We start from the raw sequence: 41,633 nt of genomic DNA on the forward strand, positions 1-41,633 counted from the left end.
AGGTTATATCACTATTAAAGGGAAATCTTCTGACAACGGGCTAAGCAGATTTGAGTGGGAAAAAGAGATTTCATTGAATGATGCAAATGAACTTATCAAATTATGTCCAGGAGGAGTTATTGATAAGATTCGATATAAGGTTAAAAGTGGTGACCATATATTCGAAATAGATGAGTTTTTTGGTGATAATATAGGTCTTGTGGTTGCTGAAGTTGAACTAAGGTCAATAAGCGATGTCGTTATAATGCCCCATTTCATCGGAAAAGAGGTTACGGGAGATATAAGGTATTATAATTCAAATCTTCTGAATAACCCATATATAAGTTGGTCTAAATAATTATTAGTAGATTTGTTCAAACTGAAGAGGGGCATAAACTAATAGTCTATGGGGTAAAAACTGTTATTTATTAGTTATTACTCCTTTTTGTATCTATAATAGAATCATAATTTCATTCAATCTGCATACATTTGTTACATGCAAAATCGCAATGAATTAAAACATTACTAAACTAACTTAATTAAACTCTATTATGAAAACTGAGAATTTCTCCGAGCACCTTGTAAGCCTGCAACCAGAACTACTCTGTTTTGCACTTAAGTTGACTGCCGATAAAAATGATGCGAAAGACCTGTTACAGGCAACATCATTAAAAGCTTTGGATAATGAGTCTAGATTCACCAATGATTACAATTTCAAAGGTTGGGTTTACACCATAATGCGTAATTTATTTATTAATAATTATAGAAAGGTTATAAAGGAGCAAACCTTTTTAGATAAATCAGATGATACTAAATTTCAAATTACTAATACAAAATATTCTGATGATCTTTCTGAATCCTCTTATGATATTAAAGAGATGTACAGGGTAATAAACACTTTCCCAAAAGAAACTAGAGTACCTTTTTCAATGTATGTTTCAGGATTTAAGTATCGTGAGATTGCAGATAAACTAAATCTTCCAATTGGAACGGTTAAAAGTAGAATTTTTGTTACAAGGCAAAAACTCCAAGAACTTCTAAAGGACTATAAATAAGATTCTTTATTATAGTTGTATATATGACCTTACTAATATGATGGCGCCTTCAGTTCTGAGAGAATTGTAGGCGCATTTATTTCTCCTTGACATGAACTAGGGGGCGTAATATATAATATCCAGCTATTGCAGCAGCAAGAACTCCTATTATATTTGAAATAAAATCTGTCCACTCTCCACTTCTGTTTGAGGTTAGGTTTGATTGCATAATCTCTATGCTACCACTCATTAATATGGGTGCAATTATAGCTCCTATGATTATATGCTTCCATATTATTTCTTCATGTATTCTAAGATGCTCATACCACAAGACAAGACTTAAGCCTCCATACATGAGAAAATGCACGATTTTATCGATGTTTGTAACCTCACTAAGCTCTGTCTGTGGAGGTGTAAAGAAAGAGAGGTAACAAATAATAACGATGATAATGATTGCTAATGGATATTTTTTAAAATAATATATCATACCTTAAATTAATTATTATTCGATGTAAAAATAGCTTAAAATTATTATTTTTACAGAATAATTGAGGTTAAATGGAACAAAATGTTATTTTTTAAGTATGCAAGATACAAGAGTAGGATTTGGTAGTAAAATTGGTGGTATATTAGCAGCAGCCGGATCAGCAGTTGGTCTGGGAAATATATGGAGATTCCCATATGAGACAGGAAATCATGGAGGGGCAGCCTTTATTTTAGTTTACTTAGGATGTGTTCTTTTTCTAGGCCTTCCTATTATGGTGGCTGAGTTCTCTATTGGAAGAAGCTCTAAGGCAAGTACAGGTAAGTCTTTTTCTGTATTGGCACCAGGCACACAGTGGAAATGGGTTGGCTACTTAGGTGTTCTAACAGGTTTCTTAATTTTGGGATACTACTCTGTGGTAGCTGGATGGACACTTGAATATATTCTTGAAGCTGGCATTAATGGTTTCGCCAATAATAGACCTGAAGATTTCGTGGTCTCATTCCAATCATTCTCTCAAAATCCATGGAAACCTTTGTTTTGGCTTATAGTGTTCTTACTGATGACTCACTATATTATTGTTAAAGGTGTAAAGAATGGAATTGAAAAGTCATCAAAGATAATGATGCCACTTTTATTTATTATTGTAATTGTTCTGGCTATATGTTCGATAACTTTGCCTAATTCCCAGAAAGGGTTGGAATTCCTTTTCAACCCAGACTTCAGCAAGTTGAATAGTAGCGTTTTTCTTAGTGCACTAGGACAAGCATTCTTCTCATTAAGTTTAGGAATGGGATGTCTTTCAACTTATGCTTCCTATTTTGGGAAAGATGCTAAACTAGGTAATACGGCTGTCAGCGTTGCCACTATTGATACATTAGTAGCTATTCTTGGAGGTGTAATTATATTCCCCGCTGCTTTCTCTGTTGGTATTCAGCCTGATGCTGGGCCATCGTTAATCTTTATAACCTTGCCAAACGTGTTCCAACAAGCTTTTTCTGGTATTCCAATATTAGCATATATCTTCTCGGTATCATTCTATGTACTTTTAGCCTTAGCTGCGTTGACATCTACTATTTCAATGCATGAGGTATCTACTGCATTCCTTAATGAGAAATATGGGATGTCTAGAGGAAGGGCTGCCAAGATCGTTACTGCAGGATGCATCGTAATAGGGGTTATATCATCTCTCTCACTAGGAGTTATGCAGGATTACACTCTGTTTGGTAAAGGAATTTTTGATGCCCTAGACTTTGTTACTGCTAAGATTATGTTACCATTAGGAGGAATGCTTATATCTATATTTGTAGGATGGTATCTTGATAAATCTAGAGTAAAGAATGAATTTACAAACTATGGGAAGATGAAGTTAGGGCTATTCAATGTTTATATTTTCATCCTTAAATATGTTTCGCCTTTGGCAATATCGGCTATCTTCATTAAGGAGTTAAATTTGATTTAATTATGGGGTAAACAATTTTTTCTATTTTTCAAAGAGGGAGAGAAGAGTATTAATACTTTTCTTTCTAATTGCAATAGTATCTGTAGGTGTCTCACTCCTTTTTTCAAAAGAAAAGAGTTATGAGAAGGAAGAGCTTAGTGCTAAAAAAATTGAAGAGATTGATAGCTTTATCAAAAGCCTTAAAGAGAAGAGGTATAAGGATAGCTTGAGGAGGTTTAGTAAGTATAGATACAATAATGAAGAGATCATTTTGGATTACTTTGATCCAAATTTAGCAGATTCTCTCTCATTAAGAAGGGTCGGCATACCTAGATATGTGGTCTCAAATATATTAAAATACCGCAAGGCTGGTGGTAAGTTCAGAGATGTATCTTCTTTTTCAAAAATATATGGACTTACCCTCGCTCTATTTGAAAAGCTAAAGCCATATATTACCATTTCATCGGAATTTTTGGCTAAAAGAGATACTTTTAAGCACAAAGGTATTGATTCAATAAAGATATATAAGTTTCAAGAGGTTACGCAGGTTGACCTAAACTCAGCCGATACAACAATCCTTAAAAAAATCCCTGGAATTGGAAGTGGGCTAGCAAAAATGATTATTGCTTACCGTACACGACTTGGTGGCTATTATTCTGTTGAACAGCTCGATGAAATCGGATATATTGATAATAAACTACATGAATGGTTTGTTGTTAAAAACCCTATTGAAGAGAAGGATAAAATCAAAGTGAATAGCTTTAGTCTTGACCGCTTGAGAAATCATCCATATATGAACTTTTATAAAGCCAAAGTAATTATTGAATATAGGCGTAAGAGAGGTAAAATAAAAAATCTTTCTCAGTTATCCTTTTTTGAAGAGTTCACTGAGAAAGATCTAAATAGGTTAGTATATTATCTTTCTTTTGATTAGTATTTATATCCTGCAGCTTTTGCAATTCTTTCTGGTATTTCGGTGTTATCCATTCTGCCTTGGAACTTCTCTGCTCCAGCACCTATAGCAAATACAGGAACATATCCCGCAGAGTGCCCACCGCTGGTCCATCCTACTAACGCAATGTGGTTAAGTATCTTCATTGCCTCATTTGCTAGAGGCTCATCTTGCTGGTATTCACTTTTCTCCAAATTAACATTTTCCTGGTTGTTGAATGTCTTATCGTAAACATCCATCAAACGTTTCTCTTCTTTATCGTTGAGTTTTATACTGTCCCAGAAGCCGAAGTTTTCTTCCAGACCCTTTTTCACAACATCCCAAGGTACTTTGTTGTTATACTTTTTTCTCAACTCATTGAGTTTTGATGTGAATCCATTAACGCTTACCTTTTGAGAGGATAATGCTTTAAGGTTAAGCGCATATTGACCATTGCCTAAAGCAAAACCTCCTGTTTCATGATCTGCTGTAACCACAATTAGTGTCTCATTTTGATGTTTCTTGTAAAAATCGTAAGCTATCTTTATAGCATTATCCATATCCATGATTTCGTTAACCACCGTTGCAGCATCATTACTATGGCAAGCCCAGTCAATTTTACCACCTTCAACCATAAGGAAGAAACCATTCTTGCTTTTTGAGTATAGGAAGTCTACTGCTGCAGTTGTAATTTCTTGAAGGCTCAAATTTCCAGGTTTTCTGTCTATAGCATAAGGGATGGAACTGTTATCTTTAGCACTATCTGGCTGAAAAAGTATCATTTTCGAAGATTTACCAACATTCTTCTTAAATTCATCATATCCACGTACAAGGTTATATCCTGCCTTCTTGGTTAATGTATATAGGTCAGTGTACTTCTTATCTTTCATCTTAGAATTATAGGGGTCAAGAAAATCGGATCCAGCATAGAAGTCGAATCCAGTATTAATAAGATCCAATCCCATATTGTAATAACTACTTCTTGAACCTTGGTGGCCATAGAAGGCCGCTGGAGTAGCATGATCTACGCTAACACTTGTTGCTATTCCAACACTCTTACCTCTGTTTTTTGCTAAAACTGCGATGCTGTTTACAGGAGAAGTCTGGTCTTTTTTTACACCTATTGCTCCATTCTTAGTCTTATTTCCAGTGGCCAGTGCTGTACCTGCAGCAGCAGAATCTGTTACTCCATTAGTTGCAGAGAAAGTTGTAGCTGTTGTACAATATGGAAACTGAGTGAATAGTAAAGGTGTTATCCCTATCTCACCTTTTAACTCTGAGTTGTACATTTCTGTACATAAAACCTGATTTACTCCCATTCCATCGCCAATAAAGTAGAAAACATACTTAGCTTGCTGTGCGATGGCTATGTTGATAAATAGAAAAACGAAAGTAAATAAACATGATAATTTCTTCATACCTTAATTTTTTAACTGAATGAACTATTGCAAATATATACTATTTTTTTGCTAATGATTATTATATGTATACCAATAATCAATAAGTATATATGAGAAGATTGGCTATCTATCAATTTTTTGATTTATGTCAAAACAGTGGTGGAAATAGTGTTGTAATTTTGCACCAATGATAAAAATAAAATCAAAACTATATTCTTTTATAAGGATACAGGACTCCGAAGCTAAGTCAAAATTGATGGCGCTAGTTATTCCTATATTTATTGAAACTCTTCTTATTATGATGTTGGGTGCTGTAGATACTATTATGCTTAGCCGCTTTTCGGATGATAGTGTTGCTGCTGTTGGAGTGGTAAACCAACTAATAATGTTCACTTTCCTAATATTTGAAGTAATTAATATTGGAACTTCTGTTCTTTGTTCTCAATACATTGGTGCGGGACAGAGGGATAAGGTTGTTCAAGTCGTAGGAGTCTCACTTATTGTTAATATTATTTTTGGTATTTCAATAAGTGCATTGTTATACTTTGGTTCATCTCCTATATTGCAGATTATGGGCCTTAAGGATAATCTTCTTACTCTAGGGGTTGGATATATGAAGATTGTTGGTGCTTTTGCCTTTTTTCAAGCAGTTTCGCTGACTATTTCTGCTTCACTGAAGAGTGCAAATAAGGCAATTTATCCTATGATTGTTACTGTAATAGTAAATATACTCAATATTATAGGCAACTATACCTTGATTTTCGGAAAATTCGGCGTGCCTGCTATGGGTGTTGAAGGTGCTGCTATTTCAACTGCTTTTGCTAGAGGAGTAGCTATGGTAATACTGTTTATTATCTTACTAAAGAAATATATACCAAGTTTTCCTAAAGAGTACTTCACTCCATTCCCTTTTTCACAACTTAAGAATTTGCTTAAAGTTGGAATACCATCAGCTGGTGAAAATATGTCATATAGCCTATCTCAAGTGGTGTTAACCTTCTTCATAGCTATTATAGGTACACACGCTCTTGCAACAAGAACTTACGTAGTCAATATTGTGATGTTTGTCTACCTTTTTGCGGTAGCTATGGCGCAAGGTGGAGCAATATGCATAGGACATTTTGTCGGCATGAAGAAAAATAAGGCTGCTTTCGTCTTAGGGAAATATGTTATGAGAGTTTCAATCATAGTCTCTTTGGTGTTGTCTATGATATGGGCAATTGCTGGTAATACAATATTCTCATGGCTGACAGATAATAGAGATGTCATAGTAATGGGAACTTATATTCTTTTTATAGAAGTATTTCTAGAAATTGGTCGTGCCATAAACATATATGCAACGAATGCATTGAGAGCAGCTGGAGATGTTTTCTATCCGTTTTATGTAGGATTGGTCGTGCAATGGAGTGTAGCGGTGGGGATAGGTTATCTGCTTGGCATCTATTTCGGACTTGGGCTTATAGGTATGTGGTGTGCTTTTGCTATTGATGAGAATATTCGAGGAGTCATTTTCGTAAAAAGATGGAACAGTTTTAAATGGGCTAAAAAAAGCTTTGTGCGTTGAACTTAATTCAACGTTTTGATAGTATGTTATTAAAAAAAGAATTAATTTTGTGCCTGATAATTATCTTTAATAACATTATGGAGCTCAATTTACTCACGGCAATATCACCTATTGATGGTAGATACTGGGGAAAAGCTAATGCTTTATCCAACTATTTTTCTGAATATGCACTTATTAGATACAGAGTGCAGGTAGAGATAGAATACTTTATTACATTATGCGAGTTACCTCTACCTCAACTGAATGATTTTGACCATTCTCATTTTGATTCACTTAGGGATATATATAAGAACTTCTCTGAGAAAGATGCAAATAGAATTAAAGAGATTGAGGGTGTGACTAATCACGATGTTAAGGCTGTTGAGTATTTTATAAAAGAGCAATTTGACAAACTCGGTAATTTAGAGCAATATAAAGAGTTTATCCATTTCGGCTTAACTTCTCAAGATATCAACAATACATCTATTCCTCTCTCAATTAAAGAGGCTCTTAATGATGTATATTATCCACAGATAGAAGAACTTATATCTCAGCTGAATACATTTGCTGAAGAATGGGCTGAGATTCCTATGTTGGCAAAGACACATGGTCAGCCAGCTTCTCCTACAAGATTGGGTAAAGAGATAATGGTATTTGTATATAGATTGAGACGCCAGGTTGAGCTCTTGAAAACACTACCTCTTACAGCTAAGTTCGGTGGTGCAACAGGTAACTATAACGCTCATAATGTTGCTTATCCATCATTCGATTGGAAGAAATTTGGCAACAAGTTTGTAAGTGAGAAATTAGGCTTGGAGCGTGAAGAGTATACTACTCAGATTTCAAATTATGATAATCTTGGAGCCATATTTGATACAATGACTCGCATCAACACTATTATGATTGATATGAATCGTGACTTCTGGCAATATATCTCAATGGAATATTTCAAACAGAAGATCAAAGCAGGCGAAGTTGGTTCAAGTGCAATGCCTCATAAAGTCAATCCTATAGATTTTGAAAATGCAGAAGGTAATTTAGGAGTAGCTAGTGCACTTCTTCAGCATTTGTCAATAAAGTTGCCTATATCAAGACTGCAACGTGATTTGACCGACTCTACAGTATTACGTAATGTTGGAGTCCCTTTTGCTCATATAATCATTGCTATTCAGAGTTCCTTAAAAGGACTTAGAAAAGTTATACTTAATGAGGCAGCTATATATAATGATTTGGATAACTGCTGGAGTGTTGTTGCTGAGGCTATTCAGACAATATTGAGAAGAGAGGGATATCCTCATCCATACGAAGCTTTGAAAGCTTTGACAAGAACAAATCAGAAGATGACAGAGGAATCAATAAGAGAGTTTATTGAAACATTGAATGTTAGTGAAGAGATAAAGAAAGAACTAAGAAATATCACTCCTCACAACTATACAGGTATTTAATTTGTTATAAAAAAGATAGGAAATAAAGCCCGAGAGGGCGACATTAATAATTTTAATATTAGTATCATGAGTACAGAAAACGAAAACAAACCTGAAGGAACAACAGGTAATGATGAAAGACAGAATGTAAGCCGTGAAGGTGGTTATAGATCTTATAACAGATATAATAGTGATTCTAGTCAGCGTTCATATCGCCCTCGTACTAACAGTTACAACCGTGATGGTGGTGACAGGCAGTACAGACCATCTTATAATAATCGTTATAACAGCTACGGGAATAATGGCGATCGTCCACAACGTCCTCGTTTCAATAATAACAATGAAGAAAATAACGGAGAACAAAGAAGCTACCGCCCTCGTACAAACAACTACAATAGGGAGGATGGCGAACAGCGTTCATATCGCCCACGTACAAATAACTACAGCCGTGAAGGAGGCGATAGACCATACAATGGCGGAGAAAGGCCATATAATAATGGTGAAAGATCGTACAATAGTGGTGAAAGACCATACAATGGTGGTGAAAGGCCATACAATAGTCGACCTTCTTACCACCGTTACGACAATAATTCAGACCGTCCACAGCGCCCACGCAGCTACGGTCAGAATAACAGATATGATAATGGAGGTGGAATAGACCGTCCACAAAGACCTCGTTTTACTCCTGGAGGTTATCAGAATAACTCAGGAAGAGGTCGCTCATACTCTACTGGATACAATCCTAATGCTAAATATAGCATGAAGAAACAGATAGAGTATAAAGATATCCTTACTGATCCAAATGAACCTATCAGATTGAATAAGTTCCTTGCTAATGCAGGAATATGTTCTCGTAGAGAGGCTGATGAATATATTACAGCAGGTGTTGTCTCTGTAAATGGTGAAGTAGTATCAGAATTGGGAACAAAGATTAAGCGTACTGACGAAGTTAAGTTCCATGATGAATCTGTAAAGATTGAGAAGAAGGTATATGTTCTTCTAAACAAACCAAAGGATTGTGTGACAACATCAGATGATCCTCAGGAGAGAAAGACTGTAATGGATTATGTAAAAGACGCTTGCAACGAGAGAATATATCCTGTAGGTCGTCTTGACAGAAATACAACAGGCGTTCTTCTTCTTACAAATGATGGAGACCTTGCTTCTAAACTTACTCATCCTAAGTTTATGAAGAAAAAGATTTATCATGTATATTGTGATAAGAATGTATCAAAAGCTGACCTTGATCAGATTCTTGAGGGTATCACTCTCGAAGATGGTGAGATACACGCAGATGAGATAAATTATGCTTCGGATACTGATAAGTCTCAGATAGGTATCGAAATCCATTCTGGGAAAAACAGAATAGTACGTCGTATCTTTGAATCTTTAGGCTATAAGGTTATTAAACTTGACAGAGTTTATTTTGCAGGTTTGACAAAGAAAGGGCTTAGAAGAGGAGATTGGAGATACCTTACTGAACAAGAGGTGAACGTACTTCGTATGGGGTCATTCGAATAATAAACTTAAACTATAAGGGGCAGATTTATATCTTGCCCCGGTTACATTAATATAAAAAGACAAAACGATGGAAAAAATTAGTAGGACAAGAATAATTGACATGCTGAAACGTCGTGATTTTGGCATTTCTGTCAATGTAAAAGGGTGGGTTCGTACCAGACGCGGCAGTAAACAAGTTAGTTTTATTGCTCTTAATGATGGTTCTACAATAAATAATATTCAGATTGTTGTCGACTTGGGCAACTTTGATGAAGAACTTCTTAAGTTAATAACTACTGGCGCTTGCTTGAGTATTAATGGTACATTGGCTGAATCTATAGGTTCCGGTCAGGCAGCAGAGATACATGCAACAGAGATTGAGATTCTTGGTGCTTGTGATAATACATATCCTTTGCAGAAAAAGGGTCATACAATGGAGTTCCTTCGTGAGATAGCTCATTTGCGTCCTCGTACAAATACATTTGGAGCTGTATTCCGTATCCGCCATAACATGGCTATCGCTATACATAAATATTTCCATGATCATGGTTTCTATTATTTCCATACACCTATTATCACAGCATCCGACTGTGAAGGTGCTGGTCAGATGTTCCAGGTCACTACAAAGAATCTTTACGATCTTACTAAGGATGAGAACGGCTCAATAATTTACGATGATGATTTCTTCGGAAAGCAGGCAAGCCTTACCGTGTCTGGACAGCTTGAAGGTGAGTTAGCTGCTACAGCATTAGGAGCTATATATACTTTTGGACCTACATTCCGTGCTGAAAACTCAAATACTCCACGTCACTTAGCAGAGTTCTGGATGATTGAACCTGAAGTTGCATTCAATGATATCATCGATAATATGGACCTAGCTGAGGACTTCATCAAGTATTGTGTTAAGTGGGCTTTAGATAACTGTGCTGATGATGTGAAATTCTTGAACGATATGTTTGATAAGGGACTTATCGAGCGACTCCAGAGTGTGTTAGACGAGGATTTTGTCCGTCTCCCATATACTGAAGGAATAAAGATTCTTGAAGAGGCAGTAGCTAACGGACGTAAATTCGAGTTCCCTGTATATTGGGGAGTTGACTTGGCTTCTGAACATGAGAGATTCCTTGTAGAAGAGCATTTTAAACGTCCTGTTATACTTACTGACTATCCAAAAGAGATTAAGGCGTTCTATATGAAACAGAATGAAGATGGAAAGACTGTTCGTGCAATGGATGTTCTATTCCCAAAGATTGGAGAGATTATCGGAGGTTCTGAAAGAGAATCTGATTATAACAAGCTTGTAAGTCGAGTAGAAGAACTTAATATACCTATGAAGGATATGTGGTGGTATCTTGACACTCGTAAGTATGGAACATGTCCTCATTCAGGATTTGGTCTCGGTTTCGAGAGATTACTTCTGTTTGTTACCGGTATGAGTAACATACGTGACGTTATTCCTTTCCCACGTACACCAAAGAATGCAGAATTCTAATCTTACAATTATATATTATAATAGCCGCCTTCAAAGGGTGGCTATTTTTTATCTCATATAAAAATGCACAAAACTGAGAAAAATGTGTTATATCTTACGAAATTTTATTACTCAAAATGATGCTGATTGAAAATAATATATAACTTTGTGCCTTTAAGAAATAAATTAGGTCAAATAAATCCATGCCAACGCTTTACATAATAGCAGGATGTAATGGAGCTGGAAAAACAACAGCTTCTTATACTGTTTTACCTGAAATTTTGGACTGCAAGGAGTTTGTCAATGCCGACGAGATTGCAAAAGGACTATCCCCTTTTAACCCTTCCAGCGTTGCTATAGAGGCAGGTAGACTTATGTTGAGAAGAATTTCGGAACTAATGAACCTTGGTGTTACATTTTCTGTAGAAACGACTCTATCTACCCGTTCGTATATAAACCTTATTAAACAAGCACAGGCTTTCAATTATACAGTAAGCCTTATATATTTTTGGTTAAATACTCCTGAGCTTGCTATTGAAAGAGTTAAACAAAGAGTTGCTAATGGTGGTCATGATGTGCCATCTCCTATAATACGTCGTAGATACTATTCAGGCTTATCCAACTTCTTCAACATATATATGTCATGTGTTGACTATTGGATGCTGGCAGATAATAGTATAACACCAAGAGTTATTGTAGCTGATGCTTTCAAGAAAGGTGATCATCCACATATATACACTCCGGTACTTTATAATTTAATTAAAAGTTATGTCAACTGAGGAAGAGTATAAAGAATTAAGTGCAAAATTGCGTTATGGATTAGAGTTGGCTGAGCAGCGCCTTATAGAGGATACAGCTAAACGTGAGGGAACATTATGTTATGGCTGTGCCGATGGCAAAGTTATTCGTGTCTCTGCATCCGAGTTACTAAAGCTTCGTGAAAACATCAGCCGCGAGTCTGAAAATGCCGAAGCAGATTATTACAGTGTACTTAGTAATTGGTAATGAGATAATAATTCTGCGCTATTGATTGTACTGTGGTTTTATCTTAAATCAGGCTATTCGACTAAAAATCAGCTAAAATTTCATTAATTTGTTTGACTTTTATTGGAAAAGCAGTACCTTTGCAATCCGATTATTATAAAAAGTTTATAAAGATTTAATTCTTAGCGTATTAGACTCCTTTGTCCGGGGATGATTAGTTACGCTGAGATAAATTGTTTTTTAGTAGTTAACATTTAAAAAAAATTAAGAGTGGATACTTTAAGTTACAAGACCATTTCTGCAAACAAAGAAACAGCAACTAAAGAATGGGTTGTTGTTGATGCTACCGATCAGGTCGTTGGCCGTATCGGTTCCAAAGTTGCGAAACTGTTGAGAGGTAAGTACAAACCAAACTTTACCCCTCATGCTGACTGCGGTGATAATGTAATTATCATTAATGCAGACAAAGTGAAATTTACAGGAAATAAGTGGAATGACAAGGTTTATCTTAGCTATACAGGTTATCCTGGTGGCCAGAGAGAAATCACTCCTGCACAATTGATGGCTAAACCTAATGGTGAAGAAAGGCTATTAAAGAGAGTAGTAAAGGGTATGCTCCCTAAGAATCGTCTAGGAGCTAAATTGTTGAGTAATCTTTATGTTTATGCCGGTTCAGAGCACAAGCATGAGGCTCAATCACCTAAAACAATTGATATTAATTTACTTAAATAAGAAACATGGAAGTAGTAAATGCATTAGGCAGACGTAAACGCTCAATTGCTCGCGTGTTCGTAAGCGAAGGTACAGGAAAGATTACTATTAACAAGAGAGACCTTGCTCAGTACTTTCCATCAACTATTCTTCAGTATGTAGTAAAACAGCCTTTGACTAAACTTGAAGTTGCTGAAAAATATGATATTAAAGTAAATCTTTGTGGTGGTGGTTTCACAGGTCAGTCACAGGCTTTGCGCCTTGCAATCGCTCGTGCTTTAGTGAAAATCAATCCAGAAGATAAGAAAGCTCTACGTTCAGAAGGTTTTGTAACTCGCGATTCTCGTTCTGTTGAACGTAAGAAACCAGGTAGACCAAAAGCACGTCGTAGATTCCAGTTCAGTAAACGTTAATATCCGGTTTTACTGCGAACTGGCTAAGAAGCGTTTAGTATCTAAACCAGCGGGATTCTATATGATAGACTACTCGATGGTTGGTTGAGAAAAACAAAAAAGAAAGTAAACGATTTAAAGAATAACAAAGATGTCAAGAACTAATTTTGATGCATTATTGGAAGCCGGATGTCACTTCGGACACCTTAAAAGAAAGTGGAATCCAGCAATGGCTCCTTATATTTTCATGGAACGCAATGGTATCCATATCATTGACCTCCACAAAACTGTCGCTAAGATAGATGAAGCTGCTGAAGCTTTAAAACAAATTGCAAAATCAGGAAAGAAGATCCTGTTTGTTGCTACTAAAAAACAAGCTAAACAAGTTGTAGCTGACAAAGCTACATCTGTAAATATGCCTTACGTTATTGAGCGTTGGCCAGGTGGTATGTTGACCAACTTCCCAACAATCCGTAAAGCAATCAAGAAGATGGCTACTATCGATAAGTTAACAAACGATGGTACATATTCTAACCTTTCAAAGAGAGAAGTATTGCAAATCTCTCGTCAACGTGCAAAACTTGAGAAGAATCTTGGTTCTATTGCAGACCTAACTCGTCTTCCTTCTGCACTTTTCATAATTGATGTTATGAAAGAAAACATTGCAGTTCGTGAAGCAAACCGTTTAGGTATTCCTGTATTTGCAATGGTTGATACAAACTCAGATCCTTCTGATATTGACTTTGTAATCCCTGCAAATGATGATGCAACAAAATCAATTGAAGTTGTTCTTGATGCATGTTGCTCAGCTATCGCTGAAGGCTTGGAAGAAAGAAAAGCTGAAAAAGTAGATATGGAAGCTGCTGGTGAGAATACTCAGAAAGCTGCTGCTAAGAGAAAAACTACTAAAGCTCGTATGGATAAAGCAGAAGAGGCAGCAATCAATGCTGCAAAAGCTGCTGCATTCTTGAAAGACGAGGAAGAAGCTTAATATACTTTTTTGAGAGTTGAGAGTCGATGGTTGAGGATTACAAATGCAATTCTCAACCATCTATTCTCAGCTCTCAACTGCTTTTAACACATTATTATTAACAATAAAAAAATTAGAATATTATGGCTGTTACTATGGCTGATATTACCAAGCTTCGTAAATTGAGCGGTGCTGGTATGATGGACTGTAAAAATGCTCTAGCAGAGACAGATGGAGATTTAGATAAGGCAATGGAGATAATCCGTAAGAAGGGTCAGGCTGTTGCTGCAAAACGTTCTGATCGTGATGCCTCAGAAGGTTGTGTTTTAGCTAAGACTACAGGTAAATTGGCTGCTATGATTGCTTTGAAGTGCGAGACTGACTTTGTAGCTAAGAATGCTGATTTTGTAGCTTTAACAAATGAAATCCTTGATGCTGCTATTGCCAACAAATGTGCTACTCTTGATGAAGTTAATGCTTTGCCTTTGGGTAATGGTACAATAGCTGATGCTGTTACAGGCCGTAGCGGTATTACAGGTGAGAAGATGGAACTTGATGGTTATTTCGTTGTTGAAGGTGAGAGTACATCTGTTTACAATCACCAAGGCAAGAACCAACTTTGTACTATTGTTGCGTTTAATAAGCCAGCCAGCGATGCTATCGCTCACGAATTAGCTATGCAGATTGCTGCTATGAACCCAATTTCTGTTGATGAGGCTAGCGTTCCTGCTTCTGTTGTTGAAGCTGAAATGCAAGTTGCCATTGAAAAGACAAAAGAAGAACAGGTTAAGAAAGCTGTTGAGGCTGCTTTGAAGAAAGCTGGTTTTAATCTTTATATCGCTGAGAATGAAGAACATCTTAACGAAGGTATCATGAAGGGTTCTATCACTGAAGCTCAAGCTGAGGAAATCCGTCAGCTTAAGGAGAGTGTTGCTGCTGAAAAAGCTGCTAATCTTCCTGAACAGATGATACAAAACATTGCTAAGGGACGTATCGCTAAATTCTACAAAGAAGTTTGTCTTTTGAACCAGGAGGATATCATGGATCCTAAGAAGACTGTAGCTGAAGTATTGAAAGAGGCTGATCCTGAGTTGAAGGTTTTATCTTTCAAACGTTTCACTTTGCGTGCTGAATAATCTATAGATAAATAGAAATAATAAAAGAACGTTTTGCTTAGCAGAACGTTCTTTTTTATTTTAGATAGGCATACTTGTAAGTTATTAGAGATAATTATCTCTATCAATATGTTTTAATAATCTATAAATATGGATAGAAACCTCATTCAATTGTTATCTCAGGAAATCCTTTCTTAATTATTTCTATAGCTCTATCATAGTTTTCCTCACTAACCTGAAGCTCCTCTTGAAAATCGGGTATGAATCCATAAGCTGCTGACAGATTTTCGTTCCTTACAAAGTATGGAATCTCTTCGTCATCTAATATGCTTTTTAGAATAGCCAATTGATAGCTATTTTGCATTTGTGGTAAACTTTTTAGTGTCATAATATTAGTATTTTAAGTAATATAATTTATTATATTATTGGGGATAAAAGTATAAGCTATTTTGTCTGAGTATAACCTTCACTCTTGAGTATTTCAATTATTTTAAGCTTAAACTCTCCTTGAATAAGTATCTCTCCATCTTTAACTGTGCCTCCTACGCCACATTTTGTCTTCAACAACTTTCCTAACTCTTTCAAATCATCTTCAGCTCCTACGAAACCTTTTATGAGGGTTACAGTCTTTCCCCCTCGGCTTTTCTTCTCTATAGAGACTCTTAGTTTTTGCTGTTTTTTATCTATAGTATTAACCTCTTCTTCGTCAAGAGTCTCATATTTGAAATCTGGATTAGTTGAATAAATCACATTCAATCTCTCTTTCCAATCATTACTTTTCATGGGTGTATTTTTTAATTTATATAACAAAGAAACGGAAATTAAGTTTCTCATGTTTCCATATAATCTAAAGTATATATTAAATATCTTTTGACGAAATAAAATGGCTCTATTTTTTATTTTTTGTAATTATATAAACCTGTAACTTTTATTTGCAAGTTGGTTTGTCACCTATTATTTGTCGGTTCTTTTATTCCATCATGGTAAATTTTTCTTAATCCAAGGAACAATCAAATAATATATTTTTATTACTCATATCATTTTCTTGGAAATAAAAATGTATTTTTGCATGGTACACAATAGAATATCCAAATAATGGATGCAGACAAGCTGAGAATAACAGAAAAAGTACCGGAACCGACTTTACGTAGATTGCCATGGTATCTCTCTAATGCTAAGTTGATGAGAGATAATGGTGAGATATTTGTGTCTTCTACCCAGATAAGTAAAGAGACAAGTATCGATGCTTCGCAGGTTGCAAAAGATCTTTCGTATATGAATATATCCGGCCGTACCAGGGTTGGTTACGAAATTAATGATCTTATTGATGAGTTGGAATCTTTCCTAGGCTTTACAAAGATGCATAAGGCCTATCTGTTTGGTGTTGGTAGTCTTGGTGGAGCTCTTCTCAGAGACTCTGGACTTAACCATTTCGGCCTTGAAATTGTAGGAGCTTTTGATATCAACCCCGAAATAGTTGGCCAGAAAATAAATGGTATTCCCATTTATCATACTGATGAGTTTGAGAATATGATGTCTAAAAGTGGTGTGAACATAGGTGTGCTTACCGTTCCAATCAATATAGCCCAGAGAATATCAGATAAAATGGTATCTGGAGGTATAAAGGCAATATGGAACTTTACCCCATTCCGTATACGGGTTCCAGAAAATATTGTAGTACAGAATACTTCACTCTATGCACATTTGGCGGTTATGTTTAATCGTCTTAATCTAATTCAAGATAAAGATCAATGAAAATATTTGCAGTTGGGATGAACTATGAAGCTCATTGTCATGAGTTGCATGAGAAAGAGTCTCTTCCTAAAGAACCTGTTATTTTTTTGAAACCTGATTCAGCTTTGCTGAAAGATGGTAAGCCTTTTTTCATTCCTGATTTTTCATCTCAGGTAGAGTATGAGACTGAACTCGTTGTAAGGATAAACAGACTTGGTAAAAATATAGCTCCTCGTTTTGCACATAGATACTATGATGCTGTAACAGTAGGTATTGACTTTACAGCACGTGATCTTCAGATTAAACTACGTTCAGAGGGAAAACCTTGGGAGATAAGTAAGGGATTTGATAGTTCGGCTGTAATAGGTGATTTTATATCGGTTGATGAATTTAAAGATCTTCAGGATATAGATTTCCATCTTAATATTAATGATACAGAGGTACAGAAAGGTAATAGCTCTGATATGATATTCAAGATAGATGAGATTATCGCCTATATAAGCCAATTCTATACTTTAAAAATAGGTGATCTGCTATTTACCGGTACACCGGTAGGTGTAGGACCAGTAAAGATGGACGACCATTTGCAAGGATTTATAGCTGATAAAAAGTTATTAGACTTTTATGTAAGATGAAGATAAGAGTGGGATTTGGATATGATGTTCATAAACTTGTTGAAGGACGAGATTTATGGCTGGGTGGTATAAAAATTGAGCACGAATTGGGCCTTTTGGGCCATTCTGATGCTGATGTTCTTATTCATGCTATATGTGATGCACTTCTTGGTGCGGCAAATATGAGAGATATAGGTTATCATTTCCCTGACACTTCATCTACTTATGAGAATATAGACAGTAAGATTCTTCTTGCTAAAACTATAGATATTATTGCAGAGAAGGGATATAAAGTTGGAAATATAGATGCAACAGTATGTGCTGAGCGTCCTAAGCTGAAAAAACATATACCCGAGATGCAAACAGTTTTAGCTAGTATTATGGGTGTAGACGAGGATGATGTCTCTATAAAGGCTACAACAAGCGAAAAACTTGGCTTTACTGGTAGGGAAGAGGGAATATCTGCTTATGCAACAGTTTTGATAAGCAAGGAGAGTTAACTATATAATTTATTCCTTATCCCAGAGCAATTCCCAATGATAGTAACAGACCAAAAATAAAAATGTTCCGTCCGGTTTTTCCTAGGACTCTGTTAAGTTCTTTACCTTTCCCAATTCTGACCATTTCATTCCATGTTAATATATGAGGTATTAAGTAGATTTGTGGCAGTATTGCAGCCCAATATAGTCCATTAAATGCAAAGTACCAGCATAGCTCCGCTGCTATTACTCCTGTGATTAAATAGAGCGCCTTTCCTGAACTGGCACCCATCTTTACTATTAAGGTTTTTTTGCCGTTCTGCTTATCCTGTTCAAAGTCTCTGTAGTTGTTAACCATCAAGAGTGAATCAATAACGATACCGCAGGCTAGTGAAGCTATAGTGATGCTACTTGTCCATGTATGCGACATCACATAATAAGTGCAACCGACAGGAATAAACCCAAAAAATATTATAACTAGTAAGTCTCCCCACCCATGATATGCCAGAGGATATGGTCCTGCTGTATAGAGGAAGGCGAAAATGATACATAATATGCCAACCGGTATCATTTCAAGACCGCCGAAAAATAGCAGAAAGAAACCTATAAGAGATGCTGTCATGGTTGTGAATGCAATACCTCGTTTCATGGCTTCAGTACTTATCCATCCTTGAGTACAAGCTCTTTTAGGACCAAGTCGGTCCTCTCCGTCAGAACCTTTTATAAAATCGAATAGGTCGTTTATGAAGTTGGCATCTATCTGCATTAGGAATGCAAAGATGAAACACAATATGGCAGGTGTAAAGGCGAAGTATCCATCATTATATGCCAAAGAAGAGCCTATTAGTACAGGAACCGCTGCTCCAGATAGAGTTTTAGGCCTAGATGCTAAAATCCATGCTTTTACAGAATTTATTTTAATCTCTTTCATTATACATCGTTTATATTACAAAGATACGTTGATAGAGTAATAAATTCAATAAATGGTGATATTTTATTATTTTTGCCGATATGTCTATATCTAAGTGTAATATTGTTGTTGCTCTGCTTATTGCAGTCATTTGTACCTCTTGTGCTACAGCCTCTTTCTCGAAATATAAGGGGGTGGGAAGAGTGAAGAGATATGAATTGTATAGTAAAGACCTACCTGATGAGTTTGATGGAACTAAGGTCGCTTTTGCATCCGATTTTCATTATAAGAGTAAGCTTACTTACAAGAGATTAGGTGGAGTGGTGCGAGCAATAAACTCTGTGAATCCTGATATCCTCATTCTAGGAGGAGATTATCCTGGGAAGAGTGAAGGGCAAGATATGGATACTCTATTTTATTATATTTCTAAAGTCAGGACAAAATATGGAACATTTGCTGTCCGAGGGAACCACGAATCAGGATCCGTTTACCAACAGATCATGATCGCTTTTAAAAAGTATGGGATTACTTGCCTGGAAGATGAAGGAAGATTTATAAATGGCGATAGTTCACATATAGTAGTTGCAGGAGTGAAGAACTCATTCGATACGTTGTCATACAATAAATCTATTTCGCAGAAATATGGGAGTGATGAATTTGTGATACTTGTTTCTCATTCTCCAGATTATGCTCAGATTAAGGATGTCTCTAATGCTGATCTTGTCTTGAGTGGACATACCCACGGAGGACAAATAACCCTGTTTAAAAAGCTTGCTCCGATAACAAACTCAAGATATGGTACCTCTTTTCTTACTGGTTTAAAACATAACAATAAAGGTATTCCAATAATAATAACCAATGGAGTAGGAACATCCAGAAGAAAAGTTCGCATTTTTACCCCTAGTGAGGTAGTGATTGTTACTCTTCATAAAGAGTAGTATAGATACAATAAAAGCAGATACATTATGTACCTGCTTTTACTGTAATAATATCTCTGAATCTCTTAGTTTATTTTGAAAGCTATTGCTGTCTTACAAGGCATATTGCCTGAGTATGTAATTTCCAAACAATCTTTATTCTGTTGCCATTTCACTTTTGTGTTGCTTCCAAGAAGAGTAACCTTTCTTACTTTCTCTACGCTGCTTCCCAAAGAGTTAATCTTTATAGTATCTCCAGATTTAGGTAATGCCATACAGAAGGCATATAGTGAGCCATTTTTACCTACTGAGAAGCGAATGTCCTGAGCAGTAAACTTAAAGTCTGCCTGATTTTTGCCAAGTCCTCCTCCAGGTAGCTTTTTAAGTTTCCCATTTATCATTTCTCCCTCTCCTAAAGTCTTCCAGGCATGGCTACCATATATAGCTTCTCCGTTAATTTTCAACCATTTGCCGACCTCCTCAAGCATTTCCTCACATTTGTCTTCTATTGAACCATCAGGACGCATTGGAATATTTAGTGCTACATTGCCATCGCGACTAATAGCTTCGATAATAAAACGTATCATAGAGTTTGAATCGTATGTGAATCCAGGGGCATAAAACCAGTCGCCAACAGGAGCTTCACGAATCCAAGGCTGTGTAGTGTCAATATTATCAGGGAAATCAAATTCTGCTGTGTTTACCGAACCATTTGTTGGACGACGGAATTTTATAATGCTGAATGTATTTACTTTTCCACGAGTCTTTAAGCAACGGTTATAATAGTCAGCCATAACAACCTGCATTGCATTGCACTTATAACCTGTCCCGGTTCCGTTACCAGTGAATGGTCCTTGAACAGTACCATCGGTATATATGAAATCAGGGTCATAGTTGGCTGTAACATCCATCATTCTAAGAGCCCATTGAGTGGCATACCATTTGCATATTCTAGATGTCTCCAGAATATACCTGCATTTGCAGGTGACCATGGTGAATTAGCCTTTTCAGCTACGCTATCATATTCACGAAGATTGATTCCATAAAGTCTTCTTGGGTCAAGACCTTCCCACCATTTGCCTTTTCCATCTGCTAGTGTAAGATTCCCGTCGTAAGGGACTCCTTTCTTATCTCCATAGGTGTCGCTCTGAAAAGCAGTTTGCCACCACCACCATGTATATTCGTGGTGGAAAGTTACTCCATAATGCATCTTTTGCTTTTTACAAGCGTTCACCCATTCCCTAAGTAAGTCTCGTTTAGGACCAACATTTACAGAATTCCATGGCTGATAGCGTGAATTCCACAAATCATAGTTGTCATGATGTACTCCTTGAATCATCAAAAAACGTGCTCCCGCTTTCTTATATAGTGCAGTAAGGCGCTGAGGGTCGAGTTTTGTAGGGTTCCAATCTCTTAGTACCTCTTTGTAACCAACTTCTGAAGGATGCCCATAGCGTTTTAAATGATTGTTATATGCATTGCTGCCTTGCGTGTATAATTTTCTTGCATACCAATCGCCACTTTCTCCAGCAGCTTGTGGACCAAAATGCACCCAAAATCCTATTTTAGCTTCACGTAGCCATTCCGGTTCCCCAGGGTAGTTAGATTCTATAGATTCCCAACTAGGTTTAAATGGTCCGTCAGTAATAGGTATATCGAGTTGAACTTCTTTGAAGGTGTTGCTATCTTCAAGTTTTACCATATTTTCTTTCAGTGCTGTAGGAACCTCAGGGAAAGGAGGGAGCTCTGGAAGTTGAACAGTTCCAGACTTCTGAGCACAAACTGAAGAAGCCATGCATAGTCCGGCTGTAAGTACGATTGATTTAATATTAATGTAATTCATGATTGCATAAAATAAAAAAGATATATTTTTGAACACAAATGTACTTTTTCTGTATTATGAAACAATATTAGATATGAAAATATGAATAAAGTAACCATAATATGCAATTAAAAGTCGATATATGTAAAATGCAAAAAAATAATATCTTATCTGATTGCCGAGATATACTATTGTTGGCAGTAGGCAATGCTCGGCATAATGGTGATTGGAATTATGGTCCAATAAACAGTTGCTTTACACGCGTCTATTATGTTTATGAAGGAAGAGCAACTGTTCATATAAATGGTAGAATGATGGAACTTCTACCAGATCATCTTTATATCATCCCACCATTTGTGACTCATATTGATAGATGTGATGGAGTGTTTGGTCATTACTATGTTCATTTTCTTGACAAAGACCATAGATTGTTACATCTCTATTCTAATTATGATTTGCCTTTTGAGATAGACTCATCTCTATTCGATAGACAAGTTATTGAAAGATTGTGTGAGTTGTGTGCTGATATGTATATACGCGATTCGCATCCTGAAACATATGAGAATGACATTCAGATTCAGAATGTAATAGCAAAGTATAACGCACTTTCTGAATTCAACAAAATAGAGATCTATTCTTTGCTACTTACCTTGATTACCCGTTTTTTGGAAAAATCATCTAAAAAGAACGGCATTAAGGATGATCGTATTAAAAGAACATTGCAAACTATAGGGTCTGATATTTCACTTCCTATATCTATAGATAAGTTGGCGAATGGTGTGGCATTAGGGAAGGACCGATTTATAAGACTATTCAAACAAGAAGTGGGAGAGACACCGGTAAGATACATTATGAAACAAAAAATTGAGCGAGCTCAAATATTACTTACTTCTTCTGATATGCGTATAAAAGAGATTGCTTATTCGCTTGGATTTACCTCTGAGGCATACTTCGACCGTGTTTTCTTATTATATGTTCATTTGAGTCCAACAGATTTTCGCAGGCAAAATTATACTGTTTGATAGTATGGGCAGGGATGATTCTAGTAGAAAAGAGTTTTATTTATGCCATGCTTTTTCAACTCTGTATATACTTTTTCAGGAAGAAAGAAACGAAGGTCCTTTCCCTCAATGAAGCTTTCGCGAATAAAGGTTGAACTGATTTCTATTATAGGAGAATTGGTGATTTTTACGTTCTTGGGGAGATTTAGTTCATCAATTTCATATCCTCCACGTGGATATACAAAAATCTCGAAAGAGTCGATTATCTTATCTGCATCTTTCCATTTATTGAAAACCTGCCAGTTGTCAGCCCCAATAATTAGAGTGAAAAGCCTGTCAGGATAACTCTCCTTAAGTTTCTGGAGAGTATTTATAGAATATGAAGGACGTGGCAGGTAGAATTCAATATCAGACACCTTAAATTTAGGGTATTCATCAATGGCAAGTTGCATGAGTTTTAATCTTAGCTCATCTGACATGAGTTCAGACTCATTCTTGAAAGGATTATGCGGTGAAACCATAAACCACACCTCATCTAGCTTTTCGAACTCACATATGTAGTTGGCAATAGCCAGATGACCTATATGTGGAGGATTGAATGATCCTCCGAATATGCCTGTTCTTATTTTGCCTTTTTTCTCCATAGATGGAAATTTACAGCCTGACCTATGACTACTACAACCATAAGTATAGCGATAAAATAGTTAGCTCTTTCTATAGCCATGTAGCAAACAACTGAAGCAGCTATTGCTATGAGTATAGTCAAAACTAACATAATATTGGCCATTGTCTTTCTTTTCATATTATTTGTTTAAAAAGTTATTAATAGTTTCAAAAGCATCTTCTTTTGCTTTCTCTAAGTCGTCATTTATGATAATCTTATCAAATTTGTTGGCAAATCCCAACTCATACTCAGCTTTCTTTATTCTATTTTCAATAACCTCAGGAGTATCTGTTCCTCTTCCTTCAAGTCTCTTTCTTAGTTCAGTTACTGAAGGTGGCTGTACAAATAAAGAGAGGGCTCTTTCACCATAATACTTCTTAATGTTACATCCTCCAACGACATCAACGTCGAATACAACGTTGTACCCATCTTGAAGTTGTTTTTCGATAGGGGCCTTCAGTGTGCCATAGAATTTGTCTGTATATACCTCTTCATATTCCAGAAATTCATTGTTGGTAATCTTTTTTCTGAACTCATCTGGAGTGAGAAAGAAATATTCTACTCCATCTTTTTCTGTACCTCTTGGTGATCTGCTTGTTGCTGATACCGAGAATGCCAGATTTAGCCCCTTAGTTAAAAGATAATTAATTATAGTAGATTTACCTGATCCAGATGGAGCAGAAAAAATAATAAGTTTACCTGCCATTGTAAGATTACATTACATTCAATACTTGTTCCTTAATCTGTTCCAGCTCGTCTTTCATCTGTACAACTATATTCTGCATCTGAGCATGGTTTGATTTACTGCCAGTAGTATTTATCTCGCGTCCCATTTCTTGAGCTATGAAACCAAGTTTCTTACCCTGCCCATGTCCTCCTGCCATAGTCTCACGGAAATAATTAAGATGGTTGGCAAGTCGTTGTTTCTCCTCATTTATATCAAGTTTCTCAATATAGTATATGAGTTCCTGCTCAAGACGGTTTTTGTCATAGTCAACATTTATTGTCTTTTCTAAAGCTTCAGTAATACGCTCGCGTATCTTGGCAACCCTCTCGGCCTCATAAGGTTCAATAGATTTCAGAAGGTTTTCTATATTGTCAATCTTTTCGTTGAATTTCTTCTCAAGTGCAGCACCCTCCTGCTTGCGGAAGTCTACAAGATGCTCAACAGCATCATTAACTGCAGCTTTAACTACATTCCATTCCTCTTCTTCCAACTCTTGCGCATCTACTTTTGTCAATACGTCTGGCATTCTTAGAAGCATAGAAAAACAATCTTCGGGAAGAGGTATATTCTTTGATTCAGATATGCTTTTTATCTGGTTATAATAGTTTTCAACCAATGCAGAATTAATGGGAGTGGCTGTACTATCAGTATCTTTCTCAATCCATAAACTAAAATCAACCTTTCCACGTTCTACAACTTTAGATATCATATTGCGGATTTCCATCTCCTTCTCTCTGTAGAGTGGAGCGATTCGTGTGGATAAGTCTAACGCTTTACTATTGAGTGATTTAATCTCAATGTTGATTTTTTTATCTCCGAATTTTATGGTCGCTTTACCATATCCGGTCATTGATTGTATCATAACTTATATGTTTTTTTGCAAAAGTACAATTTTTATGGAAATTGAGAATGAATAAAAGTGTATATTTGCAAATTATATAAAGAGGTAATATACTATGTCGTGTATTCTACATATTGAAACTTCAACAGAAGCTTGTTCTGTTGCAATAAGCCAGGATGGAATGGCTATTTTTACTAAAGAAGATTTGAAAGGACCTTCACATGCAGTTCAGCTGGGGGTGTTTGTTGATGAGGCTCTCTCGTTTGTTGATAGCCGTGGCATACCTTTAGATGCTGTCTCTGTAAGTTGTGGCCCTGGATCATATACGGGTCTTAGGATAGGGGTATCTATGGCAAAAGGTGTTTGCTATGGACGTAATCTTCCTCTTATTGGATTGTCTACCCTTGAGTTATTATCGGTTCCCATCTTGCTTAACTCAGACTTGCCGGAAGATGCACTGCTTTGTCCAATGATTGATGCAAGAAGAATGGAGGTTTATTCTGCTATATACGATAGAGCATTGAAATTGAAAAAAGCTATCTCTGCTGATGTCATCACTGAAGAATCGTATAAAGAATATCTCGATAAACAACCTGTCTATTTCTTTGGCAATGGCGCAAAGAAGTGCAAGGAGGTTATCAATCATAAGAATGCTATATTTATTGATGATATCATACCTCTTGCAAAGTGGATGTTCCCTCTTGCAGAAAAAGCTTTTGTCAATAACAATTTTAAGGATGTTGCTTATTTTGAGCCATTCTATCTGAAGGACTTTGTCGCTTCAAAACCTAAAAAACTATTATAATAAGATATTATATGGAGTATAATACTCAGCAAAGAAAGTTGCCGCTTCCAGAATATGGTAGAAGCGTTCAGAATATGGTAGATCATGCTTTGACTATAGAAGATAGAGCTGAACGCCAACGTTGTGCCAATGCTATTATAAATATAATGGGCGGAATGTTCCCTCATTTACGTGATGTTCCTGATTTTAAGCATAAACTATGGGATCATTTGGCTATAATGTCTGATTTCAAACTAGACATTGATTACCCATATGAGGTCGTAAACAAGGAAAATCTTGAGGTTAAACCCGATAGAATACCTTACTCTGAAGGTAAGATAAAATTAAGGCATTATGGCATGCTTCTTCCATCAATGATAAAGAAAGCTGCAGAATATCCTGAAGTCCCTGAAAAGAAACAGCTAATTTCTCTGCTGGCAAATCAGATGAAAAAATCTTTTACTAATTGGAACAAAGATGGTATTGATGATGCCAAGTTGCTTGCTGATTTGAGAGAGTTTTCTAATGGAGTGATAAATATATCTCCTGAGGATTTGCATATATCAGAACAACGTGTTCAATTTAACCAACGTAAGCCTAGAGCTAATTATAATCAGAGAAGAAAATATTAACTTTATCCCTTTATTGTATGGCATCATTTGTAATAGAAGGTGGACACAAACTTCATGGCGAAATCAAGCCTCAAGGAGCAAAGAATGAGGTATTACAGATATTATGTGCTACATTGCTTTCATCTCATGAGATAACTGTACACAATATACCTGACATATTAGATGTGAATAACCTTATTCAACTTCTGATTAATATGGGAGTAAAAGTCTCAAAGCAAGGTCGTGGAACCTATGTTTTTAAGGCAGATAATATTGACCTAGATTATTTGGAAAGTGATGGATTTCTGAAGAAATGTTCAAGTCTGAGAGGTTCTGTGATGCTTATTGGTCCGCTTCTTACTCGTTTTGGAAGAGCTCTTATATCAAAACCAGGTGGTGATAAGATCGGCCGTCGTCGTCTTGATACTCACTTCATTGGTATTCAGAAACTCGGAGCATCATTTATTTATGATGAGAAGAGAAGTATATATAGAATAGAGGCAGAAAAGTTAAAAGGTACTTATATGCTTCTTGATGAGGCCTCTGTTACCGGTACAGCAAATATTATAATGGCTACTGTCTTAGCAAAAGGAACTACAACAATATACAATGCTGCTTGTGAACCATATGTGCAGCAGTTATGCAAGATGCTTAATAAAATGGGAGCAAAGATCTCTGGAATAGCTTCAAATCGTCTAATAATAGATGGGGTTGAAGAACTTAAGGGATGTACACATACTGTTTTGCCTGATATGATTGAGGTAGGCTCATTCATCGGTATGGCTGCAATGACAGGCAGTGAGATAACCATAAAAGATGTAGCATTTGATGAACTAGGCATTATACCCGACAGCTTCCGCCGTTTAGGTATTACTATAGAACAAAGAGGTGATGATCTATATATTCCAGAACAAGATCATTATGAAATAGAGTCTTTCATTGATGGGTCAATAATGACCATAGCAGATGCTCCATGGCCAGGACTTACTCCTGATCTTTTGAGTGTTATGCTTGTTGTCGCTACTCAAGCTAAAGGAAGTGTCCTTATACATCAGAAAATGTTTGAGAGCCGCCTTTTCTTCGTTGATAAACTTATTGATATGGGAGCACAGATAATCCTTTGTGATCCACATAGGGCTGTAGTAATAGGTCATGACCGTAATCTACAGTTGCGTGGAGGTACAATGACTTCACCTGACATCCGTGCTGGAATCGCTTTGCTCATTGCCGCATTAAGTGCTGATGGGGTGAGTACGATTCATAATATTGAACAGATTGATAGAGGATATCAAAATATAGAGCAGCGTTTGAATAATATTGGAGCTCATATAACAAGAATTTAGTGGCATGATAAAAGAAGATGAGGTATTCAAGATTGGTATTTTTAATAAACCGCACGGAATAAAAGGGGAAATATCCTTTACTTTTACAGATGATGTTTTTGATAGAAGCGATTGTGATTATCTAGTCTGTCTTCTTGATGGTATCTTTGTGCCATTTTTTATTGAGGAGTACAGATTTAAGTCTGACTCAACAGCTTTGATAAAGTTTGAGGGAATAGATTCAGCGGAGAAGGCACGTATGTTTACAAATATACCAGTTTATTTCCCTAAGAAATATGTTGATGATGATGAGGATGATGATACGATTTCTTCTTGGAACTTCTTTGTCGGTTTCAAGGTTTTTGATAAGGAGCTTGGTTCCCTTGGAGAGATTGAGGCAGTAGATGAAAGTACTATGAATGTACTATTTTTTATTAATAAGGATGGAAAGGAGATTATTCTTCCAGCCCATGAAGAATTTATTGTAGATTTGAATAAGAAAGATAGAATCATAACCGTTGAACTGCCTGACGGATTGATAGATTTGTAAGTTATGAAGAAAAAGATAGTTATACTAGGTTCTACAGGTTCTATAGGGACTCAAGCTCTTGATGTTATTGAGGAACATTCCGATCTGTACGAGGCCTATGCACTTACTGCAAATAATAGCGTAGATCTGCTTATTAAACAAGCCAGGAAGTTCTTGCCCGAGGTTGTTGTTATCGCTAATGAAGAAAAATATCCTCTTCTGAAAGATGCTCTTTCTGATTTACCAATAAAAGCTTATGCAGGAGCTGATGCTATTTGTCAGATTGTACAGGAAAAACCTGTAGACATTGTACTAGCCTCAATGGTCGGCTATGCTGGATTGCGTCCTACAATAGAGGCTATAAAAGCCGGTAAGGTTATAGCACTTGCAAATAAGGAGACATTGGTGGTGGCTGGTGAACTGATAAATTCACTGGTTAACAAATATAATGTTCCTCTGCTTCCTGTAGACTCTGAACACTCTGCTATATTCCAGTGCCTGGAGATGAACAATAAGATAGAGAAAATTATTCTTACTGCATCAGGTGGACCATTCCGTAAATTCTCTAAAGAGGAGTTACTGCATGTCACAAAAGAACAGGCTCTAAAACATCCTAATTGGGATATGGGTGCAAAGATAACAATTGACTCTGCATCAATGATGAACAAAGGATTTGAGGTTATGGAGGCAAAATGGCTTTTCGGAGTTTCTCCTGAACAGATTGAGGTGGTTGTACATCCGCAATCTGTTATACACTCGATGGTTCAGTTTGAGGATGGAGCTGTGAAAGCACAACTTGGTGTACCTGATATGCGTCTGCCTATACAGTATGCCTTCTCATACCCAAATAGATTAAAATCGTCTTTCGATAGACTTGATTTTACAACTATGGGAAATCTAACTTTCGAAAAACCAGATTTGACAAGATTCCGTAATCTTGATTTGGCTTATAAAGCATTAAACCAGGGAGGTAATATGCCTTGTATTATTAATGCAGCTAATGAAGTGGTAGTAGATGCATTTCTACACGACAAAATATCATTCCTTGCTATGAGCGATGTTATTGAGAATACAATGTCAAAGGTTGCATTTATTAGTAAGCCTACATACGAGGATTATGTTAATACAGATGATGAAGCTCGTAAATTGGCGGCCTCTCTCATAAAATAAGTAAAAGAATTAATTAGAAAAACAATAAGATTATACTGATGGAAACATTCTTTATTCGTGCCTTTCAGCTGATAATGAGTCTCTCTTTATTAGTTATTATTCATGAAGGCGGTCATTTCCTCTTTTCACGCATATTTAAGGTGAGAGTAGAGAAATTTTATATATTCTTCAATCCATGGTTCTCACTATTTAAGTTTAAACCAAAGAACAGTGATACTGAATATGGAATAGGTTGGGTGCCATTAGGCGGCTATGTTAAAATTGCAGGTATGATAGACGAGTCTATGGATACCGATCAGATGAACCAGCCGGTACAGCCATGGGAGTTCCGTGCTAAACCGGCATGGCAGCGATTGCTGATCATGGTTGGTGGTGTATTGATGAACTTCCTTCTTGCTTTGTTCATTTACTCTATGATTCTCTTTACTTGGGGTGACTCGTATATTCCACTTCAGAACATGACTCATGGTATGAAGTTTAATGAGCAAGCTCATCAGATAGGTTTCCGTGATGGTGATATTCTTCTTCGTGCTGATGAAATCAAGCTAGATAGATTCGGCGTAGATATGTTACGAAATATCGCAGATGCACGAACAGTTACTGTATTGCGTAATAACCAGGAGAAAGAGGTTTATATGCCAGAGATAAGCCTTCTTGATATAGCTAAAGGAGACCCGATTTTCGTTTCACAGCTTATACCAAATGTGGTAGATTCTGTTATACCTAATGGGGCATTTGCGAAGTTGGGAATACAGAAAGGTGACTCTTTGATAGCAATTAATGGTAAGGAGATAAACTCATGGAACAGCTTTGTAGAGAACCTTGCAGACTTTAAGACTGAAGGAGAGCTCAAAAAAAGTAATGGAGCAAAGTTTGATATGATTTATTCTCGTGCTGGTCAGCGTGATACAATATCTGTGATGACAGATTCTAATTTCAAGGTTGGTGCTTCACCATTGATACCAGACTATAAGGCGTTTACTCGCACATTCAACTTCTTTGAATCATTCCCTGCTGGTGCTGAGCTTGGAGTGAACACATTGAAAGGTTATGTCAACGACATGAAATATGTGTTCTCAAAAGAGGGAGCTAAGAGTGTCGGAGGTTTCGGTACTATAGGCAGCATCTTCCCTGCTGAGTGGGATTGGTACAGATTCTGGAATATGACAGCATTCCTATCTATAATATTGGCCTTTATGAATATATTGCCTATACCGGCTCTTGATGGAGGCCATGTACTGTTCCTGTTATATGAGATTGTTGCAAGGCGTAAACCAAGTGATAAGTTCATGGAAAGAGCTCAGGTTGTTGGTATGTTCCTTCTTTTTGCACTACTTATTTGGGCGAATATAAATGACGTAATACGATTCCTGTTTTAATATAGGATTTATATAACAAATGAGCCTTCTTACAACTGTAATGTAAGAAGGCTCATTTTATTTTATAAGAATCTTTTATTTATATTATTCTAACATGCTTTATAATCAGTAATAGTATGGCAAAAAAAAGAGCTGAAATTCATATTGAATCCGCTCACTTCTAAAGAACCCCCCATCTTTGGGTTCTTACTTCTTCTAATTTAATGTTACCCTTAAAGAAAAAAACTTTTTACTACTTAAAAATCTAATAATACCTATAAAACAAATTCCTGAAAACTACTAATTTTTACCTAAAATCTAAAAACCTATTTGTTACCTTATTACTTAATACCTAATACTTTTAATATTATTTTTTCTTTAACAAAATAAGTGGTTTCACAATCACAATACAAAGATATGGTTTATTTTTTAATTGCAAGCTATTTTATGTTTGAAAACATAAAATATCTCTTTTTATGATGTATATCAAGAAAACGAATATATAATGTATTCTTGTATTATGCTATCTATGATAGTGCATAAACAATGTATGGCACTTTTTTCAAAAAATCTTGTTTTTAACCCTCTATCAGCAATAATATATATTGAGAATAATACCAGTCTTATCTTTTTAACACTTTCTTCTCTTTTATGTATTATAACAGTCATTTAAGCCTATTTTTGTTTTTAGTTAGGATCAATATAGGTTCATATTCACAGAAGTGACAATGAAAAATATCTGATATGTTATTTTTTTATTTAATTTCACATGCAATTTATAATTAACTATAAGAGTTTTTATTGTTACTTGCATTTACTATTCTGTATAAGATGCTTACTTATATATTGTTAGTTTACTTTTTTTTATAATTTTGTGTAATAAGAAAACAGACTAAATATGAAGAAACCTGTTCGCATTAAATTCGAGGAAATGAGTAAGTGGATATATTGTTCCATCTTATTTTGTTCATTATTCTTGCTAAACTCGTGTGCTGACAAGAATGATTATAAGTTCAATGCTGATTATGTAAAAGAATTATATGATAAAACTTTTCCAGTTAAGAATATTGATCCTGAACAAAATTGGAAAACCACTTCAGTTGTTAAGATGAATGTTACAGTATATGAAGATGAACTGGAGACCTATAAAATAAAGGTCTATGATAATTTCCCTTACAATGAAGAAGAACCTGCTAATCGACTTGCAATGGGAACAATTGAGAATGGAAAGACTTTAGAACTCTCTTTTGATGCTCCTTTGGTAAAAGATACACTATATGTAAGTAGGTAGATAGGTCGAATAGACGATTGGTACAAATGGTAGTTGTAAAAGATAGGAATAGTATATCAAATGTTGTGTTTGGTACTGCTCCATCGAGAGCTTACTCATATAATATGGGAACAGGTGTTGTTATAACTAGCCGAAGTGAACCATATAATGAAGCCCAAATTTCAAGTATGCTTTCTACTGCTTTAGAAGTTGAATCATGGAAGGTTATTGGTGTTGATTACGGAATAATAAGTAAAACGGGTGTCTATAAGCTTACTAAGGATGGAGCTTCTTATAAGTTTTCATTTAATGGAAGTGATAGAAAGTGTGTATTGATCGTTACAACAAACTGGACTCCATCTGAACCGGTAAATGTTGGAGGAAATAATCTTACAATAGTTGTTGCCAATGGAGGCTCTTTTTCTGGTACAATGAACATATCAAATAGCTCTAACCTGATTGTACTAAAAGGTGGACGCATTGAGGGAGCAAATACTAAAATTTATATCTCAAATGCTTCTAATGGTATGATTAACTATAACGGAGGAGATATTGATATAACTCAATAGTTATAAATGGTGGAAACGGAGAATTCTACAATGCATCAAACCTGATTTTAGATTTATATAACGCAACTGACGCTGGAACAGTGCTTGTAAATAAAGGCTATTGTTCAATTGGAAGAATTGATGCTCTAAATGGCAATATTGAAAATGGATGCTATATGGAGACTCCTGGAGATTTTTCCGTTACAAAGTTGACAATGGGTAATCAGACCATGCTTAAATGCAATAGCCTTAATATGAATCAATGGGGAAATATGTCTGCTATTATAGGACAAAATTCTATGATTGATTGTGCAACTAAGATGAAGACTCATCTAGCTATCCAAGGAAGTGGTTTCAATAACAGCCTTGTAAGGATAAGAGGCATTCAGACTGACTATCTTGATTCAAGGCACTATTATAACGATGTGACTATAGAGTGTGGTGATGCAACTACTGAAATTGATGCTCGTAAGCAACTTACACAACTTTGTAAGTCTGTAGCCATTATAGGTGAATCTAGTGTGATTGTTCCAGCAGGTAACTGTACAGGCAATGGAAATAGTCCTGGGACTGGAGGAGATACTGATGTAGAAAGTAGTGCTACCTACACCTATTGCTATGAAGATTATTATCCTATACCAGGGGATTATGATTTTAATGATATTGTAATGGATGTTTCTTATAATCTCTTCAAACAAAATAATAAGATTATTAAGGTAGAGGTACCTGTAAAACTTGTAGCTGTAGGAGCTACATATTCTATTGGAGCTGCTCTTCAACTTATTAATATTCTAAAGAGTAATATTAAATCAATTACAGTTACAAATGGTGATTTGAACTTTGGCAATATATTTGCTACTCAGGTTACAGAGAGTGATAAGAACAGCTTTGCTGTAATACCTTTATATAATGATGCTCATCATGCCATATCAGGACAGGCTGCAAACAGATATATGTATAATACGGTGAAAGGGCATGAGAACTATACAGATGCTAGTCCAAGGGATATGACTGTTACTATAGAATTTGTTACTCCAATCGATTACTTCGGTCTGGATAATATGGACCTATTTATAGCTCGTCCTATTATTAATGGATATTATGAAGGGCAGCAAGACAAGACACGCGTTGAAGTTCATCTTCGTGAGTTTTGGGGATATAGAACTGCTAATGGTGCAAACTTTGAGAATAATGAGGCTATAGCAGGAAATAGAACTTGGGCAATAGCTGTGCCAAACTTCAAGTATCCTTACGAACGGGTGCCGATTTTTAAAATCGCAGGAACAGATACAAATGCAAATAGTGGTTATCCCTATTTCCAGCAATGGGCATCGGACCGTAATCAGGCAAAAGATTGGTATCTTAGACCTAATCCAGGAAGTACATATAGATAAAATAAAAATCCGTTTCATAGGAAACGGATTTTTATTTTTGTACAGGCACAAGACCAATCTCTTTTGCTTTCTTTAGCATGTATTCGTATGCAGCGTCATGTTCATTAGGAATAATTCCGTCAAGAATTGCATCTTTGATTGAACTTTTTAATCTTCCTATTTCGCTACAAGGTTTAAGATTGAATACTTGCATAATCTCGTCGCCATCAACAGGTGGTTGGAAATTGCGAATTCTATCCTTTTCTTCAATATCTTTAAGTTTCTGACGCACAAGCTTGAAGTTCTCAAGGAATTTCTTCTTTCTTACCTCATTCTTTGAAGTTATGTCTGCCTCACATAAAACCATCAAGTCATCTATATCATCTCCAGCCTCGAATAGCATCCTTCTTACCGCTGAGTCAGTTACAATATCATCTGACATTACTATCGGTCGCATATGTAGTCCTACAAGTTTCTGCACATATTTCATCTTCTCATTCATTGGAAGTTTCATATTGCGGAAAATATTTGGAATCATCTTCTCACCAATGTAATTGTGGTTATGGAATGTCCATCCTATCTTTGGTTCCCATCTTTTGGTACGTGGTTTCCCAATGTCATGAAGTAAAGCGCTCCATCTTAGCCATAGATTGTCGGTTTGCTTGGCTATATTATCCAAAACCTCAAGGGTATGATAGAAATTATCTTTATGTGCTTTTCCTGTCCTTGTCTCTACTCCCTGAAGTTCTATCAATTCTGGGAAAACAAGAGGTAAAAGGCCTGACCTGTCGAGATCAATGAATCCTTTAGAAGGAATAGGTGAAAGTATTATCTTGTTGAGCTCGTCTGCAATTCTTTCTTTAGATATTATGTTTATTCTCTCTTTGTTTCTCTCTAAAGCTTGGAATGTTTCGTCATCAATATAAAAGTTCAGCTGTGTAGCAAATCTGATGCAACGCATCATTCTTAATGGGTCATCACTAAAAGTTATATCAGGATCAAGTGGTGTCTTTATGGTACGTTCCTTTAAATCATCCATGCCATTGAAAGGATCAATCAGTTCTCCAAATCTATCCTCATTCATGCACACCGCCATTGCATTTATAGTGAAATCTCTTCTGTTTTGGTCATCTTCAAGAGTCCCGTTTTCTACAATTGGATTTCTGCTGTCGTGGCTATATGATTCTTTTCTTGCACCAACAAATTCAACCTCTATTTCATGATACTTAACCTGTGCAGTACCGAAATTCTTGAAAACAGATAGATATGCTCCTTTGCCCAATTTTTTGGAAAAAACTTCAGCCATTCTTATGCCACTACCTACTACTACGATATCTATATCCTTAGAAGGTCTTGATAGGAAGATATCTCTTACATATCCACCTACTACATAGCATTCCAGACCTAACTCATCGGCCGCATTTGAAATCTGCTTAAATATCTTATTACTAAAATGTTCTTTTATATTCATAAATTGCTATAAAGGAGTGCAAAATTACTAATTTTTGTCTAGCATATGAGTATCTATTTTAAATTATTGTATTTTTGCTATGTAAAAAAGTTTAGCATTATGAAAAGATATTATTACATATATGCTCTGTTGTTATCACTCCTTTCTGCATGTACCAATAATGGAGAGAAAGAGGCTGAAATGCATCTACAGAGAGCTGAGAGTGCTTTTAATAGTAGAAATTATAATGAAGCAAAGCTTCAGATAGATACAATACGTACACTATATCCTAAGGCTTTCGATGCAAGAAAAGCTGCTATTAAACTTATGCAGCAAGTTGATTTGAAGGAGCAGGAGAGAAGCATTGTATATCTAGATAGCATGATGCTTATTAAACAGGCTCAATTTGATTCTATCAAAGGGAGCTTTATTCTAGAGAAAGATAAGGAGTACCAAGAAGTTGGAAATTATCTTTATCCTACTCAGACTATAGAGAAGAATGGTGGGCGATCATTTCTGAGAGGACAGGTGAGTGAACTGGGTGAGATGTCAATCACGTCTATATATTGTGCCGGAGGTGCTATTCACCATTCTTCGGTGAAGGTAATTAATGGTGACTTGTATGCTCAGACTCCAAATACAAAAGATAGCTATGAAACAACTATTGGGGGACGTCATATTGAGAAAGCTGATTATAAGTTGGGAGATGATGGAGGTGTTATTGCATTTATAGTAACAAATAAGGCTAATAATTTGAAGTTACAATTTATCGGTGATAAGACTTACACTACTTCAATGACAAATTCCGATAGAGAGGCTATATATAAATTAAGTGAATTGGCTAAAACATTATCTTCTATAGAGCAAATAAAGAAAGATAAAGATGAGGCTAACTTAAAAATAAGGTTTGTCAAGAGAAAAATGGAAGAACAATCTTCACAAAAATAGAGAGGTTACATAATTATAACCTCTTTAATGCCAATTTTATAACTCTCTCAACAGGAATGTTTGGTTCTTCTTTCAAAATTGCAGTAACAACTTTCTGAGATTGTGACGGAATAAAACCGAGCATCGTGAGTGCTGATACAGCTTCCTCATTAACTTGTGAATTGGCGGTTGAGAAACTTTGCATATCTACATTCTCAATGCCAGTAGTAACAATTTTATCCTTTAAGTCTACAATTATTCTCTGAGCGGTTTTTAATCCGATACCTTTTACTGATTTCAATACCTTTTCATTGCCATTGCTTATTACTGAGCATAGTTCTGAAGGAGAGAGAGTTGACAGAATCATTCTTGCAGTGTTACCACCAATTCCAGGTACTGTAATCAACATAAGGAATAGTTCTCGCTCCCTCTTGGTAGAAAAGCCATAAAGTACATAAGCATCTTCTCGTATACTTTCATAGATATAGAGCTTTGTACTACTTAAATTTTGAATGTCTGAATAGCTATTTAGTGAAATGTTTATTCCATATCCCACTCCGTTACAATCTATAACTGCCATAGTGGGAGATAGGTCTGTTATGTCGCCTTTTATATACTCAATCATGGTTTTTTATTAAAATAAATACAAATTTATACGTTCTAACTTATAAATTGATAGTTTGTGATAATAATTTTAAAATATTAGCTTTCTATTTGTATTATGGGAATACGTTTTTCTTAAATTTGTCACCAAACAAAAACTTAAAACAAAAGAGTTATGAAAAAGATTAGAGCAGCCGTAGTTGGTTATGGCAATATTGGAAAGTATGTATTAGAAGCTCTTGAGACAGCTCCAGATTTTGAAGTTGCCGGAGTGGTTCGCCGTAATGGATCAGATAACAAACCTGCAGAACTTGATAAATATGATGTGGTTAAAAATATCACTGAACTTAAAGATGTTGACGTAGCGATTTTGGCAACTCCAACACGCAGTGTAGAAAAATATGCTAAGGAGATTCTTGCTTTAGGAATTAATACTGTTGATAGTTTTGATATTCATACTCAAATAGCATCATTGCGTAAGAGTCTGAATGCTGCTGCCGTATCTGGTAATGCTGTATCAATAATTTCTGCAGGATGGGATCCGGGAAGTGACTCAATTGTAAGAACACTTCTTCAAGCTATTGCACCAAAGGGCGTAAGCTATACTAACTTTGGACCTGGTATGAGTATGGGACATACTGTTGCTGTAAAAGCTATTGAAGGTGTAAAAGCAGCTCTTTCTATGACTATACCTTTAGGTACAGGTATACACCGTCGTATGGTATATATTGAAGTTGAAGATGGTTACAAGTTCGAAGATGTTGCTAAAGCAATAAAGAGCGATGCATATTTCGTTAATGATGAGACTCACATAACCCAGGTCCCTTGTGTTGATGATCTTTTGGATATGGGACATGGTGTTAACCTAGTTCGTAAAGGTGTTTCAGGTAAGACACAGAACCAACTGTTTGAATTCAATATGAAGATTAATAACCCTGCACTTACCGGCCAAGTACTTGTATGCGTTGCTCGTGCATCAATGAAACAAAAGCCAGGTTGCTATACAATGATTGAGGTTCCAGTAATAGACCTTCTACACGGTGACAGAGAGGAATTAATCTCTCATCTTGTATAATTGAAAATAATAGATGAAGCTTTTGCTATCTAAGCATAAATGACCAAAAAGCTGTACAAAATAAATTGTACAGTTTTTTTATTCTTTATGAGACATAAAGTTTAGGCGAAGTAGCCTTTTTGTCATTGTAAAAGTATGCAATATAAAATAAAGCTAAGTACAAAATAAAAAGACATATAGTTGTGCTATAATTATAGCTTGAGTATATTTGCAGCAATAAAATAGATTAAAAATATGGTTTCAAGTATTGTATGGGATGTAGATCCGATAATTTTGCATATTGGTAGCATTGAACTTAGATGGTATGGACTAATGTGGGGACTTGGATTCCTGCTTGCATACGATATGGTTAGCCGTCTTTTCAAGAAAGAGCATTATCCTGATACGTGGGCGGATACACTATTTATGTATTGCCTTATAAGTACAGTTATTGGTGCTCGTCTTGGTCATTGTCTCTTTTATGAATGGGATTATTATAGTGCACATCCTATTGAGATCCTAAAAATATGGAACGGAGGCCTTGCAAGTCACGGAGGTGTCTTCGCAATAATCCTTGCATTGATAATGTACTCTAAAAGAGTTACCCATAAAAGTGTATGGTGGCTTTTTGACAGAATGATACCAGCTGTTGCCACAGTATGTTTCTGCATACGTTTTGGCAACCTTATGAACTCTGAAATATTTGGTTACCCAACATCTATGCCATGGGGATTTGAGTTTGTCCGTTCGCGTGAATGGCAACAGCTCTATGCTGGACAGGGATGTCATCCTACGCAGATTTATGAGATGATATATTGTGCTGCTGCGTTTATTGTTTCATGGGTTATGTATCATAAATATCATTTAGAAAAACATGTCGGACTAATCACAGGCGTGAGCCTTTTAATCTTCTTTGGCTCTAGATTTGGACTTGAATTCCTGAAGAATCCTCAGGTAGCTTCAGAGAGTGGAATGTTGCTTAATATTGGCCAGCTATTAAGCATTCCACTAATTTTGTTAGGTATATATTTGATATACAGAAGTAAAAAGGTGCAAGAATAATTTCTTTAAATTTTTGTTCTCAGTAAAAAACGTTTATATTTGCATGCTAAATAAACTCTTATTAGTGTGTAACTACCAGCTATTTATATAAATGTCTTACTATTTATGAAAAAATTATTATTATTTTACTTTTCTTTGATGTCATTACTAATTGTTTCTTGTTCTAAGCAAGACTCAATCTATGACCCTTCTATTATTAAGAAGCAAGCAAAAGAGGTTTTTCTTGTTAATGACATTGATCCTAATCAGGATTGGAATCTATTATCTAAGTACTCAGTTTCTGTTTCAATTAATCAGAAATCAAATGAGAATTATAATCTGAAGATTTATACATCAAATCCATTTAATACAAGTTCAGAAGCTAAACTTATTGCTTTAAAGGAAAATGTAAAAGATGGTTCTTCTACAGTATTGAATTTTGTAGGAGCTAAGGCTCTTAAAGCGGTATATGTAGTTGTTGAAGATAGCAAGTACAATCGATCAATGAAAAGTGTAGAACTTGTTAATTCCTCAGCCTCATTATCCTGGGGAGGAAATGTAACAAAGTCTAGTACTGTATCAAGAGCTGTAATGAGTAGCGGTAGCAGGGCTATTCCATCTGCTGGTGTTAATTATCCTACAGAGATTCCTCCAGGAGCATTAAACTTCCTTACTACTGATTACAATCAGTTGAAATCAAATAGCTATACTACTCCTTATTATATTGATGGGACTAGTGCTACAGTATCAGTAAATAACTTTTGGTGGAATGATACAGGTGGTGTTATATCATTATATATTAAAGGAAATGTAAGGTTCCCGGGTTCTGTAAATGCTAATTATAATCTTTATTTGCTTCCTGGAGCAAATGTTACATTTGAGACAGCTGATAATCTTGCACCTACTACAACTGTATATATTTGTCAGAACTCAACACTTACTGCGAATGCAAATCTAGTTATAGGATCTAAAATATACAATAATGGAACTTTTAATGCTAAGGATCTTACTTTTCAAAATACAGTACTCAACAGTGGAAATGTAAATTGTGGAAATGTAAGTTTGACTAATAGTGGAGCATATAGTGGAGCATTAAGTAATGAAGGAAGTTTCTCTGCTCAAAGTATTGTATTAAGTAGTAATGCTACTATTGAGAACTTCTCTGGTGCTACTATGAACGTGTCAGGACTGACTAATATAACAAATCCTAATCCTTTAGTAAATAGCGGAACTTTCATTACAGGTTCTCTTAAAGCTGTTGATAATGGTAGCATAGTCAACCATTGTATCCTAAAAGTTATTGATCAACCCATCTCTCTAGATGGAGTTAGTGTAACTATTGATGGTGCAAGCTACATGTACCTTAAGGGTATATCAAGTATTAATAATACTGCAATAAACATGGGGGCTAAATCTCTTTTGGTTGTTGACTCTGACTTCAACTTCGGAGGTGGTGGAAGTAACACTATAACCGGGCCAACTACTGATGAAAGAGCTTTGGTGTATATAAATGGAAACTTTACTACAACTGGTAATATTGGTTGGAAACTTCTTACTCTATCAGGAAATGTAGACAGAGCTTATAAGTCTGGAATGTCTCTTACAGAGATTAGTGAAGAAAATGGTGCTGCCAGTGTTGATTTCTCAAATGTGGTATTGGGTACTGAATCAGGATGTTCAAGATCATTTAGCACTAGTGGAGGCGGACCAGTTGTTCCTCCTGTTATTGAAAACTACACTTTTGCATTTGAAGATATGTTTAAAGAGGTAGGCGACTATGACTTTAATGATGTTGTGGTTAAAGTAGCTGCTGTTCCTACTGATGGAAAAATAAAGGTAAAACTTACAGCTGCAGGAGCTGCAAAGAACTTATATGTTTACTATAAGCTCAATGGAGGCTCTGAAAAAACGCTTTTCGGTGGACAAGAAGTTCATAAGGCATTTGGAGCTGCGGCTGGTACAATGGTTAATACCGTTTCTGTTACTTATGCTGCGGTTGAAGATGAAATTGCAGTACCGGCTGATTATTCTATATCAAATCTTGATATCTATATTAAAGAGGCAAATTCAACAGCCGAAGTTCACATACCTGCTTTCACCTCTACTTTTGTGAAAGGAGACGCACCTTATGCTATTCTAGTTCCAACTGATTGGAGTTATCCAGCAGAAAGGGAATTGATATCTCATAAATATCCTAGGTTTGTAGACTGGGCAAAAGATGCTAAAGTCTCATTGGATTGGTATACAAATTAAAATCAATTTTGTGTTTATATTTCAAAGGGATTACTCTAAAGTAAGAGTAATCCCTTTTTATATGTTCAAACTTACTAATACATCAGTTAGTGTAATAAAACCTGTCGTGATTGGATAATGAACCAATCATGATCGATTCATCAATGAATCATGATCGGTTGAGCAACGAATCATGATCTATATTTCTGAAGGAAAAAAACTTTTCTAAGAAAACCAAGAAGGGATAAAATATGTATATTTGAAGACAAATAA

The 41,633-nt window shown here is 35.9% G+C and carries 45 protein-coding genes (1 of these 45 running past the window's edge); 32 read left to right on the plus strand and 13 right to left on the minus strand.

Annotation, left to right across the window (positions count from 1 at the left end; genetic code table 11):
* Both JCM15092_RS01155 and JCM15092_RS01160 read left to right on the plus strand, forming a co-directional pair.
* On the plus strand, positions 1-337 hold the 3' portion of the coding sequence (locus tag JCM15092_RS01155) for a CYTH domain-containing protein (RefSeq protein ID WP_024993047.1). It extends 140 nt beyond the left edge of the window; the window shows 337 of its 477 coding nt (coding positions 141-477); the start codon falls outside the window, past its left edge; its stop codon occupies positions 335-337.
* Positions 338-530: 193 nt separating this feature from the next.
* Entirely contained in the window at positions 531-1,034 is a 504-nt protein-coding gene (locus JCM15092_RS01160; RefSeq protein WP_024993048.1) for an RNA polymerase sigma factor, read from the plus strand.
* A gap of 76 nt (positions 1,035-1,110) precedes the next feature.
* On the opposite strand, the gene JCM15092_RS01165 is transcribed toward JCM15092_RS01160, so the two are convergent.
* Positions 1,111-1,500 carry a VanZ family protein gene (locus JCM15092_RS01165; protein ID WP_024993049.1) on the minus strand — a complete coding sequence of 130 codons (390 nt, stop codon included), beginning with the start codon at positions 1,498-1,500 and terminating at the stop codon, positions 1,111-1,113.
* A gap of 97 nt (positions 1,501-1,597) precedes the next feature.
* Here JCM15092_RS01165 and JCM15092_RS01170 point away from each other — a divergent pair, with 97 nt between their 5' ends.
* Complete coding sequence (locus tag JCM15092_RS01170; RefSeq protein ID WP_024993050.1) at positions 1,598-2,959, plus strand: sodium-dependent transporter; 1,362 nt, start codon at positions 1,598-1,600, stop codon at positions 2,957-2,959.
* 250 nt (positions 2,960-3,209) lie between these two features.
* Complete coding sequence (locus tag JCM15092_RS01175) at positions 3,210-3,872, plus strand: helix-hairpin-helix domain-containing protein (protein WP_235782241.1); 663 nt, start codon at positions 3,210-3,212, stop codon at positions 3,870-3,872.
* Here JCM15092_RS01175 and JCM15092_RS01180 read toward each other — a convergent pair.
* The gene (locus JCM15092_RS01180; RefSeq protein WP_024993052.1) at positions 3,869-5,287 is read right to left on the minus strand and encodes an alkaline phosphatase; all 1,419 of its coding nucleotides are present in this window, start codon (positions 5,285-5,287) and stop codon (positions 3,869-3,871) included. The genes JCM15092_RS01175 and JCM15092_RS01180 overlap by 4 nt on opposite strands.
* A 238-nt stretch (positions 5,288-5,525) precedes the next feature.
* Here JCM15092_RS01180 and JCM15092_RS01185 point away from each other — a divergent pair, with 238 nt between their 5' ends.
* The 10 genes from JCM15092_RS01185 (at position 5,526) to tsf (ending at position 15,400) form a co-directional block, all read left to right on the plus strand.
* Positions 5,526-6,833 (plus strand): MATE family efflux transporter, encoded by a 1,308-nt coding sequence (locus JCM15092_RS01185; RefSeq protein ID WP_051532450.1) that lies wholly within the window; start codon positions 5,526-5,528, stop codon positions 6,831-6,833.
* Positions 6,834-6,910: 77 nt separating this feature from the next.
* The gene (gene purB / locus JCM15092_RS01190) at positions 6,911-8,257 is read left to right on the plus strand and encodes an adenylosuccinate lyase (RefSeq protein ID WP_024993054.1); all 1,347 of its coding nucleotides are present in this window, start codon (positions 6,911-6,913) and stop codon (positions 8,255-8,257) included.
* A 66-nt stretch (positions 8,258-8,323) separates the two neighbouring features.
* Positions 8,324-9,757, plus strand: a complete 1,434-nt coding sequence (locus JCM15092_RS01195; protein ID WP_024993055.1) for a pseudouridine synthase — start codon at positions 8,324-8,326, stop codon at positions 9,755-9,757.
* Between the two features lie 67 nt (positions 9,758-9,824).
* Positions 9,825-11,228 (plus strand): asparagine--tRNA ligase, encoded by a 1,404-nt coding sequence (asnS, locus tag JCM15092_RS01200; protein WP_024993056.1) that lies wholly within the window; start codon positions 9,825-9,827, stop codon positions 11,226-11,228.
* 182 nt (positions 11,229-11,410) lie between these two features.
* Complete coding sequence (locus tag JCM15092_RS01205; protein ID WP_024993057.1) at positions 11,411-11,986, plus strand: ATPase; 576 nt, start codon at positions 11,411-11,413, stop codon at positions 11,984-11,986.
* Positions 11,976-12,212 (plus strand): DUF8506 family protein, encoded by a 237-nt coding sequence (locus tag JCM15092_RS01210; protein WP_024993058.1) that lies wholly within the window; start codon positions 11,976-11,978, stop codon positions 12,210-12,212. Before JCM15092_RS01205 ends, JCM15092_RS01210 begins: the two co-directional genes overlap by 11 nt.
* A 249-nt stretch (positions 12,213-12,461) precedes the next feature.
* Positions 12,462-12,923, plus strand: a complete 462-nt coding sequence (gene rplM, locus JCM15092_RS01215) for a 50S ribosomal protein L13 (protein ID WP_024993059.1) — start codon at positions 12,462-12,464, stop codon at positions 12,921-12,923.
* 5 nt (positions 12,924-12,928) lie between these two features.
* On the plus strand, positions 12,929-13,315 hold the full coding sequence (gene rpsI, locus JCM15092_RS01220) for a 30S ribosomal protein S9 (protein ID WP_024993060.1): 387 nt from the start codon (positions 12,929-12,931) through the stop codon (positions 13,313-13,315).
* Between the two features lie 130 nt (positions 13,316-13,445).
* Positions 13,446-14,285 (plus strand): 30S ribosomal protein S2, encoded by an 840-nt coding sequence (rpsB, locus tag JCM15092_RS01225; RefSeq protein WP_024993061.1) that lies wholly within the window; start codon positions 13,446-13,448, stop codon positions 14,283-14,285.
* A 122-nt stretch (positions 14,286-14,407) separates the two neighbouring features.
* Positions 14,408-15,400 (plus strand): translation elongation factor Ts, encoded by a 993-nt coding sequence (gene tsf, locus JCM15092_RS01230; RefSeq protein WP_024993062.1) that lies wholly within the window; start codon positions 14,408-14,410, stop codon positions 15,398-15,400.
* 142 nt (positions 15,401-15,542) lie between these two features.
* On the opposite strand, the gene JCM15092_RS01235 is transcribed toward tsf, so the two are convergent.
* Entirely contained in the window at positions 15,543-15,767 is a 225-nt protein-coding gene (locus JCM15092_RS01235; protein ID WP_034541398.1) for a putative signal transducing protein, read from the minus strand.
* A 56-nt stretch (positions 15,768-15,823) separates the two neighbouring features.
* The gene (locus JCM15092_RS01240; protein ID WP_024993064.1) at positions 15,824-16,162 is read right to left on the minus strand and encodes a translation initiation factor; all 339 of its coding nucleotides are present in this window, start codon (positions 16,160-16,162) and stop codon (positions 15,824-15,826) included.
* 312 nt (positions 16,163-16,474) lie between these two features.
* On the opposite strand from JCM15092_RS01240, the gene JCM15092_RS01245 reads away from it, so the two are divergent.
* The 3 genes from JCM15092_RS01245 to ispF are packed head-to-tail and all read left to right on the plus strand — an operon-like array spanning position 16,475 to position 18,227.
* A complete protein-coding gene (locus tag JCM15092_RS01245) occupies positions 16,475-17,134 on the plus strand; it encodes a redox-sensing transcriptional repressor Rex (protein ID WP_024993065.1) in 660 nt (219 codons plus the stop codon).
* Positions 17,131-17,748, plus strand: a complete 618-nt coding sequence (locus tag JCM15092_RS01250; RefSeq protein WP_024993066.1) for a fumarylacetoacetate hydrolase family protein — start codon at positions 17,131-17,133, stop codon at positions 17,746-17,748. The genes JCM15092_RS01245 and JCM15092_RS01250 overlap by 4 nt, the downstream gene beginning before the upstream one ends.
* Complete coding sequence (gene ispF / locus JCM15092_RS01255) at positions 17,745-18,227, plus strand: 2-C-methyl-D-erythritol 2,4-cyclodiphosphate synthase (RefSeq protein ID WP_024993067.1); 483 nt, start codon at positions 17,745-17,747, stop codon at positions 18,225-18,227. Before JCM15092_RS01250 ends, ispF begins: the two co-directional genes overlap by 4 nt.
* Positions 18,228-18,243: 16 nt before the next feature.
* Here ispF and JCM15092_RS01260 read toward each other — a convergent pair whose 3' ends face one another.
* On the minus strand, positions 18,244-19,137 hold the full coding sequence (locus JCM15092_RS01260) for a 1,4-dihydroxy-2-naphthoate polyprenyltransferase (protein ID WP_024993068.1): 894 nt from the start codon (positions 19,135-19,137) through the stop codon (positions 18,244-18,246).
* A gap of 80 nt (positions 19,138-19,217) precedes the next feature.
* Between JCM15092_RS01260 and JCM15092_RS01265 the strand changes: the two genes are divergently transcribed.
* Positions 19,218-20,054 carry a metallophosphoesterase gene (locus tag JCM15092_RS01265; RefSeq protein ID WP_034541401.1) on the plus strand — a complete coding sequence of 279 codons (837 nt, stop codon included), beginning with the start codon at positions 19,218-19,220 and terminating at the stop codon, positions 20,052-20,054.
* 65 nt (positions 20,055-20,119) lie between these two features.
* Here the strand turns inward: JCM15092_RS01265 and JCM15092_RS17315 are convergent, their stop codons facing one another.
* A complete protein-coding gene (locus tag JCM15092_RS17315) occupies positions 20,120-20,947 on the minus strand; it encodes an alpha-L-fucosidase (RefSeq protein ID WP_051532447.1) in 828 nt (275 codons plus the stop codon).
* On the minus strand, positions 20,944-21,876 hold the full coding sequence (locus JCM15092_RS17320; RefSeq protein ID WP_051532448.1) for an alpha-L-fucosidase: 933 nt from the start codon (positions 21,874-21,876) through the stop codon (positions 20,944-20,946). The genes JCM15092_RS17315 and JCM15092_RS17320 overlap by 4 nt, the downstream gene beginning before the upstream one ends.
* Positions 21,877-22,004: 128 nt before the next feature.
* Between JCM15092_RS17320 and JCM15092_RS01275 the strand changes: the two genes are divergently transcribed.
* Positions 22,005-22,877: an AraC family transcriptional regulator gene (locus JCM15092_RS01275; protein WP_024993070.1), complete on the plus strand. Its 873-nt coding sequence runs from the start codon at positions 22,005-22,007 to the stop codon at positions 22,875-22,877.
* A 20-nt stretch (positions 22,878-22,897) separates the two neighbouring features.
* Here the strand turns inward: JCM15092_RS01275 and nadD are convergent, their stop codons facing one another.
* Genes nadD through JCM15092_RS01295 form a run of 4 tightly spaced genes read right to left on the minus strand, consistent with a single transcriptional unit; the run spans position 22,898 to position 25,109 of the window.
* Entirely contained in the window at positions 22,898-23,500 is a 603-nt protein-coding gene (gene nadD, locus JCM15092_RS01280) for a nicotinate (nicotinamide) nucleotide adenylyltransferase (protein ID WP_024993071.1), read from the minus strand.
* On the minus strand, positions 23,479-23,658 hold the full coding sequence (locus tag JCM15092_RS01285; RefSeq protein WP_024993072.1) for a hypothetical protein: 180 nt from the start codon (positions 23,656-23,658) through the stop codon (positions 23,479-23,481). The genes nadD and JCM15092_RS01285 overlap by 22 nt, the downstream gene beginning before the upstream one ends.
* Before the next feature lies 1 nt (position 23,659).
* Positions 23,660-24,226, minus strand: a complete 567-nt coding sequence (gmk, locus tag JCM15092_RS01290) for a guanylate kinase (RefSeq protein ID WP_024993073.1) — start codon at positions 24,224-24,226, stop codon at positions 23,660-23,662.
* Between the two features lie 7 nt (positions 24,227-24,233).
* Positions 24,234-25,109 carry a YicC/YloC family endoribonuclease gene (locus JCM15092_RS01295; RefSeq protein WP_024993074.1) on the minus strand — a complete coding sequence of 292 codons (876 nt, stop codon included), beginning with the start codon at positions 25,107-25,109 and terminating at the stop codon, positions 24,234-24,236.
* A 94-nt stretch (positions 25,110-25,203) separates the two neighbouring features.
* Between JCM15092_RS01295 and tsaB the strand changes: the two genes are divergently transcribed.
* The 9 genes from tsaB to JCM15092_RS01340 all read left to right on the plus strand — a co-directional run bounded on the left by tsaB (position 25,204) and on the right by JCM15092_RS01340 (position 34,074).
* A complete protein-coding gene (gene tsaB / locus JCM15092_RS01300; protein WP_024993075.1) occupies positions 25,204-25,893 on the plus strand; it encodes a tRNA (adenosine(37)-N6)-threonylcarbamoyltransferase complex dimerization subunit type 1 TsaB in 690 nt (229 codons plus the stop codon).
* An 11-nt stretch (positions 25,894-25,904) separates the two neighbouring features.
* Positions 25,905-26,504 carry a DUF4290 domain-containing protein gene (locus tag JCM15092_RS01305; RefSeq protein WP_024993076.1) on the plus strand — a complete coding sequence of 200 codons (600 nt, stop codon included), beginning with the start codon at positions 25,905-25,907 and terminating at the stop codon, positions 26,502-26,504.
* Between the two features lie 17 nt (positions 26,505-26,521).
* Complete coding sequence (gene murA / locus JCM15092_RS01310; protein ID WP_024993077.1) at positions 26,522-27,826, plus strand: UDP-N-acetylglucosamine 1-carboxyvinyltransferase; 1,305 nt, start codon at positions 26,522-26,524, stop codon at positions 27,824-27,826.
* A gap of 4 nt (positions 27,827-27,830) precedes the next feature.
* Positions 27,831-28,355 carry a ribosome maturation factor RimM gene (gene rimM, locus JCM15092_RS01315; RefSeq protein WP_024993078.1) on the plus strand — a complete coding sequence of 175 codons (525 nt, stop codon included), beginning with the start codon at positions 27,831-27,833 and terminating at the stop codon, positions 28,353-28,355.
* Positions 28,356-28,358: 3 nt separating this feature from the next.
* A complete protein-coding gene (locus JCM15092_RS01320; RefSeq protein ID WP_024993079.1) occupies positions 28,359-29,504 on the plus strand; it encodes a 1-deoxy-D-xylulose-5-phosphate reductoisomerase in 1,146 nt (381 codons plus the stop codon).
* A gap of 38 nt (positions 29,505-29,542) precedes the next feature.
* Positions 29,543-30,883: an RIP metalloprotease RseP gene (gene rseP / locus JCM15092_RS01325; RefSeq protein ID WP_024993080.1), complete on the plus strand. Its 1,341-nt coding sequence runs from the start codon at positions 29,543-29,545 to the stop codon at positions 30,881-30,883.
* A gap of 877 nt (positions 30,884-31,760) precedes the next feature.
* On the plus strand, positions 31,761-32,153 hold the full coding sequence (locus tag JCM15092_RS01330; protein ID WP_024993081.1) for a hypothetical protein: 393 nt from the start codon (positions 31,761-31,763) through the stop codon (positions 32,151-32,153).
* Positions 32,154-32,179: 26 nt separating this feature from the next.
* Entirely contained in the window at positions 32,180-32,701 is a 522-nt protein-coding gene (locus JCM15092_RS01335; RefSeq protein WP_024993082.1) for a hypothetical protein, read from the plus strand.
* Between the two features lie 80 nt (positions 32,702-32,781).
* Positions 32,782-34,074 (plus strand): LruC domain-containing protein, encoded by a 1,293-nt coding sequence (locus JCM15092_RS01340; protein WP_024993083.1) that lies wholly within the window; start codon positions 32,782-32,784, stop codon positions 34,072-34,074.
* Positions 34,075-34,105: 31 nt separating this feature from the next.
* Here JCM15092_RS01340 and JCM15092_RS01345 read toward each other — a convergent pair whose 3' ends face one another.
* Positions 34,106-35,524 carry a CCA tRNA nucleotidyltransferase gene (locus tag JCM15092_RS01345; RefSeq protein ID WP_024993084.1) on the minus strand — a complete coding sequence of 473 codons (1,419 nt, stop codon included), beginning with the start codon at positions 35,522-35,524 and terminating at the stop codon, positions 34,106-34,108.
* A gap of 99 nt (positions 35,525-35,623) precedes the next feature.
* Here JCM15092_RS01345 and JCM15092_RS01350 point away from each other — a divergent pair, with 99 nt between their 5' ends.
* Positions 35,624-36,451 (plus strand): hypothetical protein, encoded by an 828-nt coding sequence (locus JCM15092_RS01350; protein ID WP_024993085.1) that lies wholly within the window; start codon positions 35,624-35,626, stop codon positions 36,449-36,451.
* 13 nt (positions 36,452-36,464) lie between these two features.
* On the opposite strand, the gene ruvA is transcribed toward JCM15092_RS01350, so the two are convergent.
* Positions 36,465-37,055: a Holliday junction branch migration protein RuvA gene (gene ruvA / locus JCM15092_RS01355; RefSeq protein ID WP_024993086.1), complete on the minus strand. Its 591-nt coding sequence runs from the start codon at positions 37,053-37,055 to the stop codon at positions 36,465-36,467.
* Between the two features lie 153 nt (positions 37,056-37,208).
* Between ruvA and JCM15092_RS01360 the strand changes: the two genes are divergently transcribed.
* The 3 genes from JCM15092_RS01360 to JCM15092_RS01370 all read left to right on the plus strand — a co-directional run bounded on the left by JCM15092_RS01360 (position 37,209) and on the right by JCM15092_RS01370 (position 41,381).
* Complete coding sequence (locus JCM15092_RS01360) at positions 37,209-38,108, plus strand: diaminopimelate dehydrogenase (protein ID WP_024993087.1); 900 nt, start codon at positions 37,209-37,211, stop codon at positions 38,106-38,108.
* A gap of 234 nt (positions 38,109-38,342) precedes the next feature.
* On the plus strand, positions 38,343-39,149 hold the full coding sequence (gene lgt, locus JCM15092_RS01365) for a prolipoprotein diacylglyceryl transferase (protein WP_024993088.1): 807 nt from the start codon (positions 38,343-38,345) through the stop codon (positions 39,147-39,149).
* A 138-nt stretch (positions 39,150-39,287) separates the two neighbouring features.
* A complete protein-coding gene (locus JCM15092_RS01370) occupies positions 39,288-41,381 on the plus strand; it encodes a DUF4842 domain-containing protein (protein WP_024993089.1) in 2,094 nt (697 codons plus the stop codon).
* The last annotated feature ends 252 nt before the right edge of the window (positions 41,382-41,633 follow it).

The sequence above is a fragment of the Phocaeicola paurosaccharolyticus JCM 15092 genome, assembly GCF_000613805.1.
Lineage (GTDB): Bacteria > Bacteroidota > Bacteroidia > Bacteroidales > Bacteroidaceae > Phocaeicola > Phocaeicola paurosaccharolyticus.

Excerpts from the sequence above, each read along its gene's own strand:
- ruvA (WP_024993086.1), bottom strand. The coding sequence starts at position 37,055 with ATGATTGAGTATATAAAAGGCGACATAACAGACCTATCTCCCACTATG.
- JCM15092_RS01180 (WP_024993052.1), bottom strand. The coding sequence starts at position 5,287 with ATGAAGAAATTATCATGTTTATTTACTTTCGTTTTTCTATTTATCAAC.
- rpsB (WP_024993061.1), top strand. The coding sequence starts at position 13,446 with ATGTCAAGAACTAATTTTGATGCATTATTGGAAGCCGGATGTCACTTC.
- JCM15092_RS01285 (WP_024993072.1), bottom strand. The coding sequence starts at position 23,658 with ATGAAAAGAAAGACAATGGCCAATATTATGTTAGTTTTGACTATACTC.
- purB (WP_024993054.1), top strand. The coding sequence starts at position 6,911 with ATGGAGCTCAATTTACTCACGGCAATATCACCTATTGATGGTAGATAC.
- JCM15092_RS01265 (WP_034541401.1), top strand. The coding sequence starts at position 19,218 with ATGTCTATATCTAAGTGTAATATTGTTGTTGCTCTGCTTATTGCAGTC.
- tsaB (WP_024993075.1), top strand. The coding sequence starts at position 25,204 with ATGTCGTGTATTCTACATATTGAAACTTCAACAGAAGCTTGTTCTGTT.
- rseP (WP_024993080.1), top strand. The coding sequence starts at position 29,543 with ATGGAAACATTCTTTATTCGTGCCTTTCAGCTGATAATGAGTCTCTCT.
- JCM15092_RS01250 (WP_024993066.1), top strand. The coding sequence starts at position 17,131 with ATGAAAATATTTGCAGTTGGGATGAACTATGAAGCTCATTGTCATGAG.
- JCM15092_RS01170 (WP_024993050.1), top strand. The coding sequence starts at position 1,598 with ATGCAAGATACAAGAGTAGGATTTGGTAGTAAAATTGGTGGTATATTA.
- JCM15092_RS01275 (WP_024993070.1), top strand. The coding sequence starts at position 22,005 with ATGCAAAAAAATAATATCTTATCTGATTGCCGAGATATACTATTGTTG.
- JCM15092_RS01260 (WP_024993068.1), bottom strand. The coding sequence starts at position 19,137 with ATGAAAGAGATTAAAATAAATTCTGTAAAAGCATGGATTTTAGCATCT.
- JCM15092_RS01235 (WP_034541398.1), bottom strand. The coding sequence starts at position 15,767 with ATGACACTAAAAAGTTTACCACAAATGCAAAATAGCTATCAATTGGCT.
- lgt (WP_024993088.1), top strand. The coding sequence starts at position 38,343 with ATGGTTTCAAGTATTGTATGGGATGTAGATCCGATAATTTTGCATATT.
- JCM15092_RS01330 (WP_024993081.1), top strand. The coding sequence starts at position 31,761 with ATGAAGAAACCTGTTCGCATTAAATTCGAGGAAATGAGTAAGTGGATA.
- rimM (WP_024993078.1), top strand. The coding sequence starts at position 27,831 with ATGATAAAAGAAGATGAGGTATTCAAGATTGGTATTTTTAATAAACCG.
- JCM15092_RS01245 (WP_024993065.1), top strand. The coding sequence starts at position 16,475 with ATGGATGCAGACAAGCTGAGAATAACAGAAAAAGTACCGGAACCGACT.
- JCM15092_RS01305 (WP_024993076.1), top strand. The coding sequence starts at position 25,905 with ATGGAGTATAATACTCAGCAAAGAAAGTTGCCGCTTCCAGAATATGGT.
- JCM15092_RS01295 (WP_024993074.1), bottom strand. The coding sequence starts at position 25,109 with ATGATACAATCAATGACCGGATATGGTAAAGCGACCATAAAATTCGGA.
- rpsI (WP_024993060.1), top strand. The coding sequence starts at position 12,929 with ATGGAAGTAGTAAATGCATTAGGCAGACGTAAACGCTCAATTGCTCGC.
- JCM15092_RS01335 (WP_024993082.1), top strand. The coding sequence starts at position 32,180 with ATGGTAGTTGTAAAAGATAGGAATAGTATATCAAATGTTGTGTTTGGT.
- JCM15092_RS01350 (WP_024993085.1), top strand. The coding sequence starts at position 35,624 with ATGAAAAGATATTATTACATATATGCTCTGTTGTTATCACTCCTTTCT.
- asnS (WP_024993056.1), top strand. The coding sequence starts at position 9,825 with ATGGAAAAAATTAGTAGGACAAGAATAATTGACATGCTGAAACGTCGT.
- JCM15092_RS01195 (WP_024993055.1), top strand. The coding sequence starts at position 8,324 with ATGAGTACAGAAAACGAAAACAAACCTGAAGGAACAACAGGTAATGAT.
- murA (WP_024993077.1), top strand. The coding sequence starts at position 26,522 with ATGGCATCATTTGTAATAGAAGGTGGACACAAACTTCATGGCGAAATC.
- JCM15092_RS01165 (WP_024993049.1), bottom strand. The coding sequence starts at position 1,500 with ATGATATATTATTTTAAAAAATATCCATTAGCAATCATTATCATCGTT.
- ispF (WP_024993067.1), top strand. The coding sequence starts at position 17,745 with ATGAAGATAAGAGTGGGATTTGGATATGATGTTCATAAACTTGTTGAA.
- JCM15092_RS01210 (WP_024993058.1), top strand. The coding sequence starts at position 11,976 with ATGTCAACTGAGGAAGAGTATAAAGAATTAAGTGCAAAATTGCGTTAT.
- JCM15092_RS17315 (WP_051532447.1), bottom strand. The coding sequence starts at position 20,947 with ATGATGGATGTTACAGCCAACTATGACCCTGATTTCATATATACCGAT.
- tsf (WP_024993062.1), top strand. The coding sequence starts at position 14,408 with ATGGCTGTTACTATGGCTGATATTACCAAGCTTCGTAAATTGAGCGGT.
- nadD (WP_024993071.1), bottom strand. The coding sequence starts at position 23,500 with ATGGAGAAAAAAGGCAAAATAAGAACAGGCATATTCGGAGGATCATTC.
- JCM15092_RS01360 (WP_024993087.1), top strand. The coding sequence starts at position 37,209 with ATGAAAAAGATTAGAGCAGCCGTAGTTGGTTATGGCAATATTGGAAAG.
- JCM15092_RS01320 (WP_024993079.1), top strand. The coding sequence starts at position 28,359 with ATGAAGAAAAAGATAGTTATACTAGGTTCTACAGGTTCTATAGGGACT.
- JCM15092_RS17320 (WP_051532448.1), bottom strand. The coding sequence starts at position 21,876 with ATGAATTACATTAATATTAAATCAATCGTACTTACAGCCGGACTATGC.
- JCM15092_RS01185 (WP_051532450.1), top strand. The coding sequence starts at position 5,526 with ATGGCGCTAGTTATTCCTATATTTATTGAAACTCTTCTTATTATGATG.
- JCM15092_RS01205 (WP_024993057.1), top strand. The coding sequence starts at position 11,411 with ATGCCAACGCTTTACATAATAGCAGGATGTAATGGAGCTGGAAAAACA.
- JCM15092_RS01370 (WP_024993089.1), top strand. The coding sequence starts at position 39,288 with ATGTCATTACTAATTGTTTCTTGTTCTAAGCAAGACTCAATCTATGAC.
- gmk (WP_024993073.1), bottom strand. The coding sequence starts at position 24,226 with ATGGCAGGTAAACTTATTATTTTTTCTGCTCCATCTGGATCAGGTAAA.
- JCM15092_RS01160 (WP_024993048.1), top strand. The coding sequence starts at position 531 with ATGAAAACTGAGAATTTCTCCGAGCACCTTGTAAGCCTGCAACCAGAA.
- JCM15092_RS01240 (WP_024993064.1), bottom strand. The coding sequence starts at position 16,162 with ATGAAAAGTAATGATTGGAAAGAGAGATTGAATGTGATTTATTCAACT.
- JCM15092_RS01345 (WP_024993084.1), bottom strand. The coding sequence starts at position 35,524 with ATGAATATAAAAGAACATTTTAGTAATAAGATATTTAAGCAGATTTCA.